Source organism: Tenacibaculum sp. Mcav3-52, assembly GCF_022347665.1.
Lineage (GTDB): Bacteria > Bacteroidota > Bacteroidia > Flavobacteriales > Flavobacteriaceae > Polaribacter > Polaribacter mesophilus.
Genome location: NZ_JAKRGE010000004.1, coordinates 1 through 57,671, shown reverse-complemented (window position 1 = coordinate 57,671; position 57,671 = coordinate 1). Strand labels below are relative to the sequence as shown.

The 57,671-nt window shown below is 30.6% G+C and carries 49 protein-coding genes, 2 tRNA genes and 1 rRNA gene (1 of these 52 running past the window's edge); 14 read left to right on the top strand and 38 right to left on the bottom strand.

The features are described 5' to 3' along the window. The 5 genes from scpA to MHM83_RS11915 form a co-directional block, all read left to right on the top strand. On the top strand, window positions 1-1,605 hold the 3' portion of the coding sequence (gene scpA, locus MHM83_RS11935; protein WP_239180007.1) for a methylmalonyl-CoA mutase. 456 nt of this gene lie to the left of the window's left edge; the window shows 1,605 of its 2,061 coding nt (coding positions 457-2,061); its start codon lies beyond the left edge, outside the window; the stop codon is at window positions 1,603-1,605. An 8-nt stretch (window positions 1,606-1,613) separates the two neighbouring features. Continuing rightward, window positions 1,614-2,492: a phosphatidylserine decarboxylase gene (locus tag MHM83_RS11930; RefSeq protein WP_073184692.1), complete on the top strand. Its 879-nt coding sequence runs from the start codon at window positions 1,614-1,616 to the stop codon at window positions 2,490-2,492. Window positions 2,493-2,597: 105 nt separating this feature from the next. Beyond that, window positions 2,598-5,744: a cytochrome c biogenesis protein CcsA gene (ccsA, locus tag MHM83_RS11925; protein ID WP_239180004.1), complete on the top strand. Its 3,147-nt coding sequence runs from the start codon at window positions 2,598-2,600 to the stop codon at window positions 5,742-5,744. A 61-nt stretch (window positions 5,745-5,805) separates the two neighbouring features. Then, on the top strand, window positions 5,806-6,321 hold the full coding sequence (locus MHM83_RS11920) for a hypothetical protein (RefSeq protein ID WP_047790228.1): 516 nt from the start codon (window positions 5,806-5,808) through the stop codon (window positions 6,319-6,321). 71 nt (window positions 6,322-6,392) lie between these two features. Next, window positions 6,393-7,244, top strand: coding sequence for an N-acetylglucosamine kinase (locus MHM83_RS11915; RefSeq protein ID WP_159615364.1), 852 nt, complete (start codon window positions 6,393-6,395; stop codon window positions 7,242-7,244). Here MHM83_RS11915 and MHM83_RS11910 read toward each other — a convergent pair. Both MHM83_RS11910 and gldJ read right to left on the bottom strand, forming a co-directional pair. Then, window positions 7,241-8,494, bottom strand: coding sequence for a UDP-N-acetylmuramoyl-tripeptide--D-alanyl-D-alanine ligase (locus MHM83_RS11910; RefSeq protein WP_239180002.1), 1,254 nt, complete (start codon window positions 8,492-8,494; stop codon window positions 7,241-7,243). The genes MHM83_RS11915 and MHM83_RS11910 overlap by 4 nt on opposite strands. Before the next feature lie 63 nt (window positions 8,495-8,557). Continuing rightward, complete coding sequence (gldJ, locus tag MHM83_RS11905; protein WP_047790231.1) at window positions 8,558-10,258, bottom strand: gliding motility lipoprotein GldJ; 1,701 nt, start codon at window positions 10,256-10,258, stop codon at window positions 8,558-8,560. A gap of 376 nt (window positions 10,259-10,634) precedes the next feature. Here gldJ and porV point away from each other — a divergent pair, with 376 nt between their 5' ends. The 5 genes from porV to MHM83_RS11880 all read left to right on the top strand — a co-directional run bounded on the left by porV (window position 10,635) and on the right by MHM83_RS11880 (window position 17,000). Beyond that, the gene (gene porV, locus MHM83_RS11900; RefSeq protein ID WP_239180000.1) at window positions 10,635-11,729 is read left to right on the top strand and encodes a type IX secretion system outer membrane channel protein PorV; all 1,095 of its coding nucleotides are present in this window, start codon (window positions 10,635-10,637) and stop codon (window positions 11,727-11,729) included. 81 nt (window positions 11,730-11,810) lie between these two features. Beyond that, a complete protein-coding gene (gene cdd, locus MHM83_RS11895) occupies window positions 11,811-12,293 on the top strand; it encodes a cytidine deaminase (RefSeq protein WP_047790233.1) in 483 nt (160 codons plus the stop codon). A gap of 175 nt (window positions 12,294-12,468) precedes the next feature. Beyond that, window positions 12,469-13,533, top strand: coding sequence for a 3-oxoacyl-ACP synthase III family protein (locus MHM83_RS11890; protein WP_159615358.1), 1,065 nt, complete (start codon window positions 12,469-12,471; stop codon window positions 13,531-13,533). A 71-nt stretch (window positions 13,534-13,604) separates the two neighbouring features. Continuing rightward, the gene (gene guaA / locus MHM83_RS11885; RefSeq protein WP_159615356.1) at window positions 13,605-15,140 is read left to right on the top strand and encodes a glutamine-hydrolyzing GMP synthase; all 1,536 of its coding nucleotides are present in this window, start codon (window positions 13,605-13,607) and stop codon (window positions 15,138-15,140) included. Window positions 15,141-15,170: 30 nt separating this feature from the next. Beyond that, entirely contained in the window at window positions 15,171-17,000 is a 1,830-nt protein-coding gene (locus tag MHM83_RS11880; protein WP_159615354.1) for an amino acid ABC transporter substrate-binding protein, read from the top strand. A gap of 57 nt (window positions 17,001-17,057) precedes the next feature. Here MHM83_RS11880 and rfbB read toward each other — a convergent pair whose 3' ends face one another. From rfbB to MHM83_RS11725, 32 genes are all read right to left on the bottom strand, one after another. Continuing rightward, window positions 17,058-18,104 (bottom strand): dTDP-glucose 4,6-dehydratase, encoded by a 1,047-nt coding sequence (rfbB, locus tag MHM83_RS11875; protein ID WP_047790236.1) that lies wholly within the window; start codon window positions 18,102-18,104, stop codon window positions 17,058-17,060. A gap of 28 nt (window positions 18,105-18,132) precedes the next feature. Next, window positions 18,133-18,687, bottom strand: a complete 555-nt coding sequence (gene rfbC / locus MHM83_RS11870; RefSeq protein WP_047790237.1) for a dTDP-4-dehydrorhamnose 3,5-epimerase — start codon at window positions 18,685-18,687, stop codon at window positions 18,133-18,135. Continuing rightward, complete coding sequence (gene rfbA / locus MHM83_RS11865; RefSeq protein ID WP_239179998.1) at window positions 18,687-19,565, bottom strand: glucose-1-phosphate thymidylyltransferase RfbA; 879 nt, start codon at window positions 19,563-19,565, stop codon at window positions 18,687-18,689. The genes rfbC and rfbA overlap by 1 nt, the downstream gene beginning before the upstream one ends. 76 nt (window positions 19,566-19,641) lie before the next feature. Next, window positions 19,642-20,649, bottom strand: coding sequence for a UDP-glucose 4-epimerase GalE (galE, locus tag MHM83_RS11860; RefSeq protein ID WP_159615350.1), 1,008 nt, complete (start codon window positions 20,647-20,649; stop codon window positions 19,642-19,644). 39 nt (window positions 20,650-20,688) lie between these two features. After that, on the bottom strand, window positions 20,689-21,621 hold the full coding sequence (locus MHM83_RS11855; RefSeq protein ID WP_159615348.1) for a sugar transferase: 933 nt from the start codon (window positions 21,619-21,621) through the stop codon (window positions 20,689-20,691). Window positions 21,622-21,795: 174 nt separating this feature from the next. Beyond that, entirely contained in the window at window positions 21,796-22,644 is an 849-nt protein-coding gene (locus MHM83_RS11850; protein ID WP_239179996.1) for a glycosyltransferase, read from the bottom strand. A gap of 44 nt (window positions 22,645-22,688) precedes the next feature. Continuing rightward, window positions 22,689-23,651 (bottom strand): glycosyltransferase family 2 protein, encoded by a 963-nt coding sequence (locus MHM83_RS11845; protein ID WP_239179994.1) that lies wholly within the window; start codon window positions 23,649-23,651, stop codon window positions 22,689-22,691. Between the two features lie 5 nt (window positions 23,652-23,656). Continuing rightward, a complete protein-coding gene (locus MHM83_RS16265) occupies window positions 23,657-24,724 on the bottom strand; it encodes an EpsG family protein (RefSeq protein ID WP_370641990.1) in 1,068 nt (355 codons plus the stop codon). A 10-nt stretch (window positions 24,725-24,734) separates the two neighbouring features. Further along, complete coding sequence (locus MHM83_RS11840) at window positions 24,735-25,985, bottom strand: oligosaccharide flippase family protein (protein ID WP_239179992.1); 1,251 nt, start codon at window positions 25,983-25,985, stop codon at window positions 24,735-24,737. After that, window positions 25,972-27,168, bottom strand: a complete 1,197-nt coding sequence (locus tag MHM83_RS11835; protein ID WP_239179990.1) for a hypothetical protein — start codon at window positions 27,166-27,168, stop codon at window positions 25,972-25,974. Before MHM83_RS11835 ends, MHM83_RS11840 begins: the two co-directional genes overlap by 14 nt. Further along, window positions 27,158-27,688 (bottom strand): acyltransferase, encoded by a 531-nt coding sequence (locus MHM83_RS11830; RefSeq protein ID WP_239179988.1) that lies wholly within the window; start codon window positions 27,686-27,688, stop codon window positions 27,158-27,160. Before MHM83_RS11830 ends, MHM83_RS11835 begins: the two co-directional genes overlap by 11 nt. After that, entirely contained in the window at window positions 27,672-28,868 is a 1,197-nt protein-coding gene (locus MHM83_RS11825) for a glycosyltransferase (protein WP_239179986.1), read from the bottom strand. Before MHM83_RS11825 ends, MHM83_RS11830 begins: the two co-directional genes overlap by 17 nt. Continuing rightward, window positions 28,835-29,896: a nucleotidyltransferase family protein gene (locus MHM83_RS11820; protein ID WP_239179984.1), complete on the bottom strand. Its 1,062-nt coding sequence runs from the start codon at window positions 29,894-29,896 to the stop codon at window positions 28,835-28,837. Before MHM83_RS11820 ends, MHM83_RS11825 begins: the two co-directional genes overlap by 34 nt. After that, on the bottom strand, window positions 29,889-30,959 hold the full coding sequence (locus MHM83_RS11815; protein WP_239179982.1) for a GNAT family N-acetyltransferase: 1,071 nt from the start codon (window positions 30,957-30,959) through the stop codon (window positions 29,889-29,891). The genes MHM83_RS11820 and MHM83_RS11815 overlap by 8 nt, the downstream gene beginning before the upstream one ends. 8 nt (window positions 30,960-30,967) lie before the next feature. Then, window positions 30,968-31,537, bottom strand: a complete 570-nt coding sequence (gene purN, locus MHM83_RS11810) for a phosphoribosylglycinamide formyltransferase (RefSeq protein ID WP_159616382.1) — start codon at window positions 31,535-31,537, stop codon at window positions 30,968-30,970. A gap of 21 nt (window positions 31,538-31,558) precedes the next feature. Next, window positions 31,559-32,701, bottom strand: a complete 1,143-nt coding sequence (locus MHM83_RS11805; protein ID WP_159616380.1) for a LegC family aminotransferase — start codon at window positions 32,699-32,701, stop codon at window positions 31,559-31,561. A 2-nt stretch (window positions 32,702-32,703) separates the two neighbouring features. Beyond that, window positions 32,704-33,891: a UDP-N-acetylglucosamine 4,6-dehydratase gene (locus MHM83_RS11800; RefSeq protein WP_159616378.1), complete on the bottom strand. Its 1,188-nt coding sequence runs from the start codon at window positions 33,889-33,891 to the stop codon at window positions 32,704-32,706. Then, entirely contained in the window at window positions 33,866-34,864 is a 999-nt protein-coding gene (locus MHM83_RS11795) for a Wzz/FepE/Etk N-terminal domain-containing protein (protein ID WP_239179980.1), read from the bottom strand. The genes MHM83_RS11800 and MHM83_RS11795 overlap by 26 nt, the downstream gene beginning before the upstream one ends. 77 nt (window positions 34,865-34,941) lie before the next feature. Then, a complete protein-coding gene (locus tag MHM83_RS11790; RefSeq protein WP_239179978.1) occupies window positions 34,942-36,225 on the bottom strand; it encodes a nucleotide sugar dehydrogenase in 1,284 nt (427 codons plus the stop codon). A gap of 12 nt (window positions 36,226-36,237) precedes the next feature. Continuing rightward, complete coding sequence (locus tag MHM83_RS11785; protein WP_239179976.1) at window positions 36,238-38,592, bottom strand: SLBB domain-containing protein; 2,355 nt, start codon at window positions 38,590-38,592, stop codon at window positions 36,238-36,240. Window positions 38,593-38,686: 94 nt separating this feature from the next. Then, window positions 38,687-39,703: an NAD-dependent epimerase gene (locus MHM83_RS11780; protein ID WP_239179974.1), complete on the bottom strand. Its 1,017-nt coding sequence runs from the start codon at window positions 39,701-39,703 to the stop codon at window positions 38,687-38,689. Then, window positions 39,703-41,028 (bottom strand): UDP-glucose dehydrogenase family protein, encoded by a 1,326-nt coding sequence (locus MHM83_RS11775; protein WP_239179972.1) that lies wholly within the window; start codon window positions 41,026-41,028, stop codon window positions 39,703-39,705. Before MHM83_RS11775 ends, MHM83_RS11780 begins: the two co-directional genes overlap by 1 nt. Before the next feature lie 33 nt (window positions 41,029-41,061). After that, window positions 41,062-41,994, bottom strand: a complete 933-nt coding sequence (locus MHM83_RS11770) for a Gfo/Idh/MocA family oxidoreductase (RefSeq protein WP_239179970.1) — start codon at window positions 41,992-41,994, stop codon at window positions 41,062-41,064. A 152-nt stretch (window positions 41,995-42,146) separates the two neighbouring features. Then, window positions 42,147-42,404 carry a hypothetical protein gene (locus MHM83_RS11765; protein WP_239179968.1) on the bottom strand — a complete coding sequence of 86 codons (258 nt, stop codon included), beginning with the start codon at window positions 42,402-42,404 and terminating at the stop codon, window positions 42,147-42,149. Between the two features lie 107 nt (window positions 42,405-42,511). Continuing rightward, window positions 42,512-42,586 (bottom strand) — tRNA-Val (locus MHM83_RS11760). 28 nt (window positions 42,587-42,614) lie between these two features. Then, window positions 42,615-42,689, bottom strand: a tRNA-Val gene (locus MHM83_RS11755). A gap of 70 nt (window positions 42,690-42,759) precedes the next feature. Then, window positions 42,760-43,968, bottom strand: coding sequence for a bifunctional folylpolyglutamate synthase/dihydrofolate synthase (locus MHM83_RS11750; protein WP_239179965.1), 1,209 nt, complete (start codon window positions 43,966-43,968; stop codon window positions 42,760-42,762). A gap of 31 nt (window positions 43,969-43,999) precedes the next feature. Further along, window positions 44,000-44,818 carry an energy transducer TonB gene (locus MHM83_RS11745; protein WP_239179963.1) on the bottom strand — a complete coding sequence of 273 codons (819 nt, stop codon included), beginning with the start codon at window positions 44,816-44,818 and terminating at the stop codon, window positions 44,000-44,002. After that, window positions 44,819-45,211, bottom strand: a complete 393-nt coding sequence (locus tag MHM83_RS11740) for an ExbD/TolR family protein (protein WP_239179961.1) — start codon at window positions 45,209-45,211, stop codon at window positions 44,819-44,821. It abuts the gene before it with no gap. Next, window positions 45,211-45,894: a MotA/TolQ/ExbB proton channel family protein gene (locus MHM83_RS11735; RefSeq protein ID WP_047790255.1), complete on the bottom strand. Its 684-nt coding sequence runs from the start codon at window positions 45,892-45,894 to the stop codon at window positions 45,211-45,213. Before MHM83_RS11735 ends, MHM83_RS11740 begins: the two co-directional genes overlap by 1 nt. A 172-nt stretch (window positions 45,895-46,066) precedes the next feature. Beyond that, complete coding sequence (locus MHM83_RS11730; RefSeq protein ID WP_239179960.1) at window positions 46,067-47,293, bottom strand: Glu/Leu/Phe/Val dehydrogenase dimerization domain-containing protein; 1,227 nt, start codon at window positions 47,291-47,293, stop codon at window positions 46,067-46,069. A 180-nt stretch (window positions 47,294-47,473) separates the two neighbouring features. Further along, on the bottom strand, window positions 47,474-48,538 hold the full coding sequence (locus MHM83_RS11725; protein WP_239179958.1) for an anhydro-N-acetylmuramic acid kinase: 1,065 nt from the start codon (window positions 48,536-48,538) through the stop codon (window positions 47,474-47,476). Between the two features lie 92 nt (window positions 48,539-48,630). On the opposite strand from MHM83_RS11725, the gene MHM83_RS11720 reads away from it, so the two are divergent. The 4 genes from MHM83_RS11720 to MHM83_RS11705 all read left to right on the top strand — a co-directional run bounded on the left by MHM83_RS11720 (window position 48,631) and on the right by MHM83_RS11705 (window position 53,344). Next, on the top strand, window positions 48,631-49,773 hold the full coding sequence (locus MHM83_RS11720) for an acyl-CoA dehydrogenase (protein WP_239179956.1): 1,143 nt from the start codon (window positions 48,631-48,633) through the stop codon (window positions 49,771-49,773). Between the two features lie 102 nt (window positions 49,774-49,875). Continuing rightward, entirely contained in the window at window positions 49,876-50,826 is a 951-nt protein-coding gene (locus tag MHM83_RS11715; RefSeq protein ID WP_159616328.1) for a glycosyltransferase family 2 protein, read from the top strand. Then, window positions 50,819-51,685 (top strand): lysylphosphatidylglycerol synthase transmembrane domain-containing protein, encoded by an 867-nt coding sequence (locus tag MHM83_RS11710; protein WP_239179954.1) that lies wholly within the window; start codon window positions 50,819-50,821, stop codon window positions 51,683-51,685. The genes MHM83_RS11715 and MHM83_RS11710 overlap by 8 nt, the downstream gene beginning before the upstream one ends. Window positions 51,686-51,688: 3 nt before the next feature. Then, window positions 51,689-53,344, top strand: coding sequence for an ArnT family glycosyltransferase (locus MHM83_RS11705; protein WP_239179952.1), 1,656 nt, complete (start codon window positions 51,689-51,691; stop codon window positions 53,342-53,344). Window positions 53,345-53,354: 10 nt separating this feature from the next. Here MHM83_RS11705 and MHM83_RS11700 read toward each other — a convergent pair whose 3' ends face one another. From MHM83_RS11700 to rrf, 4 genes are all read right to left on the bottom strand, one after another. After that, window positions 53,355-54,146 (bottom strand): tRNA pseudouridine(38-40) synthase TruA, encoded by a 792-nt coding sequence (locus MHM83_RS11700; RefSeq protein WP_239179950.1) that lies wholly within the window; start codon window positions 54,144-54,146, stop codon window positions 53,355-53,357. A gap of 1 nt (window position 54,147) precedes the next feature. Then, window positions 54,148-55,329, bottom strand: coding sequence for an acetate/propionate family kinase (locus MHM83_RS11695; protein WP_047790260.1), 1,182 nt, complete (start codon window positions 55,327-55,329; stop codon window positions 54,148-54,150). A 22-nt stretch (window positions 55,330-55,351) separates the two neighbouring features. Beyond that, window positions 55,352-57,445, bottom strand: a complete 2,094-nt coding sequence (gene pta / locus MHM83_RS11690; protein ID WP_239179948.1) for a phosphate acetyltransferase — start codon at window positions 57,443-57,445, stop codon at window positions 55,352-55,354. Between the two features lie 139 nt (window positions 57,446-57,584). Further along, window positions 57,585-57,671 (bottom strand): 5S ribosomal RNA (rrf, locus tag MHM83_RS11685); the annotation flags it as partial.

The following is a 57,671-nucleotide window of genomic DNA, read 5'->3' as shown; positions in this document are numbered from 1 at the left end:
CCTAAACTATTATCAGGAACTATTCAAAACGATATTTTAAAAGAGTTTATGGTGCGTAATACTTACATTTACCCACCTACTCCATCAATGAAAATTATTGCTGATATTTTTAGATATACTTCTGAAAATATGCCTAGGTTTAATTCAATCTCTATTTCAGGGTACCATATGCAAGAAGCTGGTGCTACTGCAGAAATTGAATTGGCTTATACTTTAGCTGACGGATTGGAATACATTAAAAAAGGGTTAGAAGCAGGAATGGACATTGACACCTTCGCTCCTCGCTTATCTTTCTTCTGGGCTATTGGAATGAATCATTTTATGGAAATTGCTAAAATGCGCGCTGGTAGAATGCTATGGGCTAAACTAGTAAAGCAATTCAACCCAAAAAATCCAAAATCATTAGCATTAAGAACCCACTGTCAAACCAGTGGATGGAGTTTAACTGAGCAAGATCCTTTTAACAATGTAGCCCGTACTGCAATTGAAGCTATGGCTGCTGCTTTTGGAGGAACACAAAGTTTACATACCAACGCTTTAGATGAGGCAATTGCCTTACCTACCGATTTTTCAGCACGCATTGCTCGTAACACACAAATATACTTACAACAAGAAACCCATATTACAAAAACAGTTGATCCTTGGGCAGGTAGTTATCATGTAGAAAAACTTACTGAAGAAATTGCCAATAAAGCATGGGAGCTAATTCAAGAAGTTGAAGAATTAGGAGGAATGACCAAAGCTATTGAAAAGGGGATTCCTAAAATGCGTATTGAAGAAGCGGCTGCTAAAAAGCAAGCCAAAATTGATAGTGGTCAAGATGTAATTGTTGGCGTAAACAAATACCAATTAAAACAAGAAGATCCTCTACATATTTTAGAAGTTGACAACGAAGCTGTTCGTCAATCTCAAATTGACAGACTAAACGACTTAAAATCGAAAAGAAATCAAGCTGAAGTAGATAAAACTTTACGTGATTTAACTGAATCTGCTAAAACAGGTGAAGGAAATTTATTAGATTTAGCGGTAAAAGCTGCAAGAAACAGAGCTACTTTAGGTGAAATTTCAGACGCTCTTGAAACTATTTTTGGACGTCATAAAGCAGTACATAAAACCATATCTGGCGTGTATAGTAAAGAAATAAAAGACGACGAGTTATTTAAAAAAGCTACTGAGTTAGCCGACAAGTTCGCAGAATTAGAAGGACGACGTCCTCGAATTATGATTGCTAAATTAGGACAAGACGGTCACGATCGTGGTGCTAAAGTAGTTGCTACTGGTTATGCTGATTTAGGTTTTGATGTAGATATAGGTCCATTATTCCAAACACCACAAGAAGCCACCAAACAAGCTATAGAAAATGATGTACATATTTTAGGTATTTCATCATTGGCTGCAGGACATAAAACGTTAGTTCCGCAAGTTATTGCTGAACTTAAAAAATATGGCCGTGAAGATATTATGGTTATTGTTGGTGGTGTAATTCCAGCACAAGATTACCAATTCTTATTTGACGCTGGTGCTGTAGGTGTTTTTGGCCCTGGAACTAAAATTGCGCAAGCTGCCATTGATATGTTAACTATTTTAATTGATAGTGTAGAATAATAACAGTTATGAAAATAAAATTTATTGATAGAAAAACAGGTAAAATAATTACCGAAACCCCTCCTGGAGAAGGGTATTTAAAATTGCTATATAATAATCCATTTGGAAAAATGGCTTTATTACCATTAGTTAAACGTAAATTTTTGTCATCGTGGTATGGTAAACTCATGAACAAACCTAATTCTATTAACAAAATAAACAGTTTTGTTAGAGAACTTCAAATCGACATGAGTGAAGCCGAAAGACCATCTGAAGACTACATTTCTTTCAATGACTTTTTCTATCGAAAATTAAAACCTGGTGCACGCCCTATTGAGGAAGGCTTTGTTTCTCCTGGTGACGGAAAAATGTTAGCATTTAAAAGCATTTCTGATATTCATAACTTCTTTATCAAAGGAAGAAAATTTACCTTAGAGGAATTTCTAGGCAATAAAGAGCTAGCCACAAAACATAAAAACGATTCTTTAATTATTTTACGACTCGCTCCAAATGATTACCACAGGTATCATTTTCCATACAACGGAACTCCTTCCGAAGTAACAAAAATTAAAGGACGTTACTTCTCAGTTTCTCCGCACGCTTTGGCTGCTAACTTCACTAGAGTATTCTGCGAAAACAAAAGAGAGTACTGTACTTTGGCAACACAAGACAAAGGAGATATTATAATTGCTCCCGTTGGAGCGACCATGGTTGGAAGTATTATTGAAACCTACAAACCTAATTCCGAAGTAAAAAAAGGCGATGAAATGGGATATTTTGCTTTTGGCGGTTCAACTATTGTGTTATTAGTTAATAGTTCCAAAATAACTATTGATGAAGATATTTTAACCAACACCAAAAACAAGATGGAAACCTTTGTTAAAATGGGAGAAAAGATAGGTATTTAATTATGCTAATTTTAACAATTCTTTTCTCAAAATAACACTCATTCTTTCAAAAAAGCGAGCTTTAATCCGTAAATTTGCAACGTTTTATACTTAGCAGATTTACTGATGAAAAAAATCTTAGATATTCTCTACTCTACCCGTTTAATGGCTGTATTATTTTTTGTTTTTGCCATTGCCATGGGAATTGCCACTTTTATTGAAAACGATTACGGAACCCAAACCTCTAAAGCATTAGTGTACAATACTTGGTGGTTTGAGTTGATTATGGTGTTCTTTGTTATCAATTTTTTTGGAAATATTTTTAAGTACCGATTATACAAAAAAGAAAAATGGTCTGTGTTATTATTTCATATATCATTTCTATTAATCTTAATAGGCGCCGGTATTACTCGTTATATTAGTTATGAAGGTTTAATGGTTATCGATGAAGGAGAAACAACCAATCAATTTTATTCTGAGCATACCTACTTAAATGTCATTATTGACAATGGTGAATTTCAAAAAACTACTGCAAACAAATTACTTTTATCTGCTTGGGGTAAAAACTCTGCAAGTTTTGAAGAAAACTTTCAACCTAAAAAGGCAGGAAAAAATCATACGGTTTCTTTTAATTTAGTTGACTATATTCCTTGGTCTGAAACAAAAATGGTTTTAGACGAAAACGGAACAGAGCATTTATTTTTTGTAGAAAGTTCTGATGGAAGCAGACACGAGCATTACATTAAGAGAGGAACTATTGAAAATATTCATAATATTTTAGTAGGCTTTGAAGCTCCTAATAAAGAGGCTGCTTCAATTAACTTCTTTTATGAAGACGGTAGCTTAAAAATGATTTCTAAAAATAATGGAGATTGGTTTAGAATGGCTGATCAAAAGAAAGGTTTAATAGTTAAAGATAGTGCTCAACATTTTCAATTATTAACACTTCACAACGTAAATGGATTACAATTTGTAGTCCCTAAGTCTCCAGAAAAAGGAGAGATTAAAACAGTTAGGGGTAAAAAAGATGATAAAAAATATGACACCGTAATTTTTGATATAACTACAAATGGAGAAACTGAACGCGTTGAGTTTTATGGAGGCAAGTTTAATGTAGACAATCAACAACAATTTAGTATTGGAAATTTAAATTTTAGAGCTTGGTATGGATCTAAATTGTTACAAACCCCTTTTAGCGTAAAATTAAATGATTTTCAATTAGAAAAATATCCAGGATCAGAAAGTGCCGCAGCTTATGCTAGTGAAGTTACTGTAATTGCTCCTAACGAAACATTCGATTATAGAATATTTATGAATCATATTTTAGATTACGGAGGATATAAATTTTTCCAATCAAGTTATAAAATTGACGGTGAACACGAGCAAACACATTTATCTGTAAATCACGATTTTTGGGGTACTTGGGTCACGTACATTGGTTATTTCTTATTGTTCTTTGGTTTAACTGCTTCTTTATTTGTTAAAAATACTCGTTTTTACGACTTAAAACAATCATTAGTTAAAATACGAAACAAGAAAACCAAGCTATCTCTAATTGCTTTATTTATTTCTTTAGCTAGTTATACGCAACATAAACAACATGAACCAAAACAAGTTTCTGAAGCCCAAATTGATTCTATTTTAATCGCAAATAAAGTAGATAATAAACATGCTGATTTATTTAGTTCTTTAGTTATTCAAGATGCTGGTGGACGCATGAAGCCTGCCCACACCTTTGCTTCAGAATTAGTTAGAAAAGTAGCCCATGTAGATAAATTTAAAGACATGGATCCTAGCCAGATTTTACTTTCAATTACAGAAAGTCCGATGCTTTGGTTAAACGTTCCCTTTGTGTATCTGGAAAAAGGGAATACACAAATTAGAGAAATTTTAGGGCTTTCTGAAGATACTGAATATGCTCGTTTTATTGATTTTTACAACCCTGATGGCTCTTCAAAAATTAGCAAACTTGTTGTTGAAGCTGAGAAGAAAAGGATTCAAAATAAATTTGAACAAGATGCTATTAAGATTGAAAGAAGAGTTTGGTTGTTATCGCAAGCTTTAGGAGGTGGTATATTACGTATTTATCCAATTCCTAACGACGAAAATAACAAATGGGTTTCGCAGCCCGAAACACTACAGGCAAATTTTAAAGGAACAGATTCTGTTTTTGTTCGTCAGTCATTACCCGTATATTTACAGTTATTACAAGCATCAAAAAAATCGGGAGATTATACTGAAACCAATAAGGTTTTAAATGGAATTAAGAAATTCCAACAAAAATTTGGTTCAGAAGTTATTCCTTCTAAAGACAAAATCGATTTAGAAATAGCTTACAATAAGTTAAATATTTTTGTAAAACTTTCTAAATATTACGGATACGTAAGTTTACTTTTAATTGTTTTTGTTTTCTTACAAATTTTTAATAACAAACCATGGGTTAACAATATAGTTAAGATACTTATAGGAATTGTTATTTTCCTTTTCGTTTTTCATGTATTAGGATTAACAGCTAGATGGTATATTAGTGGCAATGCCCCTTGGAGTAATGCTTATGAGTCCATTATTTTTGTAGGTTTAGCAACTATGTTATTTGGGTTAATTCTAGGAAAAAAATCTTCATTAACCATAGCTGCTACAACATTTTTAGTCTCGATTATTTTAGCTTTTGCTCACCAAAATTGGTTAGACCCTGAGATTGCTAACTTACAACCAGTATTAAACTCTTGGTGGCTATATGTACACGTTTCTATAATTGTTGCTGCTTACGGACCTTTCTTCTTAGGAATGATTCTTGGTGTATTTGCTTTGTTTTTAATCGTTTTTACCAACAAGAAGAACAAAAAGAAAATGGATTTACACATTAAAGAATTAACTATTATAAACGAAATGGCATTAACTGTTGGTTTAGTAATGTTTACGATTGGTAACTTTTTAGGTGGAATGTGGGCAAATGAAAGCTGGGGACGTTATTGGGGATGGGACCCTAAAGAGACTTGGGCTTTAGTTTCTATTATGATATATTCTTTTGTATTACATATGCGTTTAATACCAGGTTTACGAGGAAGATACACTTTCAATTTAGTTTCTATTTTAGCCATCTCATCAATTATGATGACTTACATGGGGGTTAATTTTTACTTATCTGGCCTACATTCTTATGCAAGTGGTGATAAAGTAGTTACGCCAGCATCAGTTTATTATTCTTTAGCTTTTGTTGCTGTTTTAGGAACTCTTGCTTGGATAAAAAACAAAAAGTATTACAAAAAATAAGTTGATAGGTTTTCTGTTAAAAAAATGTATTTTTGCAAACCGATAAAAAGAAGAGACAATTATGTTCAATAAAAATATAAAATTAGTTTTAGCTACCTTAATTACTATATGGTCTGTATATGAGTTCATACAAGGGCACATTATGAACGGTATATCAATACTATTACTTGCTGGACTATTTATTTTATTTTATTTTAAAAACGAGTTTATTCTTTTAGCTTTCTTACAACTACGTAAACAAAATTTTGCTGGAGCTCAAAAATGGTTAGGGTATATTAAAAACCCATCTACTGCATTAACAAAAAAGCAAGAAGGGTATTATAATTACCTACATGGTATTATGCTATCTCAAACTAACATAACTCAAGCCGAAAAGTTTTTAAAGAAAGCTGTTAAGTTAGGTCTAGCTATGGATCATGACTTAGCCATGGCTAAATTACAATTGGCTGGAATAGCAATGACTAAACGTAGAAAAAGAGAGGCTACAAACTTAATGGCAGAAGCCAAAAAGCTAGATAAACATGGCATGCTTAAAGAGCAAATGCAAATGATGAAACAACAAATGAAGAAAATTTAATGCTTCATCTTATTTTTGATATTTTCCTTAACTCTTTTAGTAGTATATTTAGCTTGTAAATAAGATAAGAAATGGTTTTAATTGCCGATGGTGGTTCTACTAAAGCTGATTGGATAGCTCTCGATGATACTAAAAAGGAAGTTTTTAGAACAACTACTCTAGGTCTAAACCCGTCTGTTTTAACAAAAGATGAAATGCTTAGCACAATAAATAGTGCTAACAACTTATTAAAAATACAAAACGACACTTTACAAGTCCACTTTTATGGAGCTGGTTGTGGAAGTCCTAAAGCTGCTAAAAGTTTACAAAATGTTCTAAAATCTATCTTTAAAAAAGCAACTGTATTTGTTTCTGAAGATACCTTAGCCGCTGTTTATGCTAGTACTGGTAAAAATCCTGGTATTGTGTGTATCTTAGGAACAGGTTCTAACAGCTGTTATTATGATGGAAAAGACATGATTACTACAGCTCCATCACTTGGCTACACTATTATGGATGAAGCTAGCGGGAATTATTTTGGCAAAAAATTATTACGTGATTTTTATTATAATAAAATGCCAAAAAAAATAGCTTCAGCATTTAAAACTTCTTTTGAACTTGATACTGATACCGTAAAAATAAACCTATATAAAAAACCATATCCAAATATGTATTTAGCTTCTTTTGCTAAATTTATGCTGGAGTATAGAGATGAAAAATACGTCAGAAAAATGATAAAAAAAGGGGTTCAAGAGTTTTTCAAGTATCGTATTCTTCCTTTTGAAAAAAATAGTCAAACACCAATTTATTTTATCGGATCAATTGCTTATTACTTTCAGGATATATTAGACAATGTCGCCTCTAAAAATAATTTATCTATTACTAATGTAATTCAACGTCCTATTGATAATTTGGTTAACTTTCACCGAAATAATTCTTTTTAAAAAAGCGCTACAACTCTTTCTAAAGCCATACCTCTAGAGCCTTTTACTAAAATTGTGCTACTCTCAATTTGGTTGTTCTTTATATATTCTTCAAACTCATAAAACCCATTAAACCTTTTATATTTAGTCGTGGTTTTATAAAAATTCTCACCTATAAGGAAAGCTTCGTCTAAGTTTAATTCTTTTATAAAATTTACAATACTCTGGTGTTCGTTTGAACTATATTTTCCAAGTTCAAACATATCTCCTAAAATTATTGTTTTATTATTAGCTTGCAGCTTACTAAAACTCTCTAAGGCTGCTTTCATACTTGTAGGGTTAGCATTGTAAGCATCTAGAATTATTCTATTAGTTTTTGTATTTATTACCTGAGACCTATTGTTAGAAGGGACGTAACTTTCAATTGCCTCTTTTATTAATTCTGTTGTTACATTAAAGTAATTACCAATAGTTATCGCCGCTGATATGTTAGCAAAGTTATAGGCTCCTATTAAATTACTTAATATCTCTGTATTATTATACGACAACTTTACAAATGGATTAGCCTCTAAAAACTTTATGCTTTCATCAAAGGTAATACTCTCTATATCTTTTGTTTTAGCTATCTGCTTTTCTTCATTGGGGTTAACAAAAACTTTTTTGTTTTTGGCTCTCAAATAATCATATAATTCTGATTTAGCCTTTACCACACCTTCTAAAGAACCAAAACCTTCTAAATGTGCGCTTCCAAAATTTGTTATATACCCATAATCAGGGTTTGCTATTTCTGATAAAAACTCAATTTCTTTAGCATGATTTGCTCCCATTTCTACAATGCCAACTTCTGTATTCTTATTCATTGACAATAAAGTTAATGGTACTCCAATATGATTATTAAGGTTTCCTAAAGTTGCTGTAGTTTTATATTTTTTTGATAAAACTGAATTTATCAATTCTTTTGTTGTTGTTTTCCCATTACTTCCTGTTAATGCAATTACAGGAATTCCTAGTTGATTTCTATGATGATTTGCAAGTTTTTGTAGAGTTTCCAAAACATTATCAACCAAAATTAATTTTTCAGAAGTTTTATAATCAGCTTCATCAATTATTGCGTAACTAGCTCCATTAGTTATTGCCTCTTCGGCAAACTTATTTCCATTAAAATTCTCTCCTTTTAATGCAAAAAAAAGTGTGTTTTTTCTAATAGTTCTAGTATCTGTATCTACTAAACCATGTGTGATATATAAACTGTATAACTCTTCTATCTTCATAAAGTAAAAATAAAAAACCTCATTGAAATTCAATGAGGTTTTGTTGTATAAAATACTATTTTATTATCTAGCTCTATCTGGTGTAGCTGTTTTTCTTTTATTTAGCACCATTGGTCCCATTTTATCTGTAGCACATCTAAACCCTATGTAGTTTGTTGCCATATATTCTGGGAAATATCTTCTTTGAGCTGGATCTAACCAGTACTCTCTGTCAGCCCAAGAACCACCTTTATATACTCTAGACTTATCACTAATTAATGTAGTTCTTCTCTTATCATCATATTTATAATTATTAACCACATTACCTAATGTATCAATTTCAGCTTCTGGCTTTTGAGGAGAGTTATACATTCTTTTTGTACGATCTAATTGATCTTTATCTAATCCATAGAACTTAGAAGAAGCCTGATCTCCATCACCTAAACTAGAATTGTTAGCTAAGTTATAATTTCTTCTCATGTAAGTATCTTCTTTAGTAATAGGAATATACTTAACACTTCCCGGTAAATCTTTAGGAACAATTCTACCGTTTTCTAAAGTATCATACTCTACTTCACCATCACCCACAATAACAACTTTACCCTCTTCATTGATTAATTTTTTAGTAAAAATGTTACCTCTAAAATAATTAAAGTCATTTGCTTCAGAATCGATAATTGGCCTATACACATCTTCTACCCATTCAGAAACATTACCAGACATATCATATAGTCCAAAAGCATTAGGAGGGTAACTTCTTACTGCATTAGGAATATCTGATCCATCACTACTCCATCCAGCAATACCACTATAATCTCCTTTTCCTTGCTTAAAGTTAGCTAATTGATCTCCTCTTCTTCTCTTATCTCTGTCACGAGTATACTTTCCACTCCAAGCATATTTTTTTCTTCCTCTAATATTATTATATTCACGGTTTTCAAAAATAGCTTTTGCAGCATATTCCCATTCTACCTCAGTAGGCAGTCTGAATTTTTGAGATAAAATACCATCTGAAGATGTAACCTGTCTACCTGTAAAGGTTCCTTTTTCTGGTTTTGGTTCTCCTTTTACCTTTGGAACTGGTATACCCTTTTTATAAATTGTAGAGTCTCCGTCGAATATCGCGTAAGGATCTGTTAAATAAGTATCGGTATCAAAATTATTTTCTCCTTTAAAGCTTATAGAATCTTCTTTAAAAATGTTTTTTATAACACCTTTATCCATTAAAATTTTCAAGTTAACAGCATTGGTACGCCACTTACAATATTTATTTGCTTGAATCCAACTAACACCTACAACTGGATATTCAGCATAAGAAGGGTGTCTTAAATAACTCTCTGATAAAAGATTCGTATTGCCTAAACCTTTCCTCCATACCAAAGTATCTGGTAATACCGAAGGGTAAATGTTTTTAAACTGTGGATCTTCTGGAGGAAAAACATCTTTAGTATACTGCATAAATAACCCATATTCTGCATTCGTTACCTCTGTTTCATCCATGTAAAAAGTACGAACATGCATTTTTTGTGGAGTTGTATTCCAATCAAACATAACATCATCTTGTACTAATCCCATGGTAAAAGTACCTCCTTCTATGTGAACCATTCCTGGTGGTACATTTTTTCCTTCTTTATACTCTCCCTTTAAATATCCTCCATAGTTTGGGTCATTAAAGTTCCAACCAGTTAATGAAGATTTACTCGACCCACCTCCATTACTTTTACAAGAAGTAATTAATAAACTAGTGATCGCCAATAAACTAAATAATTTCAACGTACTTTTCATGTATTTTTAACTGTTTTTTAAGGGTGTCGCAATTTACAATATTTCTAATTTCTTACAACTAATTTATTTATAAATTCACATTTAGTAACCTTATCTAATGCTAGATTACAAACGACAGTTTTTATACTTTAGTATTACGAATCTAAGAAAAAGATTAAAAAACAGACCATTAAAGTTTATTATTTTTTAACAGCGTAAAAATATTTTTTTCATTATTACGTATACAATATATAATATTGTTTAAGCAAACTCGTTTAGTTAGTTAACTAATAAATAAACCATTAAGTTTTATTTATACGAAATCTAAAAAAAGTTACTAGTTATAAACTCCCTCAAGAAAAATTATATATTTGCTAAACAATTAATCAAATTTTACATGAAAAAATTATCTATCGTATTATTTTTTGTGTGCTTTACCCTTCAAAATAAAGCGCAAGCCCAAACATCAATAAACACAACGGCAATGCCTTTCTTATTGATTACACCTGATGCTCGTGCTGGTGGTATGGGAGATATTGGAGTAGCTACCTCTTCAGATGCTTATTCAATTTTTCATAACCCTGCAAAAACTGCATTTAATCAAAACAAAATTAGCATAGGACTCAATTACACGCCTTGGCTTAGAAACTTAACTGACGATATTTTTGTTGGTGGAGGCTCTTACGTTAATAGGTACAGTGAAAAATCTGCTTGGGGTGTTGACTTAAAATACTTTTCTCTTGGAGAAGTTAATTTAACAGATACTAATGGCGGCTCTAATGGAATTGAAAACCCAAATGAATTAGCTATTACTGGTATTTATTCATTAAAGTTGAGTGAAAATTTTTCTATGGGTATAGGTTTAAAGTATATTCATTCTAATTATAAAATCAGAAGTAATGACTCCAACTTAGATGCAGTTAATTCTTTTGCAGTTGATGTTTCTGGTTATTATCAATCTAAGGAAAAAAACTTTGGAAGCTTTAATGGTCGTTACCGATTAGGTTTTAATATCGCTAATATTGGCCCAAAAGTAGAATATAGTCCTGGTGTTCCTAACTTCATCCCAACCAATGCAAAAATTGGTGGTGGTTTTGATTTCATTTTTGATGACAAAAACATTTTGGGACTTAACTTGGAACTTACAAAATTACTTGTTCCTTCAAGTCCTAACTCAGAGAGAAGTTGGTTTGAAGGAATGTTTACATCTTTAGGAGATAGAAGTTTTAGTGAAGAATTGCAAGAAACTACATGGGCTTTAGGTGCAGAATATCTGTATAACAATGCCTTTGCTCTTAGAGCTGGTTATTTTCATGAGAGTGAAGAAAAAGGACAACGTCAATACTTTACCTTAGGTACAGGATTTACTGCTAGAGCTTTTACTTTAGATTTATCTTATTTAATAAATACTGCAACTGTTAACAACCCGTTAGAAAATACATTGCGTTTTTCTTTATCGTTTGATTTAGGAGAACTATATGAGGTATATTAAAAAGTGGTATTTTTTTTATAAATTCGTATCAGAATACAAAAGCAGTCTTACCGACTGCTTTTTTTGACTAATTTATTTACGATGAAGAAAATTGACGTAACTACTAAAGCAACTGTATTTGATAATATATCACAATTATCAACTGAAGATGCTTTTTTAATTCAAAAAGCTATTGAGGCAAGACAAAAAGCTTACGCTCCTTACTCTAAATTTAATGTTGGAGCTGCTGTATTACTAGACAATGGTCAAGTTGTTTTAGGAAACAATCAAGAAAGCGCTGCTTATCCTTCAGGTATGTGCGCAGAACGAGTAGCTATTTGGAAAGCGGGCTCTGAATACCCTAACATGAAAGTACTAAAAATAGCCATTACTGCTGCTTCTGAAAACTCTACGGTAGATAAACCTGTTGGTCCTTGTGGAGCTTGTCGTCAAACATTATCAGAATATGAAATCAACCAAAAACAACCAATTGAAATACTATTTACAGGAGAAGTTGGACAAATAGTAAAAACGGAATCGTTACTTTCATTATTACCTTTTTCATTTGATAGCTCATATTTGTAACAACCACCGAGTATCAAAATCACAAAAAAAAGCACCTCTGATTTTAAAAAAAACAATTTAACTTGTTTTTTTTAAAAACATAACAAATATTTGAAATTGAATGTAAATAAAACGGTTATCATCAATAAAAATATTTTATTTGTAATTACCAACCCTAAAAAAATCATTTATTTCAATGAAGAAATCAGTAATTACAGGAACAGGTTCATTTATCCCATCTATCAAAAAGGAAAATGCTAACTTTAATAATCATTCATTTTTAAATGCCGATGGAACATCTTTTGACAACCCTAACCCTATAATTATTGAAAAATTCAAATCCATTACTGGCATTGAAGAACGTCGTTACGCTAAAGATGAATATAAAGCTTCAGATTTAGGTTTTTTTGCTGCGCAAAAAGCTATTAAAGATGCTAAAATTAATCAAGAAGAATTAGATTATATTATTTTTGCTCATAATTTTGGTGATGTTAAAAAGAATGCCATTCAAAGTGACATTCTTCCAAGTTTAGCTACTCGTGTAAAACATTTGTTACAAATAAAAAAACCTAACTGTGTTGCCTACGATATTTTATTTGGTTGTCCTGGTTGGGTTGAAGGTGTCATTCAAGCACAAGCGTTTATAAAAGCAGGAATTGCTACAAAATGTTTAGTTATTGGTGGTGAGACTTTATCAAGGGTTGTTGACATGAATGACCGTGACTCTATGATTTATAGTGATGGTGCTGGTGCCTGTATCATAGAAGCTACTGATAAAAATGATAGTGGAATTTTAAGCCATGCTTCACAAACCTTTACTAAAGATGAAGCCTACTTTTTATTTTTTGGAAATTCAAACGATAAAAACAAAGACAAAGACGTACGCTACATTAAGATGCATGGACGAAAAATTTATGAATTTGCCTTAACCAATGTTCCAAAAGCTATGCAAACTGCTTTAGATAAAAGTGGTGTAGCTATTGATGATGTAAAAAAAATATTCATCCATCAGGCCAATGAAAAAATGGATGAAGCTATTATTAAACGTTTTTATCGTTTGTACAAAAAACCAATTCCTGAAGGTGTGATGCCAATGAGCATTCATAAATTGGGAAATAGTTCAGTAGCAACCGTACCTACCCTACTTGATTTAGTTTTAAAAGGAAATATTGAAAACCAAGAAGTAAAAAAAGGAGATGTTATTATTTTAGCATCAGTAGGTGCTGGTATGAATATTAATGCTATAGTTTACAAGATTTAATAGTTTAAAAAACTCTTTAATTTCTTACTAAATATTCTCGCAAATATAAAATGTAAGTGCTATTTTTGCGCATGCAACAACACAACGTACTTATATTAGATTTCGGATCGCAATACACACAGTTAATTGCGCGCCGTGTAAGAGAATTAAATATTTATTGTGAAATTCACCCTTACAACAAAATACCACAAAACTTAAACGATTTTAAAGCTGTAATCCTTTCAGGAAGCCCATCTTCAGTTCGTTCAGAAGAGGCTCCTCATCCAGATTTGTCTGAAATCAGAGGTAAGAAACCATTATTAGCAGTGTGCTATGGCGCACAATATTTAGCTCATTTTTCTGGTGGTTTAGTAGCTCCTTCTAATACTCGTGAGTATGGTAGAGCTAACTTATCTTTTATTAAAGAAGGAGAAGAGTTCTTTAAAGATATTTCTGAAGGAAGTCAAGTTTGGATGAGTCATTCAGACACAATTAAAGAGTTACCTACTGGAGGAACATTATTAGCAAGTACTCATGATGTACAAAATGCAGCATACAAAATTGATGGAGAGACTACTTATGCTATCCAATTTCATCCAGAAGTATATCATTCTACAGATGGTAAACAATTATTACAAAACTTTTTAGTTAATATAGCTGGGGTAGCTCAAACATGGACACCAGATTCTTTTGTTGACGAAACTGTAGCTGAATTAAAAGCTAAGATTGGTAATGACAAAGTTGTTTTAGGTTTATCTGGAGGAGTAGATTCTACCGTAGCTGCAGTTTTATTACACAAAGCAATTGGAAGTAATTTGCACTGTATTTTCGTAAACAACGGATTGTTACGTAAAAATGAGTTCACCGACGTATTAAAACAATACGAAGGTATGGGATTAAACGTTAAAGGGGTCGATGCTTCGGCACGTTTTTTGGACGAACTAGCTGGATTAAGTGACCCAGAAGCAAAACGTAAAGCTATTGGTAAGGTTTTTATTGATGTTTTTGATGATGAAGCACACCAAATAGAAGATGCCAAATGGTTAGCACAGGGAACAATTTATCCCGATGTAATTGAATCAGTTTCAGTTAATGGAGGTCCTTCAGCTACTATTAAAAGTCATCATAATGTAGGTGGTTTACCTGATTTCATGAAATTGAAAGTTGTTGAGCCTTTACGTATGATTTTTAAAGATGAAGTACGTAGGGTTGGTGCTTCTATGGGAATTGATAAAGAATTATTAGGTCGTCACCCTTTTCCTGGGCCTGGTTTAGCTATTAGAATCTTAGGAGATATTACAGCTGAAAAGGTTCGTATTTTACAAGAAGTAGATGCTGTATTCATCAACGGATTAAAAGAAAGTGGGTTGTATGATAAAGTATGGCAAGCTGGTGCTATTTTATTACCCATAAATTCTGTTGGGGTTATGGGAGATGAAAGAACCTACGAAAAAGTGGTAGCTTTACGAGCTGTAGAAAGCACTGATGGTATGACTGCTGACTGGGTAAATTTACCTTATGAGTTTTTACAAAAAACATCAAATAAAATAATTAATAATGTAAAAGGTGTAAACAGAGTTGTATATGACATTAGCTCTAAACCACCAGCAACAATTGAGTGGGAATAAAAATCCACCATTAATATAAAAAAAGAGTAGATGAAGAAATTACAGTTTTTACTATTAGTTTGTGTTTTAACTTTTGCCGTTTCTTGTGGCCAGCAAAAACGTTATGTATCCTACAAAATTCAAGAAGGTGAAACGATGCGAGACATTGCGGATCGTTTAGACATAAAAACGAAAGATTTATTACGTTTAAACCCTGATGTCGGAAGACGTCCTGAAGCTAACACAGTAATTGTAATACCAAACCCTAAAATTAAAAAGAGTACTTCTTCGTCTACTACCTCAGCTGAAGAAGAGGTAAATACTACCGATACTAATAATAACAAAGGTACGGCTATTGAAACTGAAGAAGATGATACTGTTTTTCAACAAACAGTTGTTGAGTATGAAACTCACGAAGTTCAAAAGGGAGAAACTGTGTATCGTATTACAAAACAATATGGTATAACAAAAGAGGATTTAATTAAATTTAACCCTGAGTACACCAATATTCAAAGTAATAATTTAAGTATTGGTCAGATATTAAAGGTTAAGGCTTTAGAAAAAACAGTTACTATTAATAAAAATGAAGTTTTAGAAAAATTCTTAACGCATACTGTTAAGAGTAAAGAAACTATGTATAGTTTAACTCGTTTTTACAATGTATCTAAAGAGGACTTACTACTCTTGAACCCAGAATATCCAGATTTGGCTGACAATAAATTATCAGTAGGTCAATTATTAAAAATAAAACCTATTGAAGAGGTTAGTAAAAGAGAAAACTATTCTTTTTACAAAGATTCTATTCAAGTTAACACATCTATTAATCTTGCTATTTTACTTCCTTTCAAGGCTGATGAATATAGTGAAAAATCAAATAAAGATATTTTTGATGACAACCCTTTAACTAATATGGTAACTGACTTCTATATGGGAGCAGAAATTGCTATTGATTCTATAAAAAGACAAGGAGTTAAAGTAAATGTTAACGTTTTTGATACAGGAAATAGAGGAAAGAATGTAACCACAATTCTTGAAAATAAAAAATTAGAAAATACAGATGTAATTATTGGTCCTTTTTATTCTGATAAAGCAGAAGTTATTGCTCGTAATGTAAACTCTAAAGTCGTTTTTCCACACTACTCTAATAAACAAGATAAATTTTCTTCACCTAAGTTAATTAAGACAGCTCCTGAAAAAAACAGCTATCAGATATACTTAGCATCTTATTTAAAAGATAGTTATAAAGATCAAGAAATATTTATTGTCAGTGACGAAAAGAAAGACACAAATTCAAAAGTTTCTATAATTATATCTGAACTGAAAAAACATGATAGTATTAATAATATACATATCTTAAAGCCTGAAAAAGGCTATATAAAGAGAACGCGTTTTACAAGTAAGATGTCTTCTAAAAGACATAACTGGGTTATAATTGCTTCTGACGACAATGTAGTAGTTGCTGATGCTCTAAATAGTATGATTAGCTTACCTGACGAAACTAAAGTTCAGGTATTTGCTATTAGTAAAGGCAATGCTTACGATAAGATTGATAATAATAAACTTGCTAGTATAAATTTCACTTATGTTTCTAATACTTATTCAGACGAAAATGCCATAGAAACTAAAGATTTTAACAATAAATATTTACAAAAAAACAACACTATTCCTTCAGACTATGCTATTAAAGGTTTTGATATAACATATGATGTTTTAATGCGTTTGGCTTCAGGAAATGAACTTACAGACACCTTTAAAAAAGGTGTTTCTTTACGTGTTGAAAATAAATTTGACTACCATAAAAAGATGTTTGGTAGCAGTGGAAATCAAGGTTTATTTATTGTTAAATACAATGAAGATTTAAGTTTAAGTAGACTTAGATAAAATCTAATCTAAATTTTATAATACAAAAGCCAAAACTAAAAAGTTTTGGCTTTTGTATTACCCATACATTTCTTTGTAATATTTTTGGTACTCTCCACTTGTGACATTCTTAACCCAATCTTTATTTTTCAAATACCATTTAACTGTTTTTTCTATTCCTTCTTCAAATTGTAAAGAAGGTTTCCATCCTAGCTCATTCTTAAGCTTTGATGCGTCTATTGCATAACGAAAATCATGACCTGCTCTATCTTTAACGTGAGTGATAAGTTTTTCTGACGCTCCTTCATCTCTTCCAAGAAACTTATCTACTACTTTTATTAGAACTTTAATTAAATCAATATTTTTCCATTCATTAAGCCCTCCAATATTATACGTATCTCCAATTATCCCTTTATGAAAAATAACATCTATTGCTTTCGCATGATCTTCCACATATAACCAATCTCTTACATTTTCTCCTTTACCGTACACTGGTAAAGATTTGTTATTACAAATATTATTAATGAATAACGGAATTAATTTCTCAGGAAACTGATATGATCCGTAATTATTTGAACAGTTAGAAATTACGATTGGCAAACCATAGGTATTTTTGTATGCTCTTACAAAATGATCTGATGAAGCTTTGGATGCTGAATATGGTGATTGGGGATTATACGAAGTTTTTTCAGTAAAAAAACCATCATTTCCTAAGCTTCCATAAACCTCATCCGTAGAAATATGATAAAACAATTTTCCTTTGAAATTGTCTTTCCAACTATTTTTTGCTACTTCTAATAAATTTAAGGTTCCATAAACATTTGTTTTAACAAACGACAAAGGATCTGTAATAGAGCGATCTACATGCGATTCAGCTGCTAAATGAATAATTCCATCAATTGAATAGCTAGAAAACAATTTTTTCAATAAATCTTCATCGCAAATATCTCCTTTTACAAAGGTGTAGTTCGGTTGATGCTCAATGTCTTTTAAATTTTCTAGATTTCCTGCGTATGTTAACGCATCTAAATTTACTATGTGTTTGTTTGGGTATTTATTTACAAACAATCTTACCACATGAGAGCCTATAAAGCCAGCTCCTCCTGTAATTAATATATTCCTCATGAAAGTTTAGTATATAAACTCAAAGTTACTAATAAATAAACGGAGTTTTTAACTCTGTAAAAGTAGAAAGTTGTTGGTCTTTTGAAGAAAGTATTATGTCTTCAGTATCAATTCTCCAATCAATATTCAATGTAGTATCATTCCAAATAATTCCTGAGTCATATTCAGGGGCATACCAATTATCTACTTTGTATGCAAAAACAGCTTCTTTGGATAAGGTTACAAATCCGTGTGCAAACCCTCTCGGTATAAATAGTTGTTTTTTATTTTCTTCAGATAATTCTAAGGTGATGTGCTTACTATAGGTAGGTGAATCTTTTCGAACATCCACAACTACATCTAATACTTTTCCTTGAATACATCGTACTAGCTTCGCTTGAGCAAAAGGTGGCTTTTGAAAATGTAATCCGCGTAGAACTCCATAAGTCGATTTCGACTCATTGTCTTGAACAAAATTTACATTTCCTATATTTTCTTTAAATTCTTTTTGATTGAAAGATTCAAAAAAATACCCTCTTTGATCTCCAAAAATTTTTGGTTCAATAACAACAACTTCAGGAATTTTGGTCTTCGTAAAAATCATTATTTCTCTTTTGCTAAGTTTAATAAATATTGTCCGTAGCTGTTTTTTTTCAAAGGTCCTGCTAAATTTCTGACTTGTTCCTTATTAATATACCCCATATAGAGCGCTATTTCTTCTATACATGCTACTTTTAAACCTTGACGTTTTTCAATGGTTTCAATAAATTGACTTGCTTCTAATAAAGAATCATGCGTCCCGGTATCTAACCAAGCAAAACCACGTCCCATCAATTCAACTTTTAGTTGTTCGTTTTCTAAATAATACTGGTTTACAGAAGTAATTTCCAACTCTCCTCTTTCTGATGGTTTTACATTTTTGGCTACTTGAATTACATCATTTGGATAAAAATACAAACCAACTACCGCATAATTAGATTTAGGAATCTCAGGTTTTTCAATAATAGAAACAGCATTTCCATTAACATCAAAATCTACTACTCCGTAACGTTGAGGATCTTTTACATTGTATCCAAAAACAGTGGCTTTATTTTTTTCTTTTATATTATCAATTGCAGATTGTAACATTTCAGGTAATCCATGACCATAAAAAATATTATCTCCTAAAATAAGACAAACATCATCCTTCGCTATAAATTCTTCTCCTATTATAAAAGCTTGTGCTAATCCATCTGGTGAAGGTTGTACTGCATAACTTAAGTGTATTCCTAAATCATTACCATCTCCTAATAATTTTTGAAAACTTGGAAGATCATCTGGTGTAGAGATAATTAATATTTCTCGAATACCAGCTAACATCAATACTGATAATGGATAAAAAATCATCGGTTTATCATATACCGGAAGTAACTGCTTTGATACTCCTTTAGTAATTGGATATAATCGTGTTCCCGAACCTCCTGCTAATATAATACCCTTCATTTATTAAACGTTTAAAGTACGCTAATTTATAGAAAAAATAAAGCTCAGGAAAACCTGAGCTTTGAATTCTAAATTATTACTGTTTTTGCTGCCATTTCCAGGCGGATAGTAAAGCCTCTTCTAATGTTTCTTGAGGCTTCCATCCTAAAACTTCATTCGCTTTAGTTGTATCTGCATAAGCTGCTGTGATATCTCCTTCTCTTCTTCCTACTATTTTGTAATTCAACGATTGTTGAGTAACTTTTTCAAAAGTTTTTATAATCTCCATCACAGAACTTCCTTTGCCAGTTCCCACATTAAAAAACTCAAAATTTTCTTCATTTTCTTTATTCAACAAACGCTGTAATGCTTTTACATGAGCTCTTGCTAAATCTACAACATGAATATAATCACGAATAGCAGTTCCATCTGATGTTGGGTAATCGTCTCCAAAAACAGCTAGTTCTTCTCGAATACCAGCAGCCGTTTGCGTGATAAATGGAATTAAATTTTGTGGAATACCTAATGGTAACTCTCCTATTTTTATAGATTCATGAGCTCCTATAGGATTAAAATATCGTAAAGCTATAGCGTTCATATCATAAGCCTTACAACTATCTTTAATAATTTCTTCTCCTATTTGCTTAGTATAACCATAAGGAGATTCAGCAATCTTTACTGGAGCGTCTTCTGTAATAGGTAACTCGTCTGCTTGTCCATAAACCGTACATGATGAGCTAAAAATAAAATGATCAATATTCCTATTTTTCATTTCTTGTAACAGATAAACTAAAGCGTTGATATTATTCTCGTAATAATCCAATGGCTTTTGAACACTTTCTCCTACAGCCTTAAAAGCAGCAAAATGTATTACTCCATCAATTGTACCATCATTAAAAAAGCTACGTACTGCTTTTTTATCTCGTAAGTCTATCTGATAAAAGTCTGGTTTGATATTGGATATTTTAGTAATTTGTTCTAATACATCTATTTTAGAATTAGATAAATCATCGATAATCACTACCTCAAAACCTGAGTTTTGTAACTCTACTACGACATGAGATCCTATAAAGCCTAAACCGCCTGTTACTAGTATTTTTTTCATTTCTTAATCTTGATGTTATAACTACTTTTTAGAAACTATTTAATGACTATTCATTGTGAAAACAATCTTTATAGTCTTTAATAAAATTTTAACATCTAATTTCCAAGAATACCTTTTAATATAAAACAAATCATATTCCAATTTTTTAAGACTTTCTTCAGGAGTTGCTTTAGGTAAGTGTATTTGTGCCCAACCAGAAACACCAGGTCGTATCATATGCCTTAAATTAAAAAATGGATTTTCTTGACTATACTCCTCTACATATTTTGGTTGTTCTGGTCTTGGTCCTATCAAACTCATGTCACCTTTTAAAATATTATATAACTGAGGTAACTCATCTATTTTAGAGAATCGTAAAAATTTACCCACTGGAGTAATTCTATTATCGTTAGCCACCGTATACCCTCCATTGTTTGTCTTCATGGTTCGTATTTTATAAATTTTAAAAGGCTTCCCTCCTCTACCTACTCTTATTTGAGAGTAAAACATCGTTCCTCTTGAAGTAAGCTTGGTAAAAAAACAACCAATTATTGTTAATGGTAACGCAATAGGAAAAAGAATTAGGAAAAATAAAATATCAAATCCTCTTTTAAAGAATAATAATCTACGTTTACGTCTTAAACTAAAAATCTCGTCAGAAAAATATTGATTGTCCTGTGTTTTTATAATTGGTACTCTTTTATTGATACATTCATAAAAGTCTTCAGAATCGTGAATTTCAACACCTGACAATCTTAACTTAATTAATTCATTAACTTGTTTTTTTGATAGTTCATTTAACTGAGAACTTTCGAAAACTACAACTTTTATATAGTTCTCTTTTATATAGTTTGTGAATGTTATTTTAGATGGCTCTAACTCTTTATAAAAAACAATTTCATATTTATCCGCAATTTTACTACTAGATAATAATTTATCTAGCGACTTGCTAACGTTAACAAACAGACATTTTTCCTTTTTTCTTTTTATCATTATTTCATCTTAAAAAGTGAACGCCTAAGAAGAGAAGTATTAAATCTCTAATATGTAATCACCTTTTCAGTTCACAACGCAATATTAAGAATTTTTTAAGAATTTTTAGCTTCTAAGCTATATAAAGACTCTTTTCTCGTTTTCAACTTTGAACAAAGCTAATTTATTACCATATTATTTTTTCTTAATACTACTTTTTTTTCTAAAAATAGTATTGTAAATTATAGAAACAATTACTGATGGGAGTAATCTTCCTGGTGGTTTCAGAGAAATATATTTTATAAAATCATAATTATTAAAGAACCCAATTTTTCTAGAAAATGTTGCAAACTTTACTTCATTAACGGCATACTTTATTCCTCTTCTTTTTTTTATCATTTGATTCCCTGTTTGTACTCTAAAATTAAGTAAAGCATCTTCTAAATTATGAAAAACACACCCATTCTTTAATAATTTCACCCAAAGCAAATAATCTTCCCAAAAAAGAATATCACTAGTATAAGCTCCTACTTCTAATATTCTTGTTTTTTTGTAAACCACTGTCGGATGATTAATAGGGTTTCTAAACTTTGCAAAACTTAAAATTTTATCATGTTCAAAGGGTAACATTCTAAACTGATTTAAATCTCCTGGAACCTCTTCAAACTCCTCTATCATTCCTCCTAAAACATCTACATCTGGATTACTTTTAAAAAAAGAAATCTGTTTTTCAAATCTATCTGGCGTTGCGATATCATCAGTATCCATCCTAGCAATTAATTCATAGCTACATTCTTTTATTCCTTCATTTAAAGCATAACCCAGTCCCATATTTTTTTCCAAAACAATAATTTTAAGAATACCTTTAAGACCCTGCTTAAATTTATCAATAACATCATCTAATTCTTTGGTTAATGGTCCATCTTTAACTAAAACTATTTCATTAGGCTTAAGTGTTTGTTCTAAATATATACTATTCAACGCTGCTTTTAGAAATTCAGGCTTTTCCTTTATGTATACCGATAATAGTACTGAGAATTTCATTTTATATACGTATTTTTTTGTTTTAAAGATCCTTAATTGTTTTGTTAAACAACGTAATTAACTATCGACAATAAATAATATTTTAAAGAATAAAGGTACTTTATTCTTTTTTCTAAAAACAACCAGTTACACTTAATTTTGAAAGCCAAGTTAATACTTCCTTTATATTGTTCTAATTCTTTTGATAGTTGTTTTACTTTCTCTTTATTACCTTCTATAAAATAATATAAAATCATTTCTTTGAAATGGTTTTGATATATTTTATTGAATTTATTTTTCCCTAAACTCATCATATCATTCTCAAAAGTTTTTATAAACCTTCTCTTTGTTTTTTCAAAACCCTCTGCATTAGGATAATTCCTATGACCATCAACTGTAATCTCTGTTAAATATTCTTGTAATACCCCTAATTCATATTGTCGAAAAAACCTAACCAACAACTCCCAATCTTGATGTCTTTTAAAGCTTTCGTCAAAACCGTTTAAGTTAAGTAAAACTTCTTTCTTTATTAATAAAGTAGAACCTGCCCCAAAATCAATTTCTCCAGATAAAAACCGAGATAAAAAATTAAAATCGCCAGTGATTATATTTTTCTTATAAGTACATCCTCTAAAAGATTTTTTCGCTAAACACACAACTGCATCTTTCTTAGAGTGCTTTAAAAGATAATTAACTTGTTTCTTTATTTTATCTGGTTCAAATAAATCATCATCATCTAAAAAAGCTATATATTTAGCTTTAGAGTAATTTATCCCAGTATTTCGAGCTGCAGAACCATTTTTATTTGTTTTATGTTTTAAATAAATTACTTTTTTATTATTTCTAAAGTTTTCCATCAAAACAATAGTTTCTTTTCTATATTCATCTCCTTCATTATTATCATCTACTATTATAACCTGAATATTCTTATATGTTTGGTTTAAAACACTAGTTATAGCCCTTTTTAATTTTATAGGACGTTTATAGGTCGGTATTATCACAGAAACTAACTCTTCTTTAATCATCATGTTTTTTAAAATAATTCAAAATTTAACTTGTAAGGTATTAACTTGTATTCTTCTCCCTTTATTAAAATCGTTCTAAGATAATAGCTCAATAGTACTATTGATAACAAAACTATTAAACTAACTCTAATAATTTGTTTCTTAAATTGTGATACTAAAACTGGTATTAAGAGTATATACACGAAGAAAAAATAACTATTTAACCTCATAAACATTTGAATCATTATCCCTTTGTCTTGAAGAAAAACTAAAAGCAATGTTAAAAAAGACAAAAAATTGATATTCAAGTATACTTTCTTGTATTTAAATTCGCTAATTTTTTTTTCAAAAAGAATTAATGATATTGACATTAAGAAAAAAATATAAGTTCCTACACTTATTGGGGTTGTTTTGGTAAAATTTAAGTATTGCCCATAAGGGGATAAACTAATTAAGTAATTAATAAAGAAACTTCCTACAATTACTAGTAAAGTAACTAATAATCGTTTTTTTAAAGTAAAGTTTATTTGTAGAATAAAATATACTGGAATAATAATAAATAAAGATAAATGGAAGAAAAAAACACCTAAACCTATGCATATTAAAAAAAGTAAAAGTTTTTTATTTCTTATTAGATCTATCAAATTAATGAACAGTGCTATTGCTAAAAATTGTCTAACACCATTAAAACTTGCCAAATAAAAAGGAGCTATAGTAAGGTAAATTAAAATGGACAACCAAGGATTAACACTAAATTTTAAAATTATTCTGTAAACTAGTAGTTGCATTATCAGTGCTAAAAACAAAAAAATTAGTTGAGGCTTTGCTTTAATGTAACTAAAAAAGTTCACTATTAACATAAACCCTGGCTCGTTAGTGCTTGTCCATCTATTTTTTTTAAAAATACTTACATAATTATTATAGTCAACTCCTACTTCAAACCTAAAACCAGCAAAAATTGTTAGTATTAATACTATAATAAATAATATAATTTTTGTATTATTTCTATAACATGAATCCGTTTCTGTTTCCTCATACAAAGCACCTAGAAAACATAAAAAAGTTGTTATTATTAATAAAAGTAAATATGGTAGCATCTTAAAATATTTATTTATCTAACTGTTTGCAATAAAACAAAAACAAGATTAGAGAGACTACCCCTGATACAACAAAAACAAATGCTAAGGCATATACTAAAGAGTAAACATTATAAATAGGGTATAAAACTATCGACAATAAAACATAAAGTATACAGAACACATATGTATTATATCCGTTCCATTTAGCTTTACCAATAGCTAATAATATATTTCCTGTAGGATTCCTTAACAGATAAGTAAAAAAAGTAGCTACCATGAATATTTTATACATGGGTATTGCATCTTCATATTCTTTACCAAAAAGAAAAACAATAATATCTTTAGCAAAAAAAATAGACACAGAAAAACATACTAAAGCTAGTGGTAGTATTATTTTCAAGTAATTAATATAGTAGTCTTTCAATACTTTTTTTGAGTTATAATTTCTAGCTAACATTGTAAAATCTGACTGCATTAAAATACCAGGTAGTGTCAATAAGTTAAAAGGTATTATAGTCGCTACCTTAAATGTTGCTATTTCTGTAGTATCCGAAGACAGAAAACCTATTAAAATAGGTGCTATTGAAAATATAATTTGATTAGCAAAACCACTAACACTTGTATGTAATCCATATCCCCAAAATTCTTTCTTGTTAATTTCTATTCTTTTTGAAACTGCTTTTACTTGATTATGAAATAATAAGAAAACAATCAAAGGAGCTAATGTTAATGCTAAAATATAACCATATGAATAAAAAAAGTAAACTAAGGAAACCGTTAACACAAAAGACACAATGCTAAAATAAACATTCAGTTTAGCAAACATTTTATTAATATTAATAATACGGAAGTAACTTTTCAATACATCCAACCAGTAGAAAGTCATTAGGCCAAATGACATTAATATTAAAAGTATTTTTATTTTGAAAGTGAAATAAGGCAAAATTATAACAAAAAATATTGTTACTAACACTAAACATAATGCATATTTACTTCCTTGTTTTAAAGTATAGTTATAATATTCTTTTCTTTTTGAAATTGATTTAGTTATAGCCCCAAATCTCAACAATGAGTAATTACCTCCCAAACCTGAAAATATAATTAATATGGCATAAAAAGATAACACATAAGCTATATCTGCATATTCCTCTTTTGATACAATTCTAACAACAGCAATAGATAAAAAAGCAGTCATAAACTTACCTAAAAAAGTTGAAAGAAATACTATTAGTCCTCCTCTCTTAACAAAACCATTTATAAATGTTTTAAAACCTGCCATTCTTATTTATTGATTCAGCAAATACCGTTGTTTCTAAATTGTATAAACTACTTTCCTTAATGGCCTTTAGCTGTTCTAAGTATTTATTATTATAAAAGCTAGACAAATATAAAACCTCTGCATACCATGCTTTTTGCACATCATGTTTATTGATATAGTTTTGAAAATTAGTGCTTTTGTGTATTAAATCTATGGCTTTATTTACCACTTTTAATAACTTTTCTTTGTTAAGGTCTACATTTATTTTCTCTTTCTTTTTTTCTGACAATGAATCATACACCACTAGCAATCTTAAAAAATCTGCTATATTAACCAATAAATAATCTATATGAATATCAGGTATAGCGAGGTCTCTTCCTATATATCCATTTTTAAAGAATAGTGTTGGAGAAACAACTTTGAAAAATAACGGGTGAATTATTTTTTGGTACATCAAATAAAAAATATTTTTATTCTCAACTTTTCGTAGATAATGTTCAAATAGGTAATTATCTACATTTTGTAAAAAAAGATTTACTTTACTTTTTCTATTAATTGTTTCAAATATCTTATTAATAGATATTATTGCCTTCTTTGCTTTATTTATGTATTGCACATTATCTATATAGGTGCTATCATCTCTGAGTAACAATAATAATGTTGTTAATGAGTCTATATGTGTATTTAATGTTAATGTATTTCTTTTTTCTTTTCTCCAATATTTAGTCTTTATATGACTAATTGGAGTTTTTCCTTCTTTTTCTGAAGTATCGTGACAAAACCATATTCCATTTCCCCATTTAAAAAAGTATGAGAAATGATGGTTAACAACCTCTTCTAGGTCTTTTTTAAAACAAATCCCATCTTTCTGTCCTGCTAGTAATGTTCTTATGGCAGCACTTGTTGATCTTAATTGTGTATCTTTTCCTCCTTTAAAGGAATTATGATACAAAATGCCCCCACAATATTCTTTTCTTTTTATTATGGCTTTAACTATCTTTCTTTTCTTTTCTTTCTGATTAATACCCGAATCAACCTCATACTCTTTTAACGCATAATACATGGATTCCCCTGTCATTTCAAAAAAGTATTCTTCTGATATTACATTAGTTACTAAAAACCCTTCATTTTTTGAAAAAATATTTTCAAACTCACAACAAACATCAATTTCACCTATTATATTTAATACCTTATTAAACTTCATTTTTAGCCTTTAAATTAACTAACTTCCTAAACCCCTCTAAAATTTTTTCATTAAACCTTTCTCCTTTTTCATAAGCTATTAACATATCTTCTGTTACATCATATAAAACATTCTTGTTTTCGCATTTTGTACAATAATCTTCTATAGTACACATAAACTTTGCTGGATTACCAGCTACTACAGCATTATCATTTACATCCTTTGTGACAATAGAACCTGCACCAACAATAACATTATTACCTATAGTAACACCTGGCATAACTACACTATTAGCCCCTAGAAAAACATTTTCACCTATTATCGTTTTTTCTATTCTATATTTCTTTGTGAAAAGGAAGGTACTAGAATCATGAGCTAAAATTATTGAACCAGGAGCTGAGATAAAATTATTTCCAACTTCCACGAATTCAGGAACTAATGTATCAACTAACGAATTACTATAAAACCTTTTACCTCTTTTAAATTTTGTTTTCTTCTTGTTTAAAAAAAAATTAAAAAACTTTTTAATTACCTTTTTCATTCTTTATATTATATAATTTAGTCCACTTTTTCACTAATAAATCTTTCTTAAAAAAAACATTTATTATTTCTTCATTGTTATTATTATCTAAATTGATCTTGTTTATCGCATTTAATAGTGTTAAAGGTAGGTTTTCTATACTATCTACACTGTCAAAAACTAACCCCATATCTCTCAATTCATCATAGGGTAACCAATTTCCTGTTATTACTTTATTTCCTGCATAAAGATGTTCAAGCATAGATGCAGAAAGCATGTCTGTAGTTTGTAGCTGCACCATAATATCTGTTGCATTTCTTAGATGGGCAACTTCTTCGTTTGTCATAAACCTCTCTAAAAACTCTATTTTATAACAAGACTTTTTTGCTTTTTCTTTTATTTTTTTTATGTAGGGTTCATTCTTTGGGTATGTTACAGGAAATACTATTTTAATTTTATTCCTATGATATTTCAACTTATCTTCCTGCTCTAAAACTTTTAAAATTTTTAAATGCTGTTGCATTATACTAGCATTATAGCCTATCGTTACTATAATTCTATTATTATCTAAACTTAGATGTTTACTACTCTCTTCTTTTGTGTATTTTTTTTTTATTTCATTTAAAACATATAGCGGTTCTATTATAAAATAATTTGTAGTAATATTATCATTTAATAAACTTTCTTTATAATAGTTTCTAAGACTTTTTTCTATTTTTGAGTTAGATATAGTTATAAATTTTGCTTGATTTAATAATTTTAATATCTTTTCTTTCTTTTCTTTTGTAGCTCTTAAAAAGTCACTTCCCCAAACAGAAACAACTAATTTACCTTCTATATTTTTAAGAAAACAATCTACATCCCTCAAAATTATATCCTCCATGTAATGGACATGGATTATATCATAATTACTTAGCAAACTTTTAACTCTATATCTAAATAATAACTGTTTAAAAAGCCCTCTGAGAGTTCTGAATTTTCCTAAGATTTTTGGTAGTCTCAAAGTATAAACATTATCAAATATTTCATCTGACTTTTTTACATCTTCTATTTCTTGAGACAAAACATCGATTATAATATTTTTATTATTTAATTTATAGTATTGTTTTATTTCTGAAATTAAACCTCTTATTAATTGGTGTTTTCTATTTCCTACTATTAGGAGTCTCATTTTCCTATCATTTTTAAATACTCGTCCCATTGTCCAATATCTTTCCAAGATCCTTCACTTATTGGAAAAACTCCTACATTATGACCTCTTTCATGAATATTTTCAATTAAATCTGTAATATGATAAAATGTGTTCTCTGGTATAAAATCTAAAACAAATGGTTCTAATATATATACACCAGTGTTTATTTGATAAGTTAACTCTGGCTTTTCGGTCATTTCTTTAAACATTCCCTTCTTACCTGTTTTAATAGTACCATAAGGAATTTTAAAATGTTTTAGTGCAGAAACCATCGTTATGGCATTATTATTTTTTTTATGGTAATTGTAAATATCTTCTAAATCTTGATTAATTAGAATATCGCAGTTAGACACAAAAAAAGTCTTTTTTATTTTACCTTTTAAGAGGTACATCGAGCCAGCAGTTCCAAGAGGTTTTGGTTCTTGAAAATAATTAATATTATAATTAGGGTTCTTTAATTGGTCGAAATAATGCTTAATTGTTTCTACTTTATAATTTACAGACAAATAATAATCTTGGCAACCTATGCCTACAAAACAATCCATTATTTCCTCTATTATTGTTTTGTTCCCTATTGGTATTAAAGGTTTTGGAATTATATTTGTTATAGGTTTTAATCTAGTTCCTTTTCCTCCTGCCATAATAACGACAGGGCAGTTAAGACTTTCTTTATTTCTCTTAACTTCTTTACTAAAAAAGTCTTCCCAAAAATGAACATTTACTAGTTCTCCTTTTTCATTAACAACAGGCATACATTCTATTTTCTTATCTAACATTTCTTTTTTTATATCAGATATTGTATTTGAAGTTTTTCCTAATGTTATTTTCTTTCTTAAGATATTTTCTATTCTAACACTAAATTCTTCTCCTTTTAAAATTGCTCTTTGTATATCTCCTATACTCAACACTCCAGTAAAAACATCCTGCTGAAAGACTAACAGCATTTTTTTTTCAGCTGAATCCATTAATTTCAATGCCTCTAAAATTGTAGCACTATCCTTTATTGAAATTTTTTTTATTTTAGATAAATTATCCATTTTTATTATTTACTGTGATTTTATATCTTAATAAGTTATTCGACGTTCCTATTAACTCTTCATATTTTTTTTCCCAAATTTGTATGACCTTCTTATAAATAGATTCGTTGTGTATTTTTTTTCCTATAAAAAAGTCTTTTGTCTTTTTTGAATACATTAATTTAAACTTTAGTAAACTATCATCTTCCGAAATAGTTCTCCCTCCGCCAAAATGGATTTTAGAAACTTTTCTATTTATTGCCGACTTTATAAATTCGTTATATAAGAAATTATTAGGTCTGAAATTAAGGAACTCTGTTCTTGATGCTCCTAAATGATAATGTGCATGTTCCTTATTTATAAAGCATAAAAAGGCTCCTATCACTTTCTCTTTAATAATTGCATAATAAATTACTACATCTTCTATTTTATCCATACTCAAGAAATACTGCTTATTAAACATTAAATAAGTTGAGGCATTCACCCTTTTCATGTTTTCTGTATAAATATCAAAAAAAAGTAACAAGTCTTCTTTCGTTGGCTTTTCTATTACTTTCCCAGTAACTCCCTCTTTTTTTGCTTTTTTTATTGCTCTTTTACAAGAGTTGGAAAAGTTTTGATAAAAAAAATCATAGTCATGATTCTCTACTTCAATACAAACTGTTTTACGGTCAAATAGTATATCTAAATAATTTTTGGATAATTTATGATTATTTAATAAAGGGTTAAACCTAGTAAACTCTGCTATTATATTTTCTTTTTCACAATACTTTGTGAACATATCATAGAAACTATTTATAACTTTAGTTTCATTAGTTGTAGTTAATAAACCATTATAACCATATGCACCTTCAATATCATAATAACTCCCTTCTTGTTCCAAAAGGGTAATTTTATTTTTCAAAAAAGGATATGCTATAAAATTATCTTTATTTTCATAAACGAAACAAAACATTTCACCATCTCCATAATCTTCATATAATTTATAATATTCGTATTGATAATAAGTATCATTTCCCAACCTTCTAATTACCTCTTTCCACTCCTTTTTTTCTAGACTACTCAATACTTTAAAACTTTCCATCTTAGAGATCACATTTTGTTAATTGTACTTACAGTTAATTCTGAACCTGCTTTAAATATTTTGAAATCTAAATCTTCAAAGGTATCTTTTTCTTCTATTTTTATGGCTCTTTGCTCAATTATCTCACCTTCATCAATGTTTTCATTTACAAAATGGGTAGTGACTCCTGTTACTTCCACTTTAGCTTCTAAAGCTTTAGTTATAGCTTTTGCCCCTTTAAAACTTGGCAATAATGAAGGATGTATATTTAATATTGGTTTATTATATTTTTGTAAAAAATCTTTTGTTAGAATATAATTCCATCCAGCTAGAAAAATAAAATCTATGCCAAAATAATCCAACACCGATAATATTTCATTTTCGAACTCTTGCTTATTATGATAATCTTTAAATTTAATTAATCGATGGTTAATCTTATTTTGCTCTGCGACCTCTAATGCTTTAGAACCTTCTTTAGAACTTATTATTAGCTTAAATTCATTTTTAACGAAACCTAGTTTAGAGTCCAAAATCAGCTGTATTGCTCCTCTACCAAATCCAGATATTAACACAGCAAACTTTTTTTTATCTTCTTTCATAATCTTCAGTTTTGAATGGTTTTATTTGTTCCTTGCACTGCTTGGTATGTTAACTATTCTTTCTTCTAAAAACAAAGCATTTTTTTGACTATCTTTCTGACAATTTTTATACATAGGCAACCTAAACATTAATTGCCAAATTGGTCTTGTCATAACTCCTGCTTCATTTGTGGAGTTTAAAAATAAATCCCTTTCTTGTTTATTATTTAATTCAATACTCATTAACCAATAATTAGCTCTAGTTTTAGCAGGCTCTTTTCTAAACTTAACCCCTTTCTTAGTAAAAAACATATCATAACTCTCTGCTAACTTTCTTTTTTCATCTATGAAATCATCTAGGTTCTCTAATTGTGCACATACTAAAGCTGCATTTAAATTAGGCATTCTAAAATTATACCCTAATTCGTTATGTACATACTCATACTTATGAGGTTCTTTAGCTGTAGTTGTAAGAAATTTTGCTCTTTCACCCAATAATAAATCATTTGTAATAACAGCACCCCCTCCTCCACTGGTAATTATCTTATTACCATTAAATGATATTGCTCCAACTTTGCCAAAACTCCCCGTCGGTCTCCCTTTATATTCACTTCCTAAGGACTCTGCTGCATCTTCTATAATAGGAATATTCCATTCTTTACAAACTGCTATAAGTTCATCTAAATGAACAGGAAAACCAAAGGTATGCATTGGCATGCATGCTGATATTTTTTTCCCTGTTTTTTTATTATAACAACCATCCTCTCTTAAGTCTCCATACTCCTCTAAAAAATCTCTTACAGCTTGTGGTGACAATCCCATAGTATCTTTATCTACATCTAAAAATATGGGAGTTGCATTATTATACGCAATTGCATTAGCTGTTGCTACAAATGTTAAAGCTTGAGTTATAACCTCATCTCCTTTTTTAACCCCTATTAGTCTTAACCCTATTTGTAAAGCAGCTGTTCCATTAACAACAGCTACAGTTTTTTTAGTCTTTGTAACCTTACTAAGTGTACTTTCAAAGAGATTAACATATTCTCCAACACTTGACACGTACGTAGAGTCAATACAGTCCTCTATAAATTTTTTCTCATTACCCCTAAATATTGGAACGTGCAATGGAATAAAGTCTTTACTATTAAAAGTACTTCTTATAAACTTTATTGTTTCGTTTATCATAATTACATTTTGCTATCTAAATATTTATGGGATTCAACATGACCGAAATTAGGTATCATTTCATGAAACAATGCTACTACCTCTTCTTTTGTCCAATTCCTATTTTCTCTCCATGCTTGAACAACATTTAAAAAATTTAATAACTTAGACTCATTAAAAATCGCATTGTTTTTTACAATTCCCAAATTGTAATGTTTTTCTAAATCTAATTCTTCTTTTTCTGTAAAGAACTCTTCAAAACTTTTTTCTCCTGTAGTATTACTTTTCGAAAATAAACAAGGCCATTTCCTATCCTTTATAAGCTCTTTTACCTTTTCTCTAGCTTCCTCTTCATTATCGACAAGAAAAGGTTTATATCCTTTACTTTCAAGGTATTTTATTGCTATCTCTGAAAATGTGATTAAATGAAGCCCTTGATCTAATTTAGGAAAATAAATATCTCTATTACTTCCAAAAATACAGGACATTAAACACAATTCACCTGATTCTTGGGGAGTTACAAAGTAACGTTTTACATCTGATGGTGCAGCTAACGGTTGCTCTTTTTTTAATCTTTGATCAAAACCATGCAATAAGGATCCATCTGAAAATGCAACATTAGCAAATCTTGCTGTTGAAATCTCTATCTGCTTGCTTTTTTGCATTAGAAACATTTCCATTATTCTTTTGGAACCTCCCATCATGTTTACTGGGTTAGCTGCTTTGTCTGTTGAAACACAAAAATATTTTTTAACTCCACTAATAATAGATTGATCAATTGTTTTTATAGTGTTTAATATATTTACATTAATCATTCTCATCAATGTAAACGGATCTTTTTCACTTCGAACGTGTTTTAAAGCAGATAAGTTAAGTACATAATCATACACTCCGTCACATTCTATAAAGGCATCATACTCAATAGAACCAATATCTAAAGCAAATGTTTTAAACTCTCCTGAAATGTATCCTAAAGAACTTCTTAAGTCACGTACTAATTCTACTAAATTGTTTTCACTTATATCTACTACATGTAATTTAAGTGGGTTTCTTTTAAATATTTCTTTTGCTACAGCTTGACCAATAGTTCCAGCCCCTCCTAAAACTAAAAATTTCGAGGAAGATACTATTTTCGATAACTTCTTTTCATTTTCATTTATATCTTTATCAAACAATTTTTGTGTTCTATTTATTAAGTCTAGGTGATTCATTCATTATTATTTTTAGATTATTGAACATTATAACTATTATACCCAATAATAACCCTAGCAGTAATGATATGGCTAGTACATTTCTATAAATAGGAGATGATTTTTCATTAGGTATACTTACCTCTTTGATGGTTATAAAAACAGGCATGTCCTCTTTTATCTTAAGTTCTTGTAACTGTACTTTTTTTGCTAATTCACTATACAATGTAAAAGCTAAATCATATTCTGACTTAAGCTTTGTTAATTTAGCTTGTGATGACTTTGTTATAAGACCTCTATTATTATCCTGAAAATAGGCTAAATTTCTTTGTATACTTAAAAATTCTTTTTTCTTCTCTTCAAAATTTTTCTTTATGTAAACTAGATTCTGCTTTGCTTTATCTAATTTATACTGGATTATGGTCTCTTGTAATATACTTTTACTCACTGCTAATAAATTAGCAGCGAGTATAGGGTTTTCATTTTCTACTGAAAATAGAAATTTATTTTCTTCCTCTATGTAATTAATATTTATTTGTCTCCTTAATATTTTAAATAAAGAATAGTCCGTATTTGATATTTTAAAAATCTTGATATCGTCATCAACGGTTGCCGAATCAACCGTGTCTTTAATATTTATTATATATATTTTTTTTAATTTCTTTTTCTTACCGTCAACTGGGTCTATAAATTTTATATTAATTAACTTATGAAGAAATTTATTACTATGTATTATTTCTTTATACAAATTGGGACTTATCAGTTCTGCATCTCCTGAAGTTCCTAATTGAACTCCTGCAATTGCGGCTAAATTCCCCAAACCCGAAGCACCTGTGCTCTTGGATGATTGCGTTATGAAAGTTGTTTTTGCAATATATTTATTTGGTACGAACAATAAATATCCAATACCAAAACCTAAACATAATATTAAAACAAGAAATAATATTTTCTTTTCTTTCTTTAAAAGATTTACAAAAAACAATATATCGCCCATTGATTAACTTTTTTTACTAAAAAAATTCTATTACTAAAACACTATTGATTATTCTTTTTTAAAAACACAAAATACTATTATAATCTTCTATCAACCAAACCCTTAGGCAACACTCCTTTTACATCATATACAACAGCATTAGGAGTACATAACTTATCAAGGTTAATTTCTTTAAATTCGTTATGCGAAACAGCTAAAACTACTGCATCATATTTTTGATTCTTGGGCTCTTTTTGGTAAGTCTTTAACTCATATTCTCTTTCTACTTCTATCTCATTTGCCCAAGGATCAACGATAGTAACATTAACACCAAACTCTTTTAAACTTTTAACTACATCTATAACCTTAGTATTTCGGACATCAGGACAATTTTCTTTAAAAGTAAAGCCTAAAATTAAAACATCAGAGTTTTTTATGATAATCCCATTACCTATCATCAACTTAACAACCTGGGAAGCAACATATTCCCCCATACCATCATTCATTCTTCTACCAGACAAAATGATACTTGGATGATACCCAAACTCTTCTGCTTTTTGAGCTAAATAATACGGGTCTACTCCTATACAATGTCCTCCTACGAGTCCTGGTTTGAATGGCAAAAAGTTCCATTTAGTCCCTGCAGCTTCTAAAACTTCATGTGTATCTATTTTCATCAGACTAAAAATTTTAGCTAATTCATTTACAAAAGCTATATTGATATCTCTTTGTGAGTTTTCGATAACTTTTGCTGCTTCAGCTACCTTAATTGAAGGTGCTAAGTGTGTCCCTGCTTCGATAATAGACTTATATAATTTATCAACTTTATTAGCTGTTTCTTTTGTAGATCCTGAAGTTATTTTCAAAATTTTTTCTAAAGTATGAACTTTATCTCCAGGATTAATTCTTTCAGGGGAATAACCTACATAAAATTTTTCATTGTATTTTAAACCTGAATACTTTTCCAAAACAGGTACACATTCATCTTCTGTAACCCCAGGATACACAGTGGATTCATAAATAACTACATCTCCTTCTTTTAAAACATTACCTACTAATTTACTTGCTTTTAGTAATGGTTTTAAAACAGGCCTGTTATTTTTATCAATTGGGGTTGGAACAGTTACTATATAATAATTACAATCTAAAAGATCTTTTGAATCATAACTACAAAACAATCCTTTATCTTCTGATAAGTCAGAAGTAATTACACTCTTTAATTCTTCTTCACTAACTTCAAGAGTTTTATCAATTCCTCTCTTTAATTCATCAACTCTAATCGTATTTATATCAAAACCTACTACTTTATATTTAGTAGCAAAAAGTCTGGCTAGTGGTAACCCTACATATCCTAAACCGATTATCCCTATTATTTGCTTCATATTTTTTATTTTTTATTTCTCTGTCAACGTTTTTACCAAAACTCCTAAGGTTGCCAACCCTGTAGTTATAGCTATTACTTGTTGGGTTGTAACTTTATTTGTTACCTCAGGCTTTTTAGGGACTAAAATAACTGCGCCTGGTTTTACATCTGGATATGATTTAAAGAACAAAAACTTTTTTGTTGTTCTAATATCTCCATTTGCATACACTATATATGCTCTGCTCTTTTTTGCACTTTCTGAAAAACCTCCAGAGTTTTCAATATAATGTTTAAATGATTTCCCTTTTTCATATCTTACCAATGATGGTGACAATACCTCTCCTTCAACCTTTACGGTTTGTCTTTCAGAAGGAATAAATAACTCATCTCCTTCTTCTAAAATTATATCATATTTTGACTTTTTTCCTCCTGAAGCTAATATTTTTTGTAACTCTATTCCTATTTTAAAATCTTTTTTCTTCTGTATACGTTCTTCAACATTGCTAGCTAACGAATCTCTTTGTGCAAAATCAGCTATAAAAACTGACTGTTTTTCATCTTCCTCTTCATTGTTCTTTCTAGTTAAAAAGGCTCCTTCTTCATAAGCATATTTTGTTAAACCTCCAGCTTGTTCTATTAAATCAGAAATTCTTTGATTTTTTTGGCCAATTGAGTATTCTCCTTCAAAATTAACTTCTCCAGTAATAGTTACTCTTTTTTGTTCAGTATATCCTTTTAAATATCTTACAGAAACAATATCAAACGGTTTTAGTACAAAATTATCTAAATGATCAGTACCTAGATTTTTACTTGCACTTAAATCAAAATTTTCACTAACCGTTTCAAAACTTCCATCTTTCAGTCTTCTAGATACATCAATCATGCTTGCATCCGCTCCATCTTTCAATCCTCCCGCTAATACTATTAAATCCTCAACACGCATTCCTTTCATGTAATCAAATTCCCCTTCTTTATTCACTGCTCCGTTAATTGTGATGAACTCTTTTTCTTTCAATTCTTCTTTCGTGAAAATGTAAATACTATCACTTTCTTTTAAGAGTATATGTTCTTTATTTTCCATTGCCTTTCTTGGAGAGAAAGATAGCGTTTCCTTATCACTCTTATCATGTGTTCTTACAATAATACCTCTATCTAAAAAGGCTTCTTTGGTTACCCCTTCAGCTTTTAGTAACAAGTTAGAAGCAGTCATTCCTTCTTTATATTCGTAGTTACCAGGCTGAAAAACAGCCCCACCAATACTAACTCTATTCAAAAACTCGTCTACTATTTCATTTACTTTGATATAATCTCCGTCTTTTATTTTAACTAAATCAAAATTATCTTTTGAAACCTCTACAATCTCTTTTTGAACCCCTTTAATTCTCTCTATAACAACTTTTTGTCTATATGCATTTGAGGTGAAACCACTACAATAATTTAATAAGTCTTTTACACTTTCTTCAGTTTTCATCTCAAAAACACCTGGTCTTTTAACGGCTCCTTCAATAGTAATTTTACTTTCATAAGGTTTTACTATTATAACATCCTGATCTTGAACCGTTATGTTTCCTTCTTCTGAACCATTTACTAAAAACTGATAAAAATCAAAATCAGCTTCCTTCACTCCTCTCCTAAAAAGCTGGATCCTTCTGAAAGTACCATTCTTTGTTGGCCCTCCTGCTGCATATAAAGCATTTAATACTGTGGATAAAGCACTAATTGAATATGACCCTGGGACCTTCACTTCTCCTACGATATTCACTTGAACATTTCTTACTTCTTTTATAGAAACAGCTATATTTACTTTATTATAACTACTTGAAGAAGCTCCTATTCCTGCATAGATTCTTTTTAGGTAATTTTTTATTTTAGATTTTGCAGCACTAACTGGTAATCCTATTAATTGAATATAACCAACACCTTCTACATTTATTGCTCCTTGTTTGTTTACTTTTTTCTCATAATTTACCTCTGCAGCACCCCAAAGATCAATTGAAACTACATCTCCCGCTCCTATTATATAATTCTCTGGTGTAGCTATATTTAAATTTGGTGTAAACGAAATATTTGGATTATTAAAAAAGTCATATCCGAAGAGTTCTTCTTTTTTTTCTTCCTTTTTTTCTTCTTCTCCTGTTAACCCAAAAAGAAGTTGAGTACTATCTACTTCTTCTTGTAGTTCTTCTTCATTTTCCTCTTTTTTATTTAATGGTTTACTTTTAAGCGTCTCTATTCTTGCTCTAAGCTTTTGAGCTTGTAATTCGGACATTCCTCTTGTTTTTGCTATTGCTAAAGCCTGATCTAGAGTATATCCTTCTTCTTTTATTTTTTCCCAGTACTTAGCTACTTGTTCATCAGATAAATCATCAACTTCTATTTGACTCATTTGATTCTGAATATTTTGGGCTTGTCCCTCAGCACTAGCTAACACCAAAAAAGTAGCTAGAAATATTTGTAGCAGAATTCTCTTAAATAACATTTTAACTTCCAATGTAAAAAACTTTAAACCAATTAATAAACTCTTTTATTCCTTTACTTAAACTTGTATTAGGACTGTAATTATAATCTTTAATTAATCCATCAACATTTGCCCAAGTTTTTTTCACATCCCCCATTTGCATAGGTAACATTTCTTTAACAGCTTCTTTTCCTATACTCGTTTCAATCTGAGTAATAAATTCTAACAATTTTACTGAATCATTATTTCCTATGTTATAAACTTTATACAAGTCTCTTTCTTCAACAGGCTTCTCTATTACTCTTTTCACTCCTTCTACTATATCATCTACATAGGTAAAATCACGCTCCATATCACCATTGTTGAACACTTTAATTGGTCGATCATTTGAAATGGCATCGGCAAATAGTATCGGTGCCATATCAGGTCTTCCCCAAGGCCCGTATACCGTAAAAAAACGTAATCCTGTTGTTGGTATTTTATATAAATGACTGTAGGTATGTGCCATCAATTCGTTACTCTTTTTTGTTGCAGCATACAAACTCACAGGGTTATCGACTATATCTTCTTCTGAAAAAGGTACCTTTTTATTCATTCCATAAACACTTGAACTACTTGCATACACTAAATGTTTAATCTCATGATGCCTACAAGATTCTAAAATATTTAAGAAACCAACAATGTTACTTTGAATATATGCATTAGGGTTTTCAATACTATAGCGAACACCTGCTTGTGCTGCTAAATTACATACAACATCAAAGCTTTCTGTAGTAAATAACTGAAATAATTCTTTTTTATCTTCTAAGTTTAGTCTGATAAACTTAAATTTTTCACTAGTACTACTAGTTATTTCTTTGTAGTATACCTCAGCGCTTTTTCTTTCAACTCCTAACTCTTTTAATCGAGCATACTTTAAATTGACATCATAATAATCGTTGATATTATCTATTCCTACAACTGTGTGCCCTAACTCTAATAGTTTTTGACTTAGATGAAATCCAATAAAGCCTGCTGCTCCTGTAACTAAAATTTTCATTAGTTTTTCCCTATTTGATAATATTCAAATCCTTTTTCTTCCAATCCATAGGTAGTATATTGATTTCTTCCATCAAAAATAACTGGAGCTTTCAGTTGTTTTTCAATCTCAGAGAAATCTGGTGAACGGAACTCTTTCCATTCTGTCAATAAAATCAACGCATCTGCATTATCTAGCACCTCGTACTTTGCATTTTTATAGTCAATATTCTCTACATCTTTTAAATAAAAGTGCTGTGCCTCTTCCATGGCCTTAGGATCATATGCTTGTACTTTAGCCCCTCTCTTTACTAGTTCTTTTACCACATAAATTGCTGGTGCTTCACGCATATCATCCGTTCCTGGCTTAAATGCCAACCCCCAGAGACCAAAAGTTTTTCCTGATAAATCTTCTCCAAATTTATTGATGATTTTATCAGCTATCACAAATTTCTGACGATTGTTTACTTCCTCTACTGACGTAATCAGTTTTGCTTCATATCCATTTTCTTCAGCTATTTTCTTTAAAGCCTTTACATCTTTTGGAAAGCAAGAACCTCCATATCCTGCACCAGGGTAAATAAAACTATAACCAATTCTTGAGTCTGAACCAATTCCTGCTCGAACATTATTTACGTCAGCTCCAACTCGCTCACAGATATTTGCCATTTCATTCATGAAGGATATCTTTGTTGCCAACATTGCATTTGCTGCATATTTTGTCATTTCTGCTGAGCGAACATCCATAGCAATAAAACGTTCATGCGACATAGTAAAAGGTGTATACAGTTGACGCATTTTATCAAAAGCATAATCAGATTCTGCTCCTATTACCACTCTATCAGGTTTCATAAAATCATTGATAGCATCCCCCTCTTTTAAAAACTCAGGATTAGACACTACATCGAATTCAAGCGTTGCGTTTCTTTTATCTAATTCTGCTTGAATCGTAGCTTTTACTTTATCTGCTGTTCCTACAGGTACAGTAGATTTATCCACAACAATCAATCTGTTATTCATCTTCTGACCTATCTCTTTAGCTACAGCCAATACATATTGTAAATCTGCTGATCCGTCTTCTCCCATTGGAGTTCCAACTGCTATAAAAACTATTTCAGATTCATTAATCGCTTCTTCTAATTTAGTAGTAAAGAATAAATTCTCCTTTTCTACATTTTTCAATACCATTTTTTCTAAGCCTGGTTCATAAATGGGAATAATTCCTTGATGAAGCTTATTTATTTTTTCTTGATCAATATCAACACAAATCACCTTGTTCCCCATCTCTGAGAAACATGTTCCCGATACTAATCCTACATATCCTGTTCCTATGACAGACAGCTTCATTTCTTTTTATTTTTTTGTACAAATATATATATATTACAAAAGATAATGCTTCTCTCCTGTATTTATTAATTTAGAATTACGGATATCATGGACCATCTCAATTGATTGTCTTGCTTCTTGTAACCCAAACCCATTTCCTTTTAATATCTCTTGATAGCTTATAGTATGAAGATCTGTAAAACCTGAACTAAATTCAATTCCTTCTCCGTTCACAGTTATAGATCGATATGTGCGCTGCCCCTTTTCTCGAACTTGCTTTGGCAAAGTGGTTTCATCAATTGATAAAAACCAACGCACACGTGCTTTTTCAAATTCTAAATAACCTGAAGCTTTGTGTTTTTCTCTGAGATGTACTTTATTTTCTTGTATATTTCCAAAAATCCATGAAAGCATATCAAAAAAGTGAACTCCAATGTTTGTTGCAATCCCTCCTGATTTACTTTCGTCCCCTTTCCAAGAAATATCATACCAATTTCCTCGTGAGGTTATATAAGTTAAATCTATATCATACTTTCCTTCCCTTTTCTCTATTTCAATTTTATTTTTCAGTGCTATAATACTAGGATGTAATCGTAACTGAAGTATTGTATTTATTTTATTTCCCGTTTCTTTTTCAATTGCTTCTAAAGCATCTACGTTCCATGGATTCAACACTAAGGGTTTTTCACAAATAGCATCTGCCCCTCTACGTAATGCCATACGTATATGAGAATCATGTAAATAGTTTGGGGTACATATACTCACATAATCTAACTGAATACTTTGCTGTCTTTTCAGTTTTTCTACGTGACGATCAAACCGTTCAAACTCTACAAAAAAATCTGCTTGTGGAAAATAACTATCAATAATTCCTACACTATCATTTTTATCTAATGCAGCAATCAACAGATTATTAGTATCCTTGATGGCTTTTAAATGTCGTGGAGCTATGTAACCAGCTGCTCCAATGAGTGCAAAATTCTTCACTATAAACTTTTATCTACTTTTTTTTTAGATCTCTCTTTGACATCATAAACTACTGATTTTTTTCTTCAAAACTCTTCCTACAGTTTTACTTGTATTCATCAACAGTATCAATGCTGTTCTATTCTCTTTATCTATATATGTAGAAACCATCACTATAAAAACGGTACAGTCTTTAACATCGTGTTAACTTGTGATATACAAAACAAACCTTTCTCTTCTGTTTTTTCACTTAGTATTATAGACAACAGTTCTTCTGAATCTACTTCCTTGGTAACATCAATACTTTTATTAAGTTCTTCTACTCTTGTTTTATTTATATCGAACCCAACCACAGAATACTTCATCGCAAACAACCTTGATAATGGCAATCCTACATACCCTAACCCAATTATTGCTATTTTCTTATTCACTACGTGGTCTCTTTAAAGATTGTTCAAGTTCACAAAACTACAAAAAATTGCATGAATGAGATGATTATAAAATAAAAAAGTCTCACCTAAAAAGATGAGACTTTCAGTGGGCGCGAAGGGATTCGAACCCCTGACCCCTTGGGTGTAAACCAAGTGCTCTGAACCAACTGAGCTACGCGCCCGTTTGCAATTAAACTTTTGTAAGAGTTGTGGGCGCGAAGGGATTCGAACCCCTGACCCCTTGGGTGTAAACCAAGTGCTCTGAACCAACTGAGCTACGCGCCCTTACTTGTCAATTGCGGGTGCAAATATATAACAGTTTTAGAGATTAACAATAACTTTTTTACATTTTTTTCTATAAAATTTCTGCTACCACAAATGTGCTCCCTCCCACGTAAATCATATCTTCTTTAGATGCATTTACTTTTGCTTTTTCAAGTGACTGACTTACAGAACAAAACACCTCTCCCATCAATCCAAACTCACTTGCTTGCTTTTTTAATTTATCTACTGGCAACCCGCGAGGAATATTTGGTTTACAGAAATAATATTTTGCTTTTTCAGGAAACATTGGTAAAATTTCACTCAGATTCTTATCGGAAACTACTCCCAAAACAATATGCAATTGCTTATAATTTTCTTTTTTTAATTGTTTCAATGTATAAAACAATCCTTCTTTGTTATGTGCTGTATCACAAATTACTTTTGGATATTCCTGCAACACCTGCCAGCGTCCTTTTAAATTAGTGTTTTTTACCACATTCAATAATCCTTTTTTAATATTTTCTTCTGTAATTATAAAATCTTTTAATTGCTCAATGGCAGTTACCACTGTTACTACATTGTTCTTTTGATAATCACCTAATAAATCAGTTGTATAATGTTGCTCTTCATCCGAAGCAAAAACAATTGGGGCATTACATTCTTCCGCTTTAGCAATAAAAACATTTTCTGTATCTTTTTGACGTTCACCTATGACAACTGGAACATTATTTTTAATTATCCCTGCCTTTTCAAAAGCTATTTCTGGTAAAGTTTCTCCTAAAAACTGTGTATGATCTAATCCGATATTAGTAATTACTGAAACTTCTGGTGCAATTATATTTGTTGAATCTAATCTCCCTCCCAAACCTACTTCAATAACAGCAACATCTACTTTTTGATTCGCAAATTCTTCAAATGCCATTCCTACCGTCATTTCAAAAAAAGATAACCCTTGTTTTTCTAAAAAGACCTTATTCTTTTCTATAAACTTAACCACAGAATCTCTTGAAATTTCTTTTCCATTGGTTCGGATACGCTCTGTGAAATTTTTTAAATGTGGAGAAGTATACAAGCCTACTTTATAACCTGCTTCTTGTAATATCGAAGCAATCATATGACTAGTAGATCCCTTTCCATTCGTTCCTCCTACATGAATAGCTTTAAACTCTTTATGGGGATTATCTAGTTCATCACACAATGCTATGATATTGGTTAAATCCTTCTTAAATGCTGTTTGCCCCTGACGTTGATACATTGGTAACTGGGCAAACATCCAATCTAATACTTGTTGATAAGTCATCTTTATATCTTAGTGTAAAAAATAGGTATATTTACTTTGAAAGAGAAAACTTGTAGATGATTGTTCCTCGTTGTTTTGATGGTGCATTTCCGTCTGCATTCCATTTTGTTTTTAATGCTGCTTTTTTTGCCGCATCGTATAAACATGATGCTGAATTTGTAGTCCCTCTAGCTCCTGGAGTTGCTTTAGTTACTTTTCCATTTCGATCAACCTCAATACTTACCACTACCGTACCCTCTTCTTGACAGTCTGGTTTTTGAATAGGCTTTGACAAAGCTTTTCTTCCTGCTAGGTTATAATTACCTCCTGAACCACTTCCTGAATTCCCGTAATATTTATCTGAATTTGGGTCTCCATTTTCATTTCCTTTAACTCCCGATTGTTTATCATCTCCTTCACCAGAATTTGCACCATTTTTTGAAGTTCCGTTTAATAAACTATTTAACGCATCAGTTGTTTCTTTTGATGGCTTAGGCTTCGGTTTTTCTTTAGGCTTTTCTTCTTTAGGAGTTTCTTTTACAGCTTCTTTCTTTTCAACCTTTTTTTCAACCACTGGAACTTCTTCAGCAGTATCATTTGTAATAATTTCTTCTTTTATTGTTTCCTCTGGGATTTCTTCTACTTGCTCTTCAACAACCTCTTCTAGTTGTGGTGTTACTTGTGCTTTAGTTTTTTCAACAGGCTCTCCACTTCCTACTTCAGAGGTACCAAAATTAATCGCTAGACCATATTCAATAGGTGGATCGAGATATTTCATTCCGTAATTGAATATTCCAATAACAAATAATATCAGAATAATTGCTGTAATAACAGCTGATTTACGTTTATGTTGTGTATCTAAAACTGTCATTTATTTACCTTTAACAGCTAAAATCATTTTTAACTTGTTTCTATTCGCAATATCAATCACATGCATTACATTTTTATACTGCACATTTTGATCACCACGAATAACCACTGTTTTCTTTTTATCTACACCTACCTTGGTTAACAACTCTCTTTCTAAATTTACGTTACTAACTTTTGTTTTATCTATGTAAAACAACGCATCATTAGTTATGGTTACTGCTACTGATGTATTATTTTCGGTTTTACCTCCAGCTTTAGGCAACAACACATCAATGGCACTTACTGTAACAAGTGTAGATGTTAACATAAAAAATATCAATAACAAAAAAACAATATCAGTCATTGATGACATATTGAAGTTTGGATTGACTTTATTTCTTCCTCGTAAATTCATTATACTGGCTCGTTTAATAAATCTAAAAACTCAACAGATTTTGCTTCCATTTGATAAACAACCTTATCGGTACGAACTACTAAATGGTTATAAGCTATATATGCTATAATCCCTACAATTAACCCAGCAACTGTCGTTGTCATTGCTGTATATAAGCCATCTGATAACATTTTAATATCTATTTGTCCTCCTGAATTTGCTATTTCATGAATTGCAACAATCATTCCAATTACAGTTCCTAAAAAACCTATCATTGGAGCAGCTCCTGCTATTGTTGCTAATACTGATACATTTCTTTCTAGCTTATAAACCTCTAGTTTTCCTGCATTTTCTATTGCGGTATTAATATCTTCTAAAGGTTTTCCTATTCTAGAAATCCCTTTTCCTATTAATCTGGCTGTTGGTGTTACTGTATTATCACAAAGTGATTTAGCACTATCTATTCTTCCGTTCGTTACATGATCTCTAATTTGATCCATAAAATTAACATCAACTTTTGATGCTTCTTTAATAGCAAAAAAACGTTCAAAATAAATATAAAGAGCTACGGCTAATAACACGAATAACAAAGCGATAATGATTTGACCGCCTACACCTCCATCCATAATTAAATTATAGATTGATAAGGTTTTTTCTTGAGGTACTTCTTCTACCAACTCCTGAGTTTCTTGAAATAATAGCATGAATACTAAATTAGAATTTATATTATGTTTTCGCTATTTAACTAACGATTTCTTTTATTTAAAATTGTTTGATGTAAAAAGTCTTCCCTACTTTTAACGATGAAGGAAGACTTTTACTTTTATTATGCTTAATTACTTAATAACAGCATTTCTGAAGTCATAAAAAAGAACTTTATACCAGTTCTTTTAATGCTATTTCAAAAGCTGTTTCACTTATTTGAGTTTTTGCAGCACTTTTAGCATGTGTTCTTTGTAAAGCTTTTTTAATAGTATTTGATGTATCTTCAAAAATAGCTTGATCTGTCATTTCTACTCTTCGCTCCATAAAGTATGCAAATACTCTTGCCATACCACAGTTTGAAATAAAGTCTGGAATCAAACTCACTTTTTTATCAGTATCTTCCATTATAGATCCAAAGAAAATTTCTTTATCTGCAAACGGAACATTTGCTCCACAAGAAATAACTTCTAATCCTGAATTTATCATACTATTAATTTGCTCTTGAGTAACTAATCTTGATGCTGCACATGGTGCGAAAACTTCACATGGTAAGTTCCAGATACGTTCGTTAATTTCTTCAAAAGGAATCATATTTTCTGAAACTAACGTATTCCCATCTTTATTTAAGAACATTTCTTGAATTTCTTCAAAAGAGAATCCTTCTTCATTAATAACTCCTCCAACACGATCAATAATTCCTACTACTTTAGCTCCCATTTGTGCTAAATAATAAGCTGCTGCTGAACCTACATTACCAAAACCTTGTACTACAGCACGCTTTCCTTCTACTGTTCCTCCATAAATATCGTAGTAATGACGAACTGCTTCCGCAACTCCATACCCAGTAATCATGTCGGCTACTGTATATTTTCTAGCTACACTTGGTGATAAATTTTCATCTTCTAACACTTTAATAACTCCATGACGTAACTGACCAATACGATTAATTTTATCTGCTTCGGTAGGCTTGAAATGTCCATTAAAAACCCCCTCTTGCGGATGCCAAACTCCACTATCTTCCGTAATCGGAATTACTTCATGAATTTCATCAACATTTAAGTCTCCTCCTGTTCCATAATAGTTTTTTAATAATGGAGCAACAGCTTTATACCAACGCTCTAAAACTCCTTTTTTACGAGGATCGTGCGGATCGAAATTAATCCCTGATTTTGCTCCTCCAATTGCTGGACCCGATACCGTAAATTTCACTTCCATAGTTTTAGCAAGTGACATTACTTCGTATTTATCTAATCCTTTACGCATACGTGTACCACCACCAGCAGCACCTCCTCTTAATGAATTAATAACTGTCCAACCTTCTGCTTCTGTTTCAGGGTCTTTCCAATTAAATACTATTTCTGGTTGCTTTTCTTCGTATTGCTTTAATAATTCTTTCATTGTTTAATGTTATAATAGATGATTTTCAACTTTACTTGTTTCTTTTTCATATTCAAAAAATTCGCTGTAATTATTCCCCTGTGGGGAAGCTAAAGTTGATTCATTATACTATAGGTTTTAGTGTGTAGTTGTTACCGAACAAATTTATCATAAAAAACTACATTACTCAAATACTTTAAATTATTTCTGCGGATAAAAAATATTACCTGAAGAATGATCCTTCTTTGCCCCAGTAACTGACTGTAAACAGTTTACTTTGTTTTGGGTCTTTAGCACTCCTAACAACGCAAAAATCAAAGCTTCTTTGTAATCAATGAGTTCTGTACTTACTTGTTTTATTTTTGTCTGTGCAAAAAATCCTATTCTCTTCATTAAAAACGTATTGAACGCTCCTCCTCCTGTTACTAAAATAGTAGCCTCTTTTTTAACAACATTACCTATTTGCATCGCTACATGTTCTACAAAAGTTCTTAGAATAGTCGATATATCTGCTTCCTCTTTATCTATTAAAGGAAAAATAGTTGATTGTACCCATTCTAATCCTAGAGATTTCGGAGGAAGCTCTTGATAAAAGGAAAGCTCGTTCAATCGTCTTAATAATCCCATATTAATTTTCCCTTCTGAGGCTATTTCCCCTTCATTATCATACTCTAAGTCTATTTTAAGTGTGTAATGGTTCAGTACAATATTCACAGGACAAATATCAAAAGCTATTCTTTGTTTATTTTCTTCATAAGAGATATTAGCAAAACCTCCTAAGTTTAAACAGTAATCATAATCAGTAAATAATAGTCTATCTCCAATAGGTACTAAAGGAGCTCCTTGTCCACCTAACGCTACATCTTGAGTTCTAAAATCACATACTACTTTTTGCTGAGTAACATTTGCTATGACTTGTCCATTTCCTATTTGTAAGGTAATTCCGTTTTCTGGTTGATGCAAAACTGTATGCCCGTGAGACGCTATAAAATTTAATTTAGAAATACGGTGTTCTCTTATAAAGTTATTCAATATACTCCCCAAAAATTCACCATAATCAACATCTAAAATTTGTAAATCTTTCTCATCGTAATTTATAGCTTCTTGCAGTTTTTTCTTCCATTCATTAGAATATGATACTGTCTCTGCTTGTATAATTCTAAAATCTTCGTATAAATTTTCATGCATTTTTATATATGCCAAATCTATTCCATCTAAAGAAGTTCCTGACATTAATCCAATACAATAAATATAGTTGTCTTGCATAAAGTAAAAATAACAAGTCTATTGAAAAATTGCTATTAAAAAAGTATCTTTGAACACATTTTTTACGAATTTAACAAAATATAAAATAGATAATGGATTTTAACCTTACAGAAGAGCATTTAATGATTCGTGATGCTGCACGTGATTTTGCTCAAACCGAATTATTGCCAGGAGTTATAGAAAGAGATGAAAAACAAGAGTTTCCTAATGAACTAGTTCGCAAAATGGGTGAGTTAGGATTTATGGGAGTAATGGTAGATCCTAAATATGGAGGAAGTGGAATGGATGCTGTTTCTTACGTATTAATTATGGAAGAATTATCAAAAATTGATGCTTCAGCTTCAGTAATGGTTTCTGTAAACAATTCATTAGTATGTTATGGTTTAGAAGCTTATGGTACTGAAGAACAAAAACAAAAATATTTAACAAAATTAGCTACTGGTGAGCAAATAGGTGCGTTTTGTTTAAGCGAACCAGAAGCTGGCTCTGATGCCACTTCACAAGCAACTACTGCTGAAGACAAAGGTGATTACTACCTATTAAATGGTACTAAAAACTGGATTACTAATGGTGGACGTGCTGATACTTATTTAGTAATTGCTCAAACAGATAGAGCTAAAGGTCATAGAGGAATCAATGCTTTTATTATTGAAAAAGGTATGGAAGGTTTCCACATTGGTCCTAAAGAAGATAAATTAGGTATCCGTGGTTCTGACACACACACGTTACAATTTAACGATGTAAAAGTTCCTAAAGAAAACCGTATTGGTGAAGACGGATTCGGTTTTAAATTTGCCATGAAAACTTTATCTGGTGGACGTATTGGTATTGCTGCTCAAGCATTAGGTATTGCTTCAGGAGCTTATGAATTAGCGTTAAAATACTCTAAAGATCGTAAAGCTTTTGGTACTGAAATTTGTAACCACCAAGCTATTGCATTCAAATTAGCTGACATGTATACAGAAATTGCTGCGGCTCGTCACTTAGTAATGGCTGCTGCTTGCAAAAAAGATGCTGGTGAAAACTATGATCGTGAAGGTGCTATGGCAAAATTATATGCTTCTAAAGTAGCAATGGAACAAACTGTTGAAGCTGTTCAAATTCATGGAGGTAATGGTTTCGTAAAAGAATACCATGTAGAGCGTTTAATGCGTGATGCTAAAATTACTCAAATTTATGAAGGAACTTCAGAAATTCAGAAAATTGTAATCTCAAGAAGTTTAATTAGAGATTAGTTTTTCTCTTCGATATTATATTTAAGTAAAAGCTCATTTAAAAAATGAGCTTTTACTTTTTTTAAATTCTTTGTAGTAACTTTGCCCAATAAATAACCACCTATGTCAAATAAAAAATCCTACGGATTTATATCTGTAATTGTTCCTGTTTACAATGAAGAAGACAATGTAGTTCCTTTAACTAAACAGATTGATGATAGTTTAAAAGGATTTGACTATGAAATCATTTACATTGACGATTTTTCAACCGATAACACAAAGAAAAATGTTGTTAACATGAACAACCCTCGAGTTGTTTTGGTTGAGTTACGCAAAAATTATGGACAAAGTTTAGCCTTAGCTGCTGGTTTTGACCAAGCAAAAGGTGATTACATCGTTACTCTTGATGGAGATATGCAAAACGACCCATCAGATATCCCTCATATGATTGAAAAAGCTGAATCTGAAGATTGGGATGTAGTTACAGGAATTAGAGCAAAAAGAAAAGACTCTTTTATTCGCACAATTCCTTCTAAAATTGCAAATTTTTTAATTAGAAGAGCTACTCGTTTAGATTTAAAAGATCAAGGATGTGCGATAAAAGTATTTAAAAAAGAAATAGCTAAAGATTTAAACTTGTACGGTGAAATGCACCGATTTATCAATCTTTTAGCTCACTTAAACGGAGCAAAAATTACTCAGGTTCCTGTAAAACATCATCCGAGAATCCATGGACAATCTAAATATGGATTAGGAAGAACTGTAAAAGTTATCAATGATATCATTTTAATTATTTTCCAAAGAAAATACATGCAGCGTCCTGTACATCTTTTTGGTAATTTTGGTTTGTTTTTTATGTTCTTTGGACTGGCTATTAATTTCTACTTACTAGTATTAAAATTATTGGGACAAGATATTTGGGGCAGACCTTTATTAATTGTTGGTGTTATGCTCGTTATTATTAGCTTGCAATTTTTTACTGTAGGGATTATTACTGACTTATTAATGAGAACTTATTACGAGTCGCAAAAAAAGCGCCCTTATACTATTAGAAAAATTCATGTAAGTGAATAACAAAATTGTTAAAACTCTAGCCAAAATAGGAGTAAGTATCTTACTCTTATACTTGGTATTTACAAAAATTGACTTTAATCAAGTCATCAAATTATATGAAACATCCAATCCTTTTTATTTAGCATTGGCAATTTTATTATTTATGGCTTCACAGTTTATTTCATCCTTACGGTTAAATTATATTTTTCATCAAAATCAATTTCATCTAAGTCAAGTTAGCAATTTAAAGTTGTATTTTGTTGGAATGTTTTATAACTTCTTTATACCTGGAGGTGTGGGTGGGGATGCATACAAAGTATACATATTGAGTAAGCAATTTGGTTGGAAACCAAAACAGTTAACTAAATGTGTATTTGTTGATAGACTTATTGGTTTATTAGCAATTTTTTCTCTATTAATTTTAATGGGAGGGTATTTGTTTTTTTCTAACTCATTATTATTCTTAGTAAGTATCGTTATTGCTTTAGCTTCTTTTTTTATTGCAAAGCTTATTATGATAAGAGTTTTTAAAAACAGTAATACTTATTATAACTATAGTTTTGGTTATTCATTAGTTATTCAATTATTACAAGTTGGCGTTATTGTTTGCATTATCAAAGCCTTTCAGTTAAAAGTAGTTGGAATTATTAGTTACTGCTTTGTTTTTCTAATTTCATCAGTACTTTCAGTAGTTTCTTTTGCAGGATTTGGAGCAAGAGAGTATATCTTTTTAAAAGCCTCAACTTTTTTAAATACCCAAGAAACAATAGCTACAAGTATTGGACTTTCATTTAATATTATTACGGCTTTAATTTCTTTAATAGGATTGGCTTTTATTATAAATAAGGTACGGTTAACAACTGTTTCAATAAATAAATAGTTTATGGACTTTTTTTACCAGCAAAAAAACATTAAATACCTCTATTTTTTAGTGGCAATCGTTTATGTTATAGGATTATTTATTCCTTTAATGGCTAATGATTCTGCACAACATGCCACTATGGCTATGCGCATGTATTTAAGTGACAACTTTTTTGAACTTCTAAAAGGTCCTAATCCTTATTTAGATAAACCACATATGCATTTTTGGTTATCTGCCATTTCATTTAAACTATTTGGTTTACACGAATGGGCTTATCGAATTCCAGCTTTATTATTTACTATTTTAGGAGCCTATTCTATTTATCAATTAACAGGAAAGTTATATAGTAAAAGTGTTGCTCACTTTGGTTCTCTGATCTTCTTAACTAGTCAATCTATCATTTTAGCTAACCACGATGTTCGTACTGATGCTGTCTTAACTGGAGTAACTATTTTTGCTATTTGGCAATTGTTTGAATATGTTTCAACAAGAAAACTAGTTCCTATTATTTTAGGAGCTATTGGTATGGGAATCTCCTTTTCTACTAAAGGATTTTATGGAGTTGGTATTATTTGTTTTGCCACAGTTTCACACATCCTTTATACTAGAAAATTTAATACAATATTCTCTTATAAAGTTCTTATAGGTTTGGTTTCTTTTTTCCTTTCTATTACACCTGTAGTATATGCTTACTATGTTCAGTTTGGAATGGATGGTGTGAATTTTATTCTATGGAGTCAGAATGTTGAGAGAATAACAGCTACTGGTTTCAAGCAAAACAGTCCTGATTACTTTTTCTTTTTTCATTCTCTACTTTGGACTTTTTTACCTTGGGCTTTCTTAATGTACTATGGCTTATATTATCAAATAAAAAAGTTAATTGTAAACAAATTTAAACCTGTACAAGGTATAGAATTATTAACTATAGGTGGAGTATTAATTACCTTATTTATTATTAGTTTTTCAAAATTTAAATTACCACATTATTTAAATCCATTATTAGCTTTATTAGCTGTTTTTACAGCAGGAGTTTTATACAATCTTCAAAAGGACAATCAACAAAAAACACTGAAAATATTCTTAGGTGTTATTTATTTTATGGTTTTAGTGTTAACTATTGCAGTTATTTTAATTTTATGTTGCACTTTTAACACTCCTTCTATTTTAATTATAGTGTTTAGTGCCATTCTATTATTAATAGTACTCATTAACGTAATTCAAAAAGAAGATTTTAGTAAAAAAATTGTTGTCAACTCAGTATTGCTAATGGTATTTATAAATGTAGTACTTAACTCTTACTTCTACCCTGAATTATTACAATATCAAGGTGGAATTAAACTAGCAAACATTGTTAATCAAAATAACACCATTAATGTAAAGGATATCTTTTTTTATGAGAATGATTATTCTTGGCCTTTAGATTTTTATACGCAGAGAAATACTCCTCACATTACAAAAGAAGAATTAAAAAATATAGACGATGATGTTTGGATTGTTATTAGAAATATTTCTCTTGAAAAAATAAAAAAAGAAGGGTTTATTATAAAGGAGAAACACAGAGTTGATCATTTTAGAGTAACAAGACTTAACTTAAAATTTTTGAATCCTAAAACTAGGGAATCAAAATTAGGAAGTGCGTATTTATTGAAAATAGCGTCCAAAAAAGACACCGAATAAAATTTACCGCTTACTCTTTTTTAAATTCTACTTTATGTAAATGTAGTCCAGAAGCTGGTGCGATGGTTTTCATAAAGTCTATATCACTATTTTCAGGACTCAAACTTTTTTTGATGAACTCCAAATCATAATTTCCTTTTCCTAATTCAGCTAAAGCTCCCATGATTAGACGAATTTGATTCCGTAAAAACCCACTCCCTCTAATAACCAACACAAAACTTTTCTCTGGGAAAAAAGAAGCGGATAATTCCGTATTTTCTTCTATTTTACATACATCAATACTACGCGCTACTTTGGTTTCTGCTGATGGTTTGGTACAATAATGTTTAAAATTATGAAAACCTTCAAACAATCGTGCACCTTCTTTCATTAACTCAACATCTAATTCATCTAAATACCCCGTTAAAAAAGGGGCGCAATAGGGATGATTTTTCTCTCCAAAAGAAAAGTAATAACGATACTCTTTAATTTTTGGATGTTGAATAATATTGAACTCTTCATCGTGAAGTTGCTCTATAACTAATACTCGAATATCAGAAGGTGAATTGCGATTAAAATCTTCAATAAAAAAAGATTCGTCTAATTTTTCATCAATAAACAACTGAAAACAATAGTCAGTCGATGAAACTTTTGCATCCGTTCTCCCAACCCCTACCGACTTACATCGAATTCCTTTACACACAAACTTTAATGTCTTGTCAACAAAAAAATGAACTGTTTTTAAATTAGGTTGTTTTTGCCAACCGTGTAAACGAAACCCTAAATATTGAAACCGTACTAAATAAGAGTAGTTATAATTCATATTATAATAATTCGTACGCTTGCTTTGCTATTTCTAACTCTTCATTAGTTGGAATTACTAGCACTTTTACTTTTGAAGCTTCTTTATTTATCTCTCTTATTTGTTTAGATCTAATAACATTTTTTTCATCATCTAATTCAATTCCGAAATATTCCATATTAGTACAGGCTAACTTTCTAATTACATAAGAATTTTCTCCAATACCTGCTGTGAAAACAACTGCATCTAAACCGTTCATTACCGCAACATACGAACCTATATATTTTTTAATTCTATAAGCATTAATTTCCAAGGCTAATTGACAGTTTTTATTACCCTTGGCAGCAGCAGCTTCAATATCTCGTAAATCACTAAACCCTGTTAAACCCAACATTCCACTTTCTTTTTGCAACATGTTATTAACATCATTAATATCATATCCCAGATTATTTGTTAGATAAAAAATTAAAGAATGGTCAATATCACCAGATCTTGTTCCCATAATTAAACCTGTTACAGGACTAAAACCTAAACTATGGTCAATACTTTTTCCATTTTCAACCGCAGTAATACTACATCCGTTTCCTAAATGAATCGTAATAATTTTTGAATGTTTTTTTTGAAGATACTCATTTGCTTTTTCTGACACATATTTATGACTTGTTCCATGAAAACCGTACAAACGTATTCCATACTCTTCTAATAATTTAGTAGGTATTGCGTATTTATACGCTTCAACCGGTATGGTTTGGTGAAATGCTGTATCAAAAACCGCTACTTGTTGTGCATCTTTAAAAATAGACTCAGAAACCTTAATCCCTTCCAAGTTTGCAGGATTGTGTAAAGGTGCTAATGAAAATAACGATTCTATTTTCTTTTTAACCTCTTCAGTTACTATAGCCGTTTTTGTAAAAGTACTTCCGCCATGCACTACTCTGTGCCCAACAACTTTAATTTCATCTGTAGAAGAAATTACTCCTACTTTTTTATCCAATAATAAATCAACAACCTTTTCTAAACCAGATTTATGGTTTGCGATAATTACTTCTTTTTCTACTTTTATATTGTTAGATTTATAGTGAACTTTTCCAAGTTCTAAACCAATTCTTTCTATCAACCCTGAACAAAGTACTTCTTGCTGAGGCATTTGAAATAATTGATATTTTATTGAGGAACTTCCTGAATTTATGACTAAAACTTTCATCTATTTTTTATTAATAAACAAGCTATTCTTGTGCTTGAATTGCAGTTAAAATTACGGTATTAAAAATATCATCAACGGTACAACCTCTACTTAAATCATTTACAGGCTTATTTAGCCCTTGCAACATTGGTCCAATAGCCAAAGCTCCTGTTTCTCGCTGTACTGCCTTATAAGTATTATTTCCTGTATTCAAATCAGGAAAGATTAACACATTGGCTTGCCCCGCTACTTCCGAATTTGGTAATTTCTTTTTTCCTACGGAAGGATCAACTGCTGCATCATACTGAATTGGTCCTTCTACTTTTAAGTCTGGACGTTTTTCCTTCACAATTTCAGTAGCTCTTCTTACAGTATCTACATCTTCACCTTTACCTGAAGCACCTGATGAATATGATAACATCGCTATTTTAGGGGCTATACCAAAAGCAATACTTGAATCTGCTGAAGAAATTGCTATTTCTGCTAATTCTTCTGCTGTTGGATTTGGGTTAATAGCACAATCACCAAACACTGAAACTCTATCCTCCAAACACATAAAGAAAATTGATGAAACTACTGAAAATCCTGGTTTTGTTTTTACAAACTGTAAAGCTGGTTTTATAGTATGTTGAGTAGTATGTGCTGCTCCAGAAACCATTCCGTCAGCTAACCCTTTGTATACCATCATAGTTCCGAAATAAGAAACATCAGCCATCAAATCTTCTGCCATAGCAGGACTTAATCCTTTGTGTTTCCTTAATTCATATAACGTATTGGAAAAATCTGAAAAGTATTCAGATTCTATTGGATTAATAATTACAGTTTTATCGAAATCAAAAGGAATATTTAATCGTTTAACTGAAGCTTCTATATTTACTTTTTTACCTAATATTGTTAACTTAACAACATCTGTTTTTTGTAGTTGAGAAGCGGCTATCAAAATCCTATCATCGTTTCCTTCAGGTAATACAATGTGTTTACGCACTTCTTTAGCTTTTTTTAATAAGTTATATTGAAACATTCTTGGAGTTAACACTTCTGATCCTTTATAACTAACTAACTTTTCATTCAAGCTTGCAACATCAACATATTTTTCAAACATATTGATAGACATTTTTATTTTATCAATATTCTCGGCATAAATATGAGAACGAACAGCTCCTAGTCTAGAAGCAATACTAAATGTTCCATCTTTAACCCAAAGAATAGGCACCACTTTTTCTAGACCTTCAATAAGTTTAATGATTGAAGAATTTAACTCCATTCCTCCTGTAAGAATAATCCCAGCTATAGATGGATAATTACTAGAAATATTGGCTTGTAAGGTACCTAATAATATATCAGATCTATCTGCTGGTGTTACCACAACGCTATCATCTGTCAAATGATGCAAAAAATGAGATAGTTGCATAGCTCCAACTTTAATATCACCTGTAGTATTATTTAGCAATCCTTCTCCAAATAGAACTTTTCCTTCAATTTCCATTAAGAACTCCTTAATTGTTGGGTTATTTAATTTTTGATCTATCGGAATGGCATTTATTGAAACTGACTTTGGTAAATTTACACCTACTTCTTGTACTATCGTTTGAATATTCTTTTCTTGTACTTTGTTTGCCACAACCGCAATAACCTGTACATCTTTGTTTACAAAAGAATCATAAGTTAATCGTAAGCTCTGAATAAAGTCCTCAAGTGATTTATTCACTCCTCCTGAAACTATAATTACAGGCGCTCCAATATTTTTGGCAATAAGTACATTTAAATCCATTTCTATTACAGCTCCATGATCAGAAAAATCAGTTCCTTCAATAATTACAAAATCATTTTCTTCTTCTAGTTTCTTATACTTTTCAATGATTATATTAATTATTTCATCCTCTCTGTCATCATTCAATTTTCTAATAAGCTCTGAGCGTGTAAAAGCATAACAATCTTCATACTCACTTTTTAAATTGAAATAATTAATAACTGTGTTTATGTGATTATCTCTCTTATCACCTATCGGATTATCAATTATAGGTCTAAAGTATCCTACTTTAGGTTTTTTACGAAGTAACAGCTGCATCAAACCCAAACTTAGCATAGATTTTCCAGAGTTTGCATCACTCGCTGCGATATAAATTGCTTTATTCATATTCTTGCTTTTAAAGCAAAATTACTTCTTTTATAATTATAAAAATAACGGGCAAAGGATTAAAAACTACGAGATACAGCAATCCTAAAAATAAGATCAAAAAAAAACCTCAATCTTTAAAAGATTGAGGTTTGATAAAGAAAGGCAACGACCTACTCTCCCACCTGTGGCAGTACCATCGGCGCTAATGGGCTTAACTTCTCTGTTCGGAATGGTAAGAGGTGAG

Bases quoted from the DNA above. Each gene is read 5' to 3' on its own strand.
- MHM83_RS11930 (WP_073184692.1), top strand. From the start codon at position 1,614: ATGAAAATAAAATTTATTGATAGAAAAACAGGTAAAATAATTACCGAA.
- ccsA (WP_239180004.1), top strand. From the start codon at position 2,598: ATGAAAAAAATCTTAGATATTCTCTACTCTACCCGTTTAATGGCTGTA.
- MHM83_RS11920 (WP_047790228.1), top strand. From the start codon at position 5,806: ATGTTCAATAAAAATATAAAATTAGTTTTAGCTACCTTAATTACTATA.
- MHM83_RS11915 (WP_159615364.1), top strand. From the start codon at position 6,393: ATGGTTTTAATTGCCGATGGTGGTTCTACTAAAGCTGATTGGATAGCT.
- MHM83_RS11910 (WP_239180002.1), bottom strand. From the start codon at position 8,494: ATGAAGATAGAAGAGTTATACAGTTTATATATCACACATGGTTTAGTA.
- gldJ (WP_047790231.1), bottom strand. From the start codon at position 10,258: ATGAAAAGTACGTTGAAATTATTTAGTTTATTGGCGATCACTAGTTTA.
- porV (WP_239180000.1), top strand. From the start codon at position 10,635: ATGAAAAAATTATCTATCGTATTATTTTTTGTGTGCTTTACCCTTCAA.
- cdd (WP_047790233.1), top strand. From the start codon at position 11,811: ATGAAGAAAATTGACGTAACTACTAAAGCAACTGTATTTGATAATATA.
- MHM83_RS11890 (WP_159615358.1), top strand. From the start codon at position 12,469: ATGAAGAAATCAGTAATTACAGGAACAGGTTCATTTATCCCATCTATC.
- guaA (WP_159615356.1), top strand. From the start codon at position 13,605: ATGCAACAACACAACGTACTTATATTAGATTTCGGATCGCAATACACA.
- MHM83_RS11880 (WP_159615354.1), top strand. From the start codon at position 15,171: ATGAAGAAATTACAGTTTTTACTATTAGTTTGTGTTTTAACTTTTGCC.
- rfbB (WP_047790236.1), bottom strand. From the start codon at position 18,104: ATGAGGAATATATTAATTACAGGAGGAGCTGGCTTTATAGGCTCTCAT.
- rfbC (WP_047790237.1), bottom strand. From the start codon at position 18,687: ATGATTTTTACGAAGACCAAAATTCCTGAAGTTGTTGTTATTGAACCA.
- rfbA (WP_239179998.1), bottom strand. From the start codon at position 19,565: ATGAAGGGTATTATATTAGCAGGAGGTTCGGGAACACGATTATATCCA.
- galE (WP_159615350.1), bottom strand. From the start codon at position 20,649: ATGAAAAAAATACTAGTAACAGGCGGTTTAGGCTTTATAGGATCTCAT.
- MHM83_RS11855 (WP_159615348.1), bottom strand. From the start codon at position 21,621: ATGATAAAAAGAAAAAAGGAAAAATGTCTGTTTGTTAACGTTAGCAAG.
- MHM83_RS11850 (WP_239179996.1), bottom strand. From the start codon at position 22,644: ATGAAATTCTCAGTACTATTATCGGTATACATAAAGGAAAAGCCTGAA.
- MHM83_RS11845 (WP_239179994.1), bottom strand. From the start codon at position 23,651: ATGATGATTAAAGAAGAGTTAGTTTCTGTGATAATACCGACCTATAAA.
- MHM83_RS16265 (WP_370641990.1), bottom strand. From the start codon at position 24,724: ATGCTACCATATTTACTTTTATTAATAATAACAACTTTTTTATGTTTT.
- MHM83_RS11840 (WP_239179992.1), bottom strand. From the start codon at position 25,985: ATGGCAGGTTTTAAAACATTTATAAATGGTTTTGTTAAGAGAGGAGGA.
- MHM83_RS11835 (WP_239179990.1), bottom strand. From the start codon at position 27,168: ATGAAGTTTAATAAGGTATTAAATATAATAGGTGAAATTGATGTTTGT.
- MHM83_RS11830 (WP_239179988.1), bottom strand. From the start codon at position 27,688: ATGAAAAAGGTAATTAAAAAGTTTTTTAATTTTTTTTTAAACAAGAAG.
- MHM83_RS11825 (WP_239179986.1), bottom strand. From the start codon at position 28,868: ATGGGACGAGTATTTAAAAATGATAGGAAAATGAGACTCCTAATAGTA.
- MHM83_RS11820 (WP_239179984.1), bottom strand. From the start codon at position 29,896: ATGGATAATTTATCTAAAATAAAAAAAATTTCAATAAAGGATAGTGCT.
- MHM83_RS11815 (WP_239179982.1), bottom strand. From the start codon at position 30,959: ATGGAAAGTTTTAAAGTATTGAGTAGTCTAGAAAAAAAGGAGTGGAAA.
- purN (WP_159616382.1), bottom strand. From the start codon at position 31,537: ATGAAAGAAGATAAAAAAAAGTTTGCTGTGTTAATATCTGGATTTGGT.
- MHM83_RS11805 (WP_159616380.1), bottom strand. From the start codon at position 32,701: ATGATAAACGAAACAATAAAGTTTATAAGAAGTACTTTTAATAGTAAA.
- MHM83_RS11800 (WP_159616378.1), bottom strand. From the start codon at position 33,891: ATGAATCACCTAGACTTAATAAATAGAACACAAAAATTGTTTGATAAA.
- MHM83_RS11795 (WP_239179980.1), bottom strand. From the start codon at position 34,864: ATGGGCGATATATTGTTTTTTGTAAATCTTTTAAAGAAAGAAAAGAAA.
- MHM83_RS11790 (WP_239179978.1), bottom strand. From the start codon at position 36,225: ATGAAGCAAATAATAGGGATAATCGGTTTAGGATATGTAGGGTTACCA.
- MHM83_RS11785 (WP_239179976.1), bottom strand. From the start codon at position 38,592: ATGAGTCAAATAGAAGTTGATGATTTATCTGATGAACAAGTAGCTAAG.
- MHM83_RS11780 (WP_239179974.1), bottom strand. From the start codon at position 39,703: ATGAAAATTTTAGTTACAGGAGCAGCAGGCTTTATTGGATTTCATCTA.
- MHM83_RS11775 (WP_239179972.1), bottom strand. From the start codon at position 41,028: ATGAAGCTGTCTGTCATAGGAACAGGATATGTAGGATTAGTATCGGGA.
- MHM83_RS11750 (WP_239179965.1), bottom strand. From the start codon at position 43,968: ATGACTTATCAACAAGTATTAGATTGGATGTTTGCCCAGTTACCAATG.
- MHM83_RS11745 (WP_239179963.1), bottom strand. From the start codon at position 44,818: ATGACAGTTTTAGATACACAACATAAACGTAAATCAGCTGTTATTACA.
- MHM83_RS11740 (WP_239179961.1), bottom strand. From the start codon at position 45,211: ATGAATTTACGAGGAAGAAATAAAGTCAATCCAAACTTCAATATGTCA.
- MHM83_RS11735 (WP_047790255.1), bottom strand. From the start codon at position 45,894: ATGCTATTATTTCAAGAAACTCAGGAGTTGGTAGAAGAAGTACCTCAA.
- MHM83_RS11730 (WP_239179960.1), bottom strand. From the start codon at position 47,293: ATGAAAGAATTATTAAAGCAATACGAAGAAAAGCAACCAGAAATAGTA.
- MHM83_RS11725 (WP_239179958.1), bottom strand. From the start codon at position 48,538: ATGCAAGACAACTATATTTATTGTATTGGATTAATGTCAGGAACTTCT.
- MHM83_RS11720 (WP_239179956.1), top strand. From the start codon at position 48,631: ATGGATTTTAACCTTACAGAAGAGCATTTAATGATTCGTGATGCTGCA.
- MHM83_RS11715 (WP_159616328.1), top strand. From the start codon at position 49,876: ATGTCAAATAAAAAATCCTACGGATTTATATCTGTAATTGTTCCTGTT.
- MHM83_RS11705 (WP_239179952.1), top strand. From the start codon at position 51,689: ATGGACTTTTTTTACCAGCAAAAAAACATTAAATACCTCTATTTTTTA.
- MHM83_RS11700 (WP_239179950.1), bottom strand. From the start codon at position 54,146: ATGAATTATAACTACTCTTATTTAGTACGGTTTCAATATTTAGGGTTT.
- MHM83_RS11695 (WP_047790260.1), bottom strand. From the start codon at position 55,329: ATGAAAGTTTTAGTCATAAATTCAGGAAGTTCCTCAATAAAATATCAA.
- pta (WP_239179948.1), bottom strand. From the start codon at position 57,445: ATGAATAAAGCAATTTATATCGCAGCGAGTGATGCAAACTCTGGAAAA.